Source organism: uncultured Algibacter sp. (genome assembly GCF_947490405.1).
Lineage (GTDB): Bacteria > Bacteroidota > Bacteroidia > Flavobacteriales > Flavobacteriaceae > Algibacter_B.
Genome location: NZ_CANLGU010000001.1, coordinates 1 through 57,671 on the forward strand (window position 1 = coordinate 1; position 57,671 = coordinate 57,671).

The 57,671-nt window shown below is 32.1% G+C and carries 63 protein-coding genes (1 of these 63 running past the window's edge); 39 read left to right on the forward strand and 24 right to left on the reverse strand.

Annotated features, from left to right (window positions below):
- Positions 1 to 101 precede the first annotated feature (101 nt).
- The 16 genes from Q0772_RS00005 (at position 102) to Q0772_RS00080 (ending at position 13,681) form a co-directional block, all read left to right on the forward strand.
- Entirely contained in the window at positions 102 to 365 is a 264-nt protein-coding gene (locus tag Q0772_RS00005) for a hypothetical protein (protein WP_298338396.1), read from the forward strand.
- Positions 366 to 729: 364 nt separating this feature from the next.
- Positions 730 to 1,215 (forward strand): hypothetical protein, encoded by a 486-nt coding sequence (locus Q0772_RS00010; protein ID WP_298338399.1) that lies wholly within the window; start codon positions 730 to 732, stop codon positions 1,213 to 1,215.
- A gap of 158 nt (positions 1,216 to 1,373) precedes the next feature.
- Positions 1,374 to 1,955, forward strand: coding sequence for a hypothetical protein (locus Q0772_RS00015; RefSeq protein WP_298338401.1), 582 nt, complete (start codon positions 1,374 to 1,376; stop codon positions 1,953 to 1,955).
- Between the two features lie 150 nt (positions 1,956 to 2,105).
- Positions 2,106 to 3,005, forward strand: a complete 900-nt coding sequence (locus Q0772_RS00020) for a hypothetical protein (protein WP_298338404.1) — start codon at positions 2,106 to 2,108, stop codon at positions 3,003 to 3,005.
- Positions 3,006 to 3,147: 142 nt separating this feature from the next.
- Entirely contained in the window at positions 3,148 to 3,798 is a 651-nt protein-coding gene (locus Q0772_RS00025; RefSeq protein WP_298338406.1) for a hypothetical protein, read from the forward strand.
- A 924-nt stretch (positions 3,799 to 4,722) separates the two neighbouring features.
- On the forward strand, positions 4,723 to 5,178 hold the full coding sequence (locus tag Q0772_RS00030; protein ID WP_298338411.1) for a hypothetical protein: 456 nt from the start codon (positions 4,723 to 4,725) through the stop codon (positions 5,176 to 5,178).
- On the forward strand, positions 5,175 to 5,372 hold the full coding sequence (locus tag Q0772_RS00035) for a helix-turn-helix transcriptional regulator (RefSeq protein WP_298338414.1): 198 nt from the start codon (positions 5,175 to 5,177) through the stop codon (positions 5,370 to 5,372). The genes Q0772_RS00030 and Q0772_RS00035 overlap by 4 nt, the downstream gene beginning before the upstream one ends.
- A gap of 627 nt (positions 5,373 to 5,999) precedes the next feature.
- Complete coding sequence (locus tag Q0772_RS00040) at positions 6,000 to 6,734, forward strand: hypothetical protein (protein WP_298338417.1); 735 nt, start codon at positions 6,000 to 6,002, stop codon at positions 6,732 to 6,734.
- Positions 6,735 to 6,893: 159 nt separating this feature from the next.
- Positions 6,894 to 7,472, forward strand: coding sequence for a hypothetical protein (locus Q0772_RS00045; RefSeq protein WP_298338423.1), 579 nt, complete (start codon positions 6,894 to 6,896; stop codon positions 7,470 to 7,472).
- A 198-nt stretch (positions 7,473 to 7,670) separates the two neighbouring features.
- A complete protein-coding gene (locus tag Q0772_RS00050) occupies positions 7,671 to 8,639 on the forward strand; it encodes a hypothetical protein (protein WP_298338428.1) in 969 nt (322 codons plus the stop codon).
- A gap of 156 nt (positions 8,640 to 8,795) precedes the next feature.
- Positions 8,796 to 9,410, forward strand: coding sequence for a hypothetical protein (locus Q0772_RS00055; protein ID WP_298338431.1), 615 nt, complete (start codon positions 8,796 to 8,798; stop codon positions 9,408 to 9,410).
- A 247-nt stretch (positions 9,411 to 9,657) separates the two neighbouring features.
- A complete protein-coding gene (locus Q0772_RS00060; RefSeq protein WP_298338434.1) occupies positions 9,658 to 10,440 on the forward strand; it encodes a DUF1444 family protein in 783 nt (260 codons plus the stop codon).
- Between the two features lie 302 nt (positions 10,441 to 10,742).
- On the forward strand, positions 10,743 to 11,891 hold the full coding sequence (locus Q0772_RS00065; protein WP_298338437.1) for a TlpA disulfide reductase family protein: 1,149 nt from the start codon (positions 10,743 to 10,745) through the stop codon (positions 11,889 to 11,891).
- A 120-nt stretch (positions 11,892 to 12,011) separates the two neighbouring features.
- Positions 12,012 to 12,398: a VOC family protein gene (locus Q0772_RS00070; RefSeq protein ID WP_298338439.1), complete on the forward strand. Its 387-nt coding sequence runs from the start codon at positions 12,012 to 12,014 to the stop codon at positions 12,396 to 12,398.
- 110 nt (positions 12,399 to 12,508) lie between these two features.
- The gene (locus Q0772_RS00075) at positions 12,509 to 12,970 is read left to right on the forward strand and encodes a VOC family protein (RefSeq protein WP_298338441.1); all 462 of its coding nucleotides are present in this window, start codon (positions 12,509 to 12,511) and stop codon (positions 12,968 to 12,970) included.
- A 159-nt stretch (positions 12,971 to 13,129) separates the two neighbouring features.
- On the forward strand, positions 13,130 to 13,681 hold the full coding sequence (locus Q0772_RS00080; RefSeq protein ID WP_298338444.1) for a DinB family protein: 552 nt from the start codon (positions 13,130 to 13,132) through the stop codon (positions 13,679 to 13,681).
- Between the two features lie 520 nt (positions 13,682 to 14,201).
- Here Q0772_RS00080 and Q0772_RS00085 read toward each other — a convergent pair.
- Both Q0772_RS00085 and hemN read right to left on the reverse strand, forming a co-directional pair.
- Positions 14,202 to 15,035 (reverse strand): universal stress protein, encoded by an 834-nt coding sequence (locus Q0772_RS00085; RefSeq protein ID WP_298338447.1) that lies wholly within the window; start codon positions 15,033 to 15,035, stop codon positions 14,202 to 14,204.
- A 156-nt stretch (positions 15,036 to 15,191) separates the two neighbouring features.
- Positions 15,192 to 16,556 carry an oxygen-independent coproporphyrinogen III oxidase gene (hemN, locus tag Q0772_RS00090; RefSeq protein WP_298338450.1) on the reverse strand — a complete coding sequence of 455 codons (1,365 nt, stop codon included), beginning with the start codon at positions 16,554 to 16,556 and terminating at the stop codon, positions 15,192 to 15,194.
- A gap of 124 nt (positions 16,557 to 16,680) precedes the next feature.
- Here hemN and Q0772_RS00095 point away from each other — a divergent pair, with 124 nt between their 5' ends.
- From Q0772_RS00095 to Q0772_RS00115, 5 genes are read left to right on the forward strand one after another with little or no spacing between them, the layout of a single operon-like run.
- Positions 16,681 to 17,250, forward strand: coding sequence for a superoxide dismutase family protein (locus Q0772_RS00095; protein WP_298338453.1), 570 nt, complete (start codon positions 16,681 to 16,683; stop codon positions 17,248 to 17,250).
- A 41-nt stretch (positions 17,251 to 17,291) separates the two neighbouring features.
- Positions 17,292 to 17,822 (forward strand): sigma-70 family RNA polymerase sigma factor, encoded by a 531-nt coding sequence (locus tag Q0772_RS00100; RefSeq protein ID WP_298338455.1) that lies wholly within the window; start codon positions 17,292 to 17,294, stop codon positions 17,820 to 17,822.
- A 3-nt stretch (positions 17,823 to 17,825) separates the two neighbouring features.
- On the forward strand, positions 17,826 to 18,629 hold the full coding sequence (locus tag Q0772_RS00105) for an anti-sigma factor (RefSeq protein ID WP_298338457.1): 804 nt from the start codon (positions 17,826 to 17,828) through the stop codon (positions 18,627 to 18,629).
- 22 nt (positions 18,630 to 18,651) lie between these two features.
- A complete protein-coding gene (locus Q0772_RS00110) occupies positions 18,652 to 19,194 on the forward strand; it encodes a hypothetical protein (protein ID WP_298338460.1) in 543 nt (180 codons plus the stop codon).
- Positions 19,195 to 19,212: 18 nt separating this feature from the next.
- On the forward strand, positions 19,213 to 19,743 hold the full coding sequence (locus tag Q0772_RS00115) for a CIA30 family protein (protein WP_298338463.1): 531 nt from the start codon (positions 19,213 to 19,215) through the stop codon (positions 19,741 to 19,743).
- On the opposite strand, the gene Q0772_RS00120 is transcribed toward Q0772_RS00115, so the two are convergent.
- Positions 19,744 to 21,102, reverse strand: coding sequence for a pyridoxal-phosphate dependent enzyme (locus Q0772_RS00120; protein ID WP_298338466.1), 1,359 nt, complete (start codon positions 21,100 to 21,102; stop codon positions 19,744 to 19,746).
- 246 nt (positions 21,103 to 21,348) lie between these two features.
- Positions 21,349 to 22,584: an FtsX-like permease family protein gene (locus Q0772_RS00125; protein ID WP_298338468.1), complete on the reverse strand. Its 1,236-nt coding sequence runs from the start codon at positions 22,582 to 22,584 to the stop codon at positions 21,349 to 21,351.
- A 9-nt stretch (positions 22,585 to 22,593) separates the two neighbouring features.
- On the opposite strand from Q0772_RS00125, the gene Q0772_RS00130 reads away from it, so the two are divergent.
- Together Q0772_RS00130 and Q0772_RS00135 are read left to right on the forward strand one after the other, a co-directional pair.
- A complete protein-coding gene (locus Q0772_RS00130) occupies positions 22,594 to 23,826 on the forward strand; it encodes a DUF1343 domain-containing protein (RefSeq protein WP_298338470.1) in 1,233 nt (410 codons plus the stop codon).
- Positions 23,823 to 24,887 carry a serine hydrolase domain-containing protein gene (locus Q0772_RS00135; RefSeq protein ID WP_298338473.1) on the forward strand — a complete coding sequence of 355 codons (1,065 nt, stop codon included), beginning with the start codon at positions 23,823 to 23,825 and terminating at the stop codon, positions 24,885 to 24,887. Before Q0772_RS00130 ends, Q0772_RS00135 begins: the two co-directional genes overlap by 4 nt.
- 112 nt (positions 24,888 to 24,999) lie before the next feature.
- On the opposite strand, the gene Q0772_RS00140 is transcribed toward Q0772_RS00135, so the two are convergent.
- The 3 genes from Q0772_RS00140 to Q0772_RS00150 form a co-directional block, all read right to left on the reverse strand.
- Positions 25,000 to 26,292, reverse strand: a complete 1,293-nt coding sequence (locus Q0772_RS00140) for a tetratricopeptide repeat protein (RefSeq protein WP_298338476.1) — start codon at positions 26,290 to 26,292, stop codon at positions 25,000 to 25,002.
- Positions 26,293 to 26,376: 84 nt separating this feature from the next.
- On the reverse strand, positions 26,377 to 26,934 hold the full coding sequence (locus tag Q0772_RS00145; protein ID WP_298338479.1) for a DUF4331 family protein: 558 nt from the start codon (positions 26,932 to 26,934) through the stop codon (positions 26,377 to 26,379).
- A 26-nt stretch (positions 26,935 to 26,960) separates the two neighbouring features.
- Positions 26,961 to 27,611: a DUF4331 family protein gene (locus Q0772_RS00150; RefSeq protein ID WP_298338480.1), complete on the reverse strand. Its 651-nt coding sequence runs from the start codon at positions 27,609 to 27,611 to the stop codon at positions 26,961 to 26,963.
- Between the two features lie 151 nt (positions 27,612 to 27,762).
- Between Q0772_RS00150 and Q0772_RS00155 the strand changes: the two genes are divergently transcribed.
- Both Q0772_RS00155 and lpxD read left to right on the forward strand, forming a co-directional pair.
- The gene (locus Q0772_RS00155; protein WP_298338482.1) at positions 27,763 to 28,935 is read left to right on the forward strand and encodes an LETM1-related biofilm-associated protein; all 1,173 of its coding nucleotides are present in this window, start codon (positions 27,763 to 27,765) and stop codon (positions 28,933 to 28,935) included.
- Between the two features lie 59 nt (positions 28,936 to 28,994).
- Positions 28,995 to 29,987 (forward strand): UDP-3-O-(3-hydroxymyristoyl)glucosamine N-acyltransferase, encoded by a 993-nt coding sequence (gene lpxD / locus Q0772_RS00160; RefSeq protein WP_298338485.1) that lies wholly within the window; start codon positions 28,995 to 28,997, stop codon positions 29,985 to 29,987.
- Between the two features lie 25 nt (positions 29,988 to 30,012).
- Here the strand turns inward: lpxD and Q0772_RS00165 are convergent, their stop codons facing one another.
- Positions 30,013 to 31,491 carry a PLP-dependent aminotransferase family protein gene (locus Q0772_RS00165; protein WP_298338488.1) on the reverse strand — a complete coding sequence of 493 codons (1,479 nt, stop codon included), beginning with the start codon at positions 31,489 to 31,491 and terminating at the stop codon, positions 30,013 to 30,015.
- A 98-nt stretch (positions 31,492 to 31,589) separates the two neighbouring features.
- On the opposite strand from Q0772_RS00165, the gene Q0772_RS00170 reads away from it, so the two are divergent.
- Both Q0772_RS00170 and Q0772_RS00175 read left to right on the forward strand, forming a co-directional pair.
- Complete coding sequence (locus tag Q0772_RS00170) at positions 31,590 to 32,105, forward strand: GNAT family N-acetyltransferase (protein WP_298338491.1); 516 nt, start codon at positions 31,590 to 31,592, stop codon at positions 32,103 to 32,105.
- A 2-nt stretch (positions 32,106 to 32,107) separates the two neighbouring features.
- Positions 32,108 to 32,770 (forward strand): pyridoxamine 5'-phosphate oxidase family protein, encoded by a 663-nt coding sequence (locus Q0772_RS00175; RefSeq protein WP_298338494.1) that lies wholly within the window; start codon positions 32,108 to 32,110, stop codon positions 32,768 to 32,770.
- Between the two features lie 10 nt (positions 32,771 to 32,780).
- Here Q0772_RS00175 and Q0772_RS00180 read toward each other — a convergent pair whose 3' ends face one another.
- The 5 genes from Q0772_RS00180 to Q0772_RS00200 all read right to left on the reverse strand — a co-directional run bounded on the left by Q0772_RS00180 (position 32,781) and on the right by Q0772_RS00200 (position 36,376).
- Positions 32,781 to 33,536, reverse strand: a complete 756-nt coding sequence (locus tag Q0772_RS00180; RefSeq protein ID WP_298338497.1) for a LytTR family DNA-binding domain-containing protein — start codon at positions 33,534 to 33,536, stop codon at positions 32,781 to 32,783.
- Positions 33,537 to 33,735: 199 nt separating this feature from the next.
- Entirely contained in the window at positions 33,736 to 34,065 is a 330-nt protein-coding gene (locus tag Q0772_RS00185) for a 2TM domain-containing protein (protein WP_109351256.1), read from the reverse strand.
- Positions 34,066 to 34,077: 12 nt separating this feature from the next.
- Positions 34,078 to 34,380: a 2TM domain-containing protein gene (locus Q0772_RS00190; protein ID WP_298338503.1), complete on the reverse strand. Its 303-nt coding sequence runs from the start codon at positions 34,378 to 34,380 to the stop codon at positions 34,078 to 34,080.
- An 11-nt stretch (positions 34,381 to 34,391) separates the two neighbouring features.
- Complete coding sequence (locus Q0772_RS00195) at positions 34,392 to 35,732, reverse strand: histidine kinase (RefSeq protein ID WP_298338506.1); 1,341 nt, start codon at positions 35,730 to 35,732, stop codon at positions 34,392 to 34,394.
- 20 nt (positions 35,733 to 35,752) lie between these two features.
- The gene (locus tag Q0772_RS00200) at positions 35,753 to 36,376 is read right to left on the reverse strand and encodes a hypothetical protein (RefSeq protein WP_298338509.1); all 624 of its coding nucleotides are present in this window, start codon (positions 36,374 to 36,376) and stop codon (positions 35,753 to 35,755) included.
- Positions 36,377 to 36,529: 153 nt separating this feature from the next.
- Here Q0772_RS00200 and Q0772_RS00205 point away from each other — a divergent pair, with 153 nt between their 5' ends.
- Positions 36,530 to 36,928 (forward strand): hypothetical protein, encoded by a 399-nt coding sequence (locus Q0772_RS00205; protein WP_298338512.1) that lies wholly within the window; start codon positions 36,530 to 36,532, stop codon positions 36,926 to 36,928.
- A gap of 64 nt (positions 36,929 to 36,992) precedes the next feature.
- On the opposite strand, the gene Q0772_RS00210 is transcribed toward Q0772_RS00205, so the two are convergent.
- Positions 36,993 to 37,721 (reverse strand): energy transducer TonB, encoded by a 729-nt coding sequence (locus tag Q0772_RS00210; protein WP_298338516.1) that lies wholly within the window; start codon positions 37,719 to 37,721, stop codon positions 36,993 to 36,995.
- A 274-nt stretch (positions 37,722 to 37,995) separates the two neighbouring features.
- Between Q0772_RS00210 and Q0772_RS00215 the strand changes: the two genes are divergently transcribed.
- Positions 37,996 to 38,604 (forward strand): hypothetical protein, encoded by a 609-nt coding sequence (locus Q0772_RS00215; RefSeq protein WP_298338519.1) that lies wholly within the window; start codon positions 37,996 to 37,998, stop codon positions 38,602 to 38,604.
- 6 nt (positions 38,605 to 38,610) lie between these two features.
- Here Q0772_RS00215 and Q0772_RS00220 read toward each other — a convergent pair whose 3' ends face one another.
- Positions 38,611 to 38,814: a hypothetical protein gene (locus Q0772_RS00220; protein ID WP_298338522.1), complete on the reverse strand. Its 204-nt coding sequence runs from the start codon at positions 38,812 to 38,814 to the stop codon at positions 38,611 to 38,613.
- Between the two features lie 276 nt (positions 38,815 to 39,090).
- On the opposite strand from Q0772_RS00220, the gene Q0772_RS00225 reads away from it, so the two are divergent.
- A complete protein-coding gene (locus Q0772_RS00225; protein ID WP_298338525.1) occupies positions 39,091 to 39,954 on the forward strand; it encodes a hypothetical protein in 864 nt (287 codons plus the stop codon).
- Between the two features lie 345 nt (positions 39,955 to 40,299).
- Here the strand turns inward: Q0772_RS00225 and Q0772_RS00230 are convergent, their stop codons facing one another.
- Positions 40,300 to 42,453, reverse strand: a complete 2,154-nt coding sequence (locus Q0772_RS00230) for a TonB-dependent receptor (RefSeq protein ID WP_298338528.1) — start codon at positions 42,451 to 42,453, stop codon at positions 40,300 to 40,302.
- A 605-nt stretch (positions 42,454 to 43,058) separates the two neighbouring features.
- Between Q0772_RS00230 and Q0772_RS00235 the strand changes: the two genes are divergently transcribed.
- From Q0772_RS00235 to Q0772_RS00245, 3 genes are read left to right on the forward strand one after another with little or no spacing between them, the layout of a single operon-like run.
- Positions 43,059 to 43,553 carry a sigma-70 family RNA polymerase sigma factor gene (locus Q0772_RS00235; protein ID WP_109351265.1) on the forward strand — a complete coding sequence of 165 codons (495 nt, stop codon included), beginning with the start codon at positions 43,059 to 43,061 and terminating at the stop codon, positions 43,551 to 43,553.
- A 4-nt stretch (positions 43,554 to 43,557) separates the two neighbouring features.
- Positions 43,558 to 44,199, forward strand: coding sequence for a hypothetical protein (locus Q0772_RS00240; protein WP_298338532.1), 642 nt, complete (start codon positions 43,558 to 43,560; stop codon positions 44,197 to 44,199).
- Positions 44,200 to 44,598: a DUF3784 domain-containing protein gene (locus Q0772_RS00245; protein ID WP_298338535.1), complete on the forward strand. Its 399-nt coding sequence runs from the start codon at positions 44,200 to 44,202 to the stop codon at positions 44,596 to 44,598.
- Here Q0772_RS00245 and Q0772_RS00250 read toward each other — a convergent pair.
- From Q0772_RS00250 to Q0772_RS00275, 6 genes are all read right to left on the reverse strand, one after another.
- Positions 44,595 to 45,182, reverse strand: a complete 588-nt coding sequence (locus tag Q0772_RS00250; RefSeq protein ID WP_298338538.1) for a pseudouridine synthase — start codon at positions 45,180 to 45,182, stop codon at positions 44,595 to 44,597. The two genes, Q0772_RS00245 and Q0772_RS00250, sit on opposite strands and share 4 nt — an antisense overlap.
- A gap of 156 nt (positions 45,183 to 45,338) precedes the next feature.
- On the reverse strand, positions 45,339 to 47,627 hold the full coding sequence (locus tag Q0772_RS00255) for a type IA DNA topoisomerase (protein ID WP_298338541.1): 2,289 nt from the start codon (positions 47,625 to 47,627) through the stop codon (positions 45,339 to 45,341).
- Between the two features lie 100 nt (positions 47,628 to 47,727).
- Complete coding sequence (locus Q0772_RS00260) at positions 47,728 to 48,369, reverse strand: hypothetical protein (protein ID WP_298338544.1); 642 nt, start codon at positions 48,367 to 48,369, stop codon at positions 47,728 to 47,730.
- Between the two features lie 2 nt (positions 48,370 to 48,371).
- Positions 48,372 to 49,247, reverse strand: coding sequence for a 3-keto-5-aminohexanoate cleavage protein (locus Q0772_RS00265; protein WP_298338547.1), 876 nt, complete (start codon positions 49,245 to 49,247; stop codon positions 48,372 to 48,374).
- Between the two features lie 277 nt (positions 49,248 to 49,524).
- Positions 49,525 to 50,331, reverse strand: a complete 807-nt coding sequence (locus Q0772_RS00270; RefSeq protein WP_298338550.1) for a lysophospholipid acyltransferase family protein — start codon at positions 50,329 to 50,331, stop codon at positions 49,525 to 49,527.
- A 77-nt stretch (positions 50,332 to 50,408) separates the two neighbouring features.
- Positions 50,409 to 51,050, reverse strand: coding sequence for a CoA pyrophosphatase (locus Q0772_RS00275; RefSeq protein ID WP_298338553.1), 642 nt, complete (start codon positions 51,048 to 51,050; stop codon positions 50,409 to 50,411).
- A gap of 5 nt (positions 51,051 to 51,055) precedes the next feature.
- Between Q0772_RS00275 and Q0772_RS00280 the strand changes: the two genes are divergently transcribed.
- A complete protein-coding gene (locus Q0772_RS00280) occupies positions 51,056 to 51,760 on the forward strand; it encodes a peptidylprolyl isomerase (protein WP_298338556.1) in 705 nt (234 codons plus the stop codon).
- Here the strand turns inward: Q0772_RS00280 and Q0772_RS00285 are convergent.
- Both Q0772_RS00285 and Q0772_RS00290 read right to left on the reverse strand, forming a co-directional pair.
- Complete coding sequence (locus Q0772_RS00285; RefSeq protein ID WP_298338559.1) at positions 51,757 to 52,368, reverse strand: trimeric intracellular cation channel family protein; 612 nt, start codon at positions 52,366 to 52,368, stop codon at positions 51,757 to 51,759. The genes Q0772_RS00280 and Q0772_RS00285 overlap by 4 nt on opposite strands.
- Positions 52,369 to 52,716: 348 nt before the next feature.
- Complete coding sequence (locus tag Q0772_RS00290; protein ID WP_298338561.1) at positions 52,717 to 53,436, reverse strand: RDD family protein; 720 nt, start codon at positions 53,434 to 53,436, stop codon at positions 52,717 to 52,719.
- 24 nt (positions 53,437 to 53,460) lie between these two features.
- Between Q0772_RS00290 and Q0772_RS00295 the strand changes: the two genes are divergently transcribed.
- From Q0772_RS00295 to Q0772_RS00315, 5 genes are all read left to right on the forward strand, one after another.
- Positions 53,461 to 54,450: a stage II sporulation protein M gene (locus Q0772_RS00295; RefSeq protein WP_298338566.1), complete on the forward strand. Its 990-nt coding sequence runs from the start codon at positions 53,461 to 53,463 to the stop codon at positions 54,448 to 54,450.
- A gap of 38 nt (positions 54,451 to 54,488) precedes the next feature.
- Positions 54,489 to 55,172, forward strand: a complete 684-nt coding sequence (locus Q0772_RS00300) for a hypothetical protein (protein ID WP_298338569.1) — start codon at positions 54,489 to 54,491, stop codon at positions 55,170 to 55,172.
- Entirely contained in the window at positions 55,172 to 56,377 is a 1,206-nt protein-coding gene (locus Q0772_RS00305; RefSeq protein ID WP_298338572.1) for a DUF4350 domain-containing protein, read from the forward strand. The genes Q0772_RS00300 and Q0772_RS00305 overlap by 1 nt, the downstream gene beginning before the upstream one ends.
- Before the next feature lie 2 nt (positions 56,378 to 56,379).
- Positions 56,380 to 57,456, forward strand: coding sequence for a MoxR family ATPase (locus Q0772_RS00310; protein ID WP_298338574.1), 1,077 nt, complete (start codon positions 56,380 to 56,382; stop codon positions 57,454 to 57,456).
- 74 nt (positions 57,457 to 57,530) lie between these two features.
- Positions 57,531 to 57,671 carry the beginning of a DUF58 domain-containing protein gene (locus Q0772_RS00315; RefSeq protein ID WP_298338577.1) on the forward strand. Its footprint extends 1,191 nt past the window's final position, so only the first 141 of its 1,332 coding nucleotides appear in the window; it begins with the start codon at positions 57,531 to 57,533; its stop codon lies off the right edge, out of view.

The window sequence follows — 57,671 nt, forward strand, 5'->3', positions numbered from 1 at the left end:
TGCGGATTTTCCTCTGGTTCGTTCCATTTTTGTTAAGTTAGTTGCTTAACCACGCAACTATCCTTACACGAACCGTTGTGTTCAATTTAAGACACCGATAGATGAATAGTAGAGAATATTTTTTAGGAAAAGAAGTAGCAAAAGCTGAAAAAAAGTTTTACGAATCAATAAATAATATAAAAGAAAAGTACGCAGACTTTTTAAAAGAAAACAATATTGATTTTGATAATTCTATAAATGTTACGATTGACCAATTTTCAGCCGTTTACAATATAACAAATGAAAAAGTAAAAAGTAAAATGGAAAGTGAAATAGAAACCGCTTATCAAGATGCTTTTTCTGACCTTTTAAATGACCTACCATAAGTAGGTTTGAAAGATTTTATAATAAGTTCTTTTAAATATGTTGGAGATAAAGACATAGTTGTAGGAATGCCATCGACAAGATAATCTATTTGTATATGACCAGATAAATTTACAATAAAAGAGTTGCCTTTCTGATTAATTACTAAATTATTTTTTAATATATCTTGAACGTCTTTTTTACTTTTATAAACATCATCTGATTTTAAATCTGACATAATAAACTGAATAAAAAAACTAAACACAACAAAGGCTATAATTCATTGCTATTACTAGCGTACTTGGAAAAACCTTTGTTAAAATTAACCGTTGCTAACCAACTAAAAACTGTTTCAAACCACGCAACGATATAATAGCCGAAAACGTTGTGTGTAATGTCGACCAAACTACGATGAAGAATAAACTGACCATAATTATTATTTCGATTTTAATAACTGGATGTGTGAATAAAAAAGAAAAATTAGTCGATAAAATATACTCAATCGGATATCCTAAAAATGAAATTGTTGTTTCATTAGAAGACTTTTTCGATGGAAATAATGACCGAGCATCTATCGGACCAAATATTCATATTGACCAACCTTCACCACAGGAATTCTATCAATATTTCTCGGAACTGAAAAAATCTGAAAAGGTAGATGACATCTTAATCCGAATTCAAGATGTTGAGGATTTGGATTGGCCTTTTACAGATACCGTTTATATAATTTCGGAATTATCAACAGAAGAATTAAAATCAAAATTGACTGACCTAAAACCTGACGAAATTTATGACGAATGGATGTACGGAAAACCAATTAATGCACCTGAAATTAAAGATGGATTTTCAATATTTTCAGTATGGTGGGATTAAAAACACTACACACAACAATGTATAACCGCAATTACGGCGGATTCGACTACGTCCGAATCCACTCGGAATTGCGAGCGTCAGTTCTTAATCAAAAAGTATTAACTTTAAATCCGTAACTGACGTTTATACGAGACCGTTCTACACCATTTGACAACACAATGAAAATTTTTAGTAAAAACAATAATCCAGAACACGAAAATCGATTAAGACTTCAAAAATTAGTCGATAATGCAAAGAAATCTGATATTCCAACTGGTTGGAAAAAAGAAACATTTGCTGTTGGAGGATTAAGCGAAATTGGATTTTCAAAAAATCATCCTGAATTGCTACTAATTGTTTCAAGTCAAGGTCGAGGAATTATAGATTGTTCGAAATTTGAATTGACCGAAAGAGATAATAATACCGATTTTGATTGGTTTAATTCTTATGAACTTTGGTCTATGGGAATTGGAAAACTTGCGAATGAAAAAATAACTATAAGCGGATTGTGTGGAGGCGGATTACCACTCTTGAATCAATATGGAGATGGAATTCAATATATGGCAACCGAATGGCCAATAATCGATTTAATATTTGAACCGAATTTTAAAAGCATTTACAAAGAAGATGACGGAAAAGATTGCTTTAGAATTTTTCACGATTATGAATTAAGAACTTTCGGATTTTCTCACAATGGAGATTATTTTGTTACTGCGACAAGTAGTGAAATAAATGTATATCGAAAAGAAAAAACGGTGTAGAACAATGTGTATAATTCATTGCTAGTTTTAGCCTACTTACGAAAGTCCTCGCGGACTTTCTATCTGTGATTTATTTGCTAACTTTAGTGCTTAAACACGCAACGAAATCATACACTAGACCGTTGTATGTAATTACCAATCTGACCGCAAATGTTGCAATTCAACAAAAATCTTAATAAAGGAAAAAAACAACTGATTGGTAGATTTAAGTTACCATTTTCATTAAATGGAGCATTGGAAAACAATCCAAAATGGGTTGACGAAAAGGAAACTGAAAAAGTAGAGAATCTAATCGGATATTTATTCACTAATTACCTTCGTGAAGTAGAAAAAAGAAAAGTACTATACTATTCACCAAATAAAAAAGACGACCATAAAAATCCCGATTTATTAATCCATTTAGATGGTAAAATAAATGGAATACAAGTTACTCAATTTGTTCTACGTGAATACTTATCGAGATTTAATCAAGCAAAACGAATCTGTGAAAAACTATCTGGATTTATAAGCGATATTTACAAACCACCAATCAAAATAAACATTCAAATTGGCACACCTTGGGATAGCGACGAAGTTCCGAAAGCACCAATAAAAAAGTATAAAAAATTAGCAAAGGTAATTGCGGATAAAGTTTCCGAAAATATTGAAAAACTAACTTCAAAGAACGAGTATCTGAATTTTTACTTGAACAATACAGAATTTAAAGATATTGCGGAAGGTTTTAATCTTTATCCAGTACCAAATGGAAATAAATCAAACTTTTTTGGAGACAACAACATTTATATCGACTATGGCTTTGATAATGTTTTAATCTTTGAAGAAGATGTCAAAGAAACTGCTGATAAAATTTATAATGCTAAAAACGAAGGAAATTCTGAAATTCTTATAATTTGGGGAGATGAAAGACAATTTATGAAAACTGAAAAGCATATAATTAAGGCTTTAACGGAAAGATTTAAAGACACAACTTTTGAATTAGTATACTTTATGACTTTTGTGAATTTTTTAGATATTCAAGATAGAGTTATAAGTGTGAATAGAATAAAATAACTACATACAACAACGTGTATAGCTCATTGCGGCTGAATTCCTAATCGGAATTCATTGCAATTTGCTATCTTTCGGTCACGGCGGAAAATCATAGCTGATTTTCCGCAACGAGCCATACACAAGACCGTTGTAAAACATTTGAATGAAAACCTGGACAACCAAAGATTTACTATATAAAACGTTTGAATTTAAAGGAATGGTTCCTAATTCGAATGAATGGAATGAAAGTTCTCTGAAATGGAATCAACCAAGATTAATACGCTTTAGGAGATTAAATGCATTATTGAAAGCATTTAAATTAACTCGAACAGAAAAACAAAAAAATAATATTTGGACAATGTTAAGTGGAAAGAAAAAGGTTAAGGAAAGCGAATTAACAAAGAATGAAATTGAACCTTTTTTACGTGGAGACTTTATCCATAAAAGAGAAACCGTAGAATATCCAAGAATTCAAGAATTGATTGAAAAAGAAAAATCATTTGAATCGGATTCTTTTAATAAGTCAAGAGATATTTATTCATTCTATCACCATTTAATGAAGTATAGAATGGAAATTGAGAAAGTTCTTCGACATAATAGTGGCGTTTTGGAAGCAAGTAGTTTAGGTTTTAGGTCTGCAATTTCCCTGACAGCTGAATTGAATAATGACTTGTATAAAAAAGTAGAAAAAATAGACGAGTTATTATTTGAAATAATTAATCCGAATGGACTCACATTTGACGAAGAAACTTTGATTAAAGAATATGGTTTTCCAAAAGAAGATTTGGATGCTATTGATATGGATAATTATTAAAAAACGTTTTACAACAATGGCTATAAGTAATTGCTTGTTCTCGCCTACTTCTGAAAATCCTCGCGGATTTTCAGTTTGGTGTGTATTTGCAAAGTTAATCGCTAAACCACGCAACTACTCATAGCCGAGACCGTTGGTGTTCATTACTCACTCGAACTCAAAAAACGGAATCTTCTCCCCCTTTTTGAAAAATAAATTGTGTGAATTTACTCGAGTTGCTGAACAGTCTCTCATTGAAAATTTAATATTTTCAATATTAAATTTTCTTTCTTTTTTAACTTTAGAAACTTGAATTCTCACTCATACTTTGAATAAAATTAGACTGAAAATTAGAAATGTAATTAACTGAAATTGGAATAATAAAACGTCGTAAAACTCACTCTAGAGTTGAATTTATTCTTACTCTTGTGCTGAAAAAATAGTCAAAAAAGGAAAATTATAGAGTTTTTATAGTAAATTTGAATGAACAAAAAAATTGAATAAAACGAAACACCAACAATGTGTATAAAAAATTATTGCTTTATGCTTTTTTAAAGTTTAGGCTTGTTTATTAACTTCTAATTTTCCGTTGGAAAATTAGCCCAGAATTAACAATAACTTTTAATACACGAAGCCGTTGGCAAACATTTTAGCGTAATAGCAATTTAAGGGCTTTCACCCAATGTTGTTATTATTTACAAAAGAACATTACGCTGAAATTCAAAACCGAATCTGAAAAAAATTACGTTGGAATTTTTCACTCATATTAAATCTCAGGTATGAATTTAGGCTTGCGCAACTTCTGTTCCTTACTTCGAAAATTTAGCTTTCCTCAACTTTAGGTTGAATATTTAGTATTGTAATCTCTAATTCAAACATAAAAATAATCTATTTTATTATACTATATGTAAAGTATTATGTACTTTTGTATAAAAATAATAGAATATGAAAATACATATACTACCAAATTGGTGTAAAAAACTTGGATTAATTCTTTTCATCATTGCCTCTTTATTTAATGGAAGTTTAAACTTTATTAATAATTCAATTAATAAATATAAAATGAATGGAATTAATACTTCCGAATTAGGAACTGAATCTGATAATGGAATTTTAGGACTTTTAAACGCCTTTTCTGGCGGAGGATTAAATTATGGAATTGATTTTGTTGCGATAATAGCAATGTTAATCTATATGATTTCGAAAGAAATAGTGGAAGACGATTACATAGACAAATTACGACTAGAATCTTTTCAGCTAACTTTTATAATTGGATTATTAGTTACAATTTTTATGTACATTTTAGCCAAAGATTTAAAACTGACTTTAGATTATTTTATATTTCCATTGCTTTGGTCTTACATAATAATATTCTTTATCAAAAGAAAAGTGTATTTATGAAAAATCTCGTAAAAGTAGAAAGAGCTAGACATAACTTAACACAAGCAGATTTAGCGAAAGAAATAAATGTCTCTCGACAAACTATTCACGCAATAGAAAAAAACAAATTTAATCCATCCGTTACTTTAGCAATCAGAATGGCACGTTTTTTCAAAGTCACAGTTGAATATTTATTTGATATTGAAGAAGAATAAACTCAATTGAATTAAAAAAACGATTTGCCAACACCGTATATAATTTATTGCTGGCTTCTTGCCTACTTGCGAAAGTCCTCGCGGACTTTCTTTGTCCGTAATTATTTACTAAATTAGTTGCTTGAAACACGCAACAAACCATATACCAACACGTTGTGCTTCATTGCGGAACGCACTCAAAACGGAAACAAGCAATTTAAGAATATCTGACTTTTGACAAATTTCACGCTGAATAAATTACGCTGATTTCTCACTCAAAAGCGCAATAAAAATCGCATCTGAATTTTAGCAAGTTTGTAGAATCGGAATTTAAAAACGAAAAACTGAACAGATTGCGGAATTTAGCAAGTTGCGGAATTGCTCACTCAAACGGAATTGAAAAATATTGCGGAATATAAAGCTGACTGAATTCACTCAAACGCTAAAAAAAAGAAATAGCAACTGAATTCAAACTGAAAGAAAAAACAACGAAAGCACAACAATGTATAAAAATAATTACTAGTTTAGTGCTCAACCAAAGGTCGTTGCTTATTTGTCACTTCTGATTTTCCTGCGGAAAATCCTCGCACACAAACACGCAACTATTCTTACACGAAACCGTTGTGCATAATATCCGAAATCACGAGAATGAAGAAAATAACGACTATAATTTTGACTTTAATAAGTCTGACGAGTTTCGCTCAAAGTATTGAAACGATTACCGAAAAAATATCAGACAAAATCTGTGAATGTATGAGTGACGAGTTAAAAGAATACTCCGAAATAAAGCCTGAATTTAATAGATGTTATGACAAGGAATTTAATTTCATCTTTAACATTGTTGACTCAACTGAACATAAAATATTAGTTCAAAAAGGAGCTTTAGAAAAAGTAAAAAAAGGAATCATACCAAAGTTAAATGAAACGTGCGAAAAAATCAGAAAGCTAATCAAAACTGACGTAGAAAATTCGGCTGACCCCACAACTAAAAACCCTTGTCCAACAAATTTTGAGAGTAAAGACTTAAAAAAAATTAAAAAGCGAAATGGAGAAATAGTTGCCTTTAATGGATTAGTCACAAAAGTTCACACCACACATAATGACAAACCTTACTATCAAGTCAAATTAGAAGGCGGAAAAACCATTTGGATAGCTTCATTAGTGAAAAGCGGATATGAAAAAGAAGGAAAAATATTAAGACTGTTGGGATATGTTTCAAAAGTTAGAAATGACGAAATAGTAAAAAAATATAATAAATCGGAGTTTCACATTCTTGCTTTTTGTGTTATTGAAATGGAAACTAAACAAATGGCAATGCTTCCAGGTTCAGAACTTCAAATCAAGGAATGGATGAATGGGAAAATCCCAAAAGGAGAAAAATAAAAATACTATGCACAACAATGGCTATAAGTAATTGCTTGTTCTCGCCTACTTCTGAAAATCCTCGCGGATTTTCTATTCGGTTTGTATTTGCTAAATTAGTTGCTAAAACCACGCAACTAATCTTATACAAACACGTTGTGTTATTAAAAACCGAGCTCAATGAATAAATTTATTGCCTTAATATTGATTTTAATTATTGCTCCAATATTAGGCGGAATTTATGGAATATTACACGACCAAATCACCTACTCTATTTCAAATGAATATTACACGAAATTTAAGTTTATTCAATTTGGACTTGAAAATTGGGGATTAGGACAAAATAATGGAACAGAAACAAATCCTGAAATTCTACTCGAAAACCCAAGATTCGGAGCAAGTATTGTTGGAACTTTAGCAACTTGGTGGGTTGGAATGATTATTGGAATAATTCTTGGCTTAGTTGGACTTATTCATAAAACCGGAAAGAAAATGTTTAAGACAACATTGAAAGCGTTTCTTCTGACAACTGGAATTACATTATTAACTGGAATAATTGGACTTGGGTACGGAAAACTATTTTTGACAGAAAATCGACCTAACTGGTATTTACCTGAAAATCTAATTGATTATGATAGTTTTATTATGGTAGGTTCGATGCATAATTTTAGTTATTTGGGCGGATTAATTGGTTTGATAATTGGAATAATCTATAGCGTGAAACAAAGAAAAAATAACGCCACACAATACGGTGTATAAAACATAGCTAATAAGTGCTTAACCGAAAGGTTTTGTATATTTAAAAAGTCCGCCAAATCTTCAATTTGGCTTTTAAAAAAGAAAAATTAAAAACAAAATATAAAAATTCGGCTCTGTGGTAATCCGAAAAGTTAGTGTCTTTTTGCACGCTACGTTCCATACACAGGTCCGTTGTGGCAAATTTGAAAATCGAACTATTTGAGGAAATTTATTTACATATTTTTAACATTTATAACTTTTAGTAAATCTTTTTCGCAAGAATTATTGGGACAAAAAAACACAATTGAAATAACTCAAAATTGGTTTTTTGAACGCTCTGAATTTAAAAAAATCGAAAGAAAAGAAATTAAGGTTTTTGATAAAAAAGGTAGATTAGTCAAAGATATTGAATTTGGATTTCATCATAATGTCAATTTGAAATTAGTTGGGAATATAAGAAGCTATGAATATCAAAAGAACAAACTGGCTTCTGAAAAAACCTACGAAAGCGGAACAGATTTTAAAAACAATCAAATCCAATTTTACTGGAATTATTTCTATGAAAATTCTCGGAAAATAAAAACAGTTAGCAATCACTCTAATTGTGAATACAAATACGACGAAAAAAACAGACTAAAAGAATGTGTAATATCTAATTGGAATTCGGAAATAAAAAGATTTTCTTTAAAATACAACAGCGATAATCAAATTACAGAAAAAACTCAATTTTACGGAGATAATATTAAAAATTGGACATCGACATACACTAAAAAAGAAGATACCTTAGTTTCAAAACAGTATTTATTTAATCATCCAAAAGAAAAAGATACTACCATAACAACTGTCAAAGAAGTTTTTAAAAATAATAGATTAATCTTTAGTGAAAGTAATGATTTTGGAATATGTAAAAGAAGATACATCTATGATGACAAAAGACAATTAGTTTCTGTTTTTACTAAAGTTTTTGATGAAACTGAAAAGGAACTAAAAACCGAACTGACTTATTTTATTAACGGTATAATTAAGCAAATCAGAAAGTATGAGCTTGAAAACAAGAATTGGGTTTTAAAACAACGGACTGACATTGAAATAAATGGAAAAGCATCTATTTTAAACAAAAAAGAAACAAAAAAAGTAAACGAAATATTAATTAACCGAGAAAAAAACTGGCTACAACAATGGCTATAAGTAATTGCTTGTTCTCGCCTACTTCTGAAAATCCTCGCGGATTTTCAGTTTGGTGTGTACTTGCTAAGTTAAGTGCTAAACTACGCAACTAACCATACACGAACACGTTGTGCGTCATTTGAGAAAATCTAAATGCTAAAGATATTTAAGAAAAATTTGAACTCTGAACATGAGGAAAGACTAATGAAATCTTTCCCTGAAAAACTGCATCCAGATTTAAAAGAAGTGCTAAAAATCTTACCATTTGAAAATAATAAAGTGAAATTATGTGACGGTACAATTCACCAAGTTGACAACCTGATTCACGAAAACGAATTGAATTTAATACTTGACAATGAAAGTCTGATAATACCATATAGACTTTACTTTGACGAACCCAATCATGATTTAGAAATAACTCTGACAGATAAACAAAAGGATATCTTAAATTGTATTTATTTGAGACATCATAACGGACATTTAAGAGAAAAAAGACTGAATTTATTATCACAAAATTCGGAAAAATGGACAATTCCATTCGTTATTCAATTAATTGGAGAATACGTTTATGAATTACTACCAATCATTGACAAAAAAATAAACGAAAGCACATTGGACTTTTACGCTGAATTTAGAGATGAAAATCCAAAATATTGGCAACAAACTGAAAGCAGAATGATAAGTTATTGGAATGAATACTACAGATATAAATTTCCGAAACTAAAAGAATATTTAGGATTTGAGATTATAAACCGAATAAAAAAACGAACACACAACAATGGCTATAATTAATACGAGTTTAGGTCTTTAATTCAAAGTTTAGTGTATTTTTATAGAGTTCGCCAAATCTTTTTGATTTGGCTTTAAAATGAAAAATTAAAACAAAATAAAAAGTTTCGGCTAAGTGATTAATGGGAAGTTAGTCACTTATTAATTCCCGTACTAATAATAGCCGAAGCCGTTAGCCACAATAATGAAAAAACTGCTTCACATCATACTTGGATTATTCATAACAGGATGTTCTTCGCAACCAAAAGTTTTGACTGAGACTAAATACACAAAGAAGTACATAAAGGTTATGGAGAAGAAGTATCCGACCGTAAACTATCAAATTATTGAACCGTTAGTACTCAAAGCTACTTATGGAGAAGATGGTGAAGTAACTCATTATTTAGACAACTCATATCGCGAATACAAACTTGACCCAAAAGACATTGATGAAGTCATAGAAAGATATGCCAACGCTTCTGGAGATGTTTACAACAAAAACAAAGAAATCAACATCAATAGAATTGTTCCAATCATTAAACCAAGTGACTATTTTGAACAATTGAAAACTCTCGGAAATTCAGTAAAGGATTACAAAGTCCCAGAATTAATTTGGGAACCTTACAATGAGGATTTGATTATAGTTTACGCAGAGGATAGAGAAGAAAGTATTAATTATTTCAACCAAGAGGAATTTGAAAAACTTGAAATCTCAAGAGATTCTCTTTTGGAATTTTCTATAGACAATTTAAACAGCGTTGTACCGAAAATTGAGAAAGTTGGTGAAAATGGGAATTTCGGATTGATTGCAGGTGGAGATTATGAAGTAAGTCTATTACTAATGACTGATATTTGGACTAAAGAGAACTTTGATGTTAACGGAGAAATTGTAATCGCAATTCCCAATCGTGATTTAGTTTTCATCACTGGCTCAAATGACAAAGAAGCAATTGAAAAACTAAAAGGGACTGTCAAAGAAAGTTTTGAAACTGGAAATCATTCTATTTCGACCAATTTTTATAAGTGGAATGGAAAAAAATTTGAAAAAATATAAAATTACTGTGGCTAACAATAGCTATAATTCATTGTGGTCTTGTGCCACACCAAAATAAAAGTATAAATCAAAGGCTGATTTCTCAGCGGAATCATATACATCAACGTTGGTATGTAATTGCCTGCAGCACGTAGAATCGCGTTTTGCAAACGCTCCCTTTCTACTAATTACATACCGTCGCCCACAGTTAATTACACCTTACCAAATTCATCGTATATTTGGACAAGTCTACAACACGACACACGAAACTATACACATCTGCGTGTATAACAATAAGATGTAATTATGGCAATAACTATAACATGAAACAAATTCTATACATACTTTTAATATTGACAATGTTGAGCAAAGTATCTTATGCTTATGCACAAGATAGATTTGAGTTAGACGGATATGTAAAAGGCTATGAAGGAACAGTTAAGTTAATTCTAAACTTTATTAAACCAACCCACGAAGTGGATATGGAGAATGAGAAAGTATTGGAAATGGTGGATGGTAAGTTTAGACTTGAAGGACAACTAAAAGAACCTTTATTTATATCTATTCGAATACGACCAGAAATAATTGAAGAAACTGACTATAAAAATTTTGAATCTGCATTTATCTGGATTGACAATAAAAAAATGACTTTAAATGGTGAGAAGGGTAATTTTAAGTACTCCAACGTAACTGGATATCAAAGACAAGATGAACATGAAAAAAATCAGATTTATATAAGGAATATGCTCGAAAACCATCAGTATACTATAGACTCACTTTCAAAAATTAAGTCTAATGAATCAACTAGTGAACTGAAACAATTGAAATCGGTCTCAAAAGTTTATCTGCAAAATAAATATCGATTGGAGCATAGTTATCAAAAACCAAATTCTTTTATTTCTGTATATAACTATTCTTGGTATACAAAATGGTTGCCAGAAATGGTGCCAAAATCTAACGCGATTGAGTTCTATAATTCTTTGAACAATAATTTAAAAAATAATACTTACGGAAAACAAATTAAGTATTACATAGAAAATGTCGCGGTGAACAAAAAACTAAAGGTTGGAGATCGCCCTTACGATTTTAGTTTAAAAGATATGACAGGTAACACCATAAGCCTGAATAATTTCGAAGGAAAAATAATATTGCTTGATTTTTGGGCTTCATCTTGTGGCCCTTGCCGGAGAGAGCATAAAAATTATGAACAGCTTTACCGTGAATTTAGCAAAAAAGGGTTTGAAATACTTTCTATAAGTCAAGACAGAAGCAGGGAACGGTGGCAAAAAGCCATGATAAAGGATAACATGAACTGGCCATCAGTCTGGGATAAGACCAAGGAAATATCTACTTACACTTATTTAGTATCAGCAATACCTCAAAATTATTTGATTGATAAAAATGGTACCATAATAGGAGAGAATCTAAAAGGAAATGATTTAAAAAATGCTTTGACAAAAATTTTTAAATAGAAATAAGAGATATAATATGATGTATAAATAATAGTGGTTTAGTATTAAACTGAAAAGTAGCGAGTGGAAATTCGCTACTACTCATGAGTAAACCGTTGTATACCGCCTAAGAAAAACTGAATGAAAATTGAACATATTGCAATTTGGACTTTAAATTTGGAGAAAATGAAAAATTTTTATCTTGAGTTTTTCGACTTAAAATCAAATGAAAAATATTATAATCCAAAGAAAAAATTTAGTTCGTATTTTTTGAAATTTGAAAAAGGAGCTCGAATAGAGTTAATGCATAGACCTGATATTTCTGAATTTATTGAAAAGTCGGAATCAAAATTGGGGATAACTCATTTTGCCATATCTGTTGGCTCTAAAGAAAGGGTTGATTCGATTACAGAATTAATCAAAAAAAATGGATTTAGGATAGTTGGAGAACCTAGAACAACTGGAGATGGATATTATGAAAGCGTAATCGCTGACCCAGAAGGAAATTTGATAGAAATAACAGAATAAAAATAATATACAACAATGTGCAGCAGTTATTCCAAACCGAGGATTAACACATATTAACCTGTAAATGAAAGTTATATATTACCATACATTTGAAAAAACTAAAACAGAGTATGATTAAAGGACTTTATGAAACCCATTTACATGTTGAAAATTTAGAAAATTCAATCAAGTTTTATAGTAAAGTTCTTGGACTAAAGCAATGCCGTTTTGGAGCAGAACGAAGAACTGCCTTTTTCTGGATAGGAAAAGATAAACAGGCGATGCTTGGATTATGGGAGAAACCTAAAGAAGAAATTGATTTACGCCATTTTGCTTTTGAATGTGATCCTGAATGGGTTATAAATGAATCTATAAACTTTTTAAAATCTCACGACTTAAACTATTGGAACTTTCTACAGGAGAACAATGAAAAGCCAATGGTTTTTTGTTGGATGCCAGCAGTATCCATATATTTTAGTGACCCAGATGGACATTATCTTGAATTTATCGGAATTTTACCTGGAAAGACTAAAGAAAATGATGAAAAACGAGTTGTTACTTATGAGCAATGGCTAGAAATACGCAATGAATAAAAACACCATATAACAATATTATTCCATTCGGAATTTCCAAAGGAAATTCTTCTGGCTCATTTTCTATTTACTAACTTAGCGCTAACCAACCTAACTAACTGTAACACGGATAACTTACCATCGATTGAAAAAACTCAATAAAAATTTAAACTGAATCAAATGAAAAACATAAAACACATATTAATTCTGACTTCGGTACTATTGACCTCTTTATTTTCATCGTCTCTTTTTTCTCAAGAAAATGAATTTATTAAAGAATATTTGGAGCGTCTAGAAAATTCAAAAAAGTATTTAATTCTCGTAGCGGAAACTATGCCAGAAGATAAATATGATTTTAAAGCAACACCAGAATCTATGAGTTTTGCAGAAAATTTAATGCATATTGGTTGGGCAATGGATTGGCACAGTGAATCTCTTATGGGAGGACGTAAATCTAGAGATTGGAATACCGACACAGAACTTAAAGTAGACAATAAATCAAAAAAAGAAATGATTGATACAATCGACAAGACATTTGACAAAACAATAGAATTTATTTCAAATTTTGATAAACATAAACTTAAGGATAGACTTGACTATTTTGGGTCGGATAGGACCAAAAGACAGGTTTTATTGTTACTTGCAGACCACATAACGCACCACAGAGGGCAGATGCTTGTCTATATGCGACTAAACGGATTAAAGCCACCTAGATATGTTTTATACCAATAACGTAAACAGAATCAAAACAACGAAATGGCAGCATTATAAATATAAGATGGTAGTTTGATTTTTATACCAATAAAGTTGCTTTGATTGCTTACATAAAATTTTTATCCCGAAAAATCCTCGCTCGTAAACATGTAAATTTCTATATACATAAACATTGTGCTTTATTAAAACCAACTCTAATCCTTAATAAAATTCTTTAGAAAAATAAGACAAAAATTACTTTCGTAAAGTTGAACTAAAAAGTATTTTATATATGCATTAGGCGAAATAATTCTTGTGATTATTGGAATGAAAACCTAAAAACCAAGAAGTTTGAATAGCAAAAGCAAAACATAGCGCTGAAATAAAACCAAGCTTAAAAATATGCCTGCGTTAGGGATTGAACGGCATGTTGGAGCTCCTCGCAGAGAGCGACTAGTGAAATATTTATATTCACGAATTCATTAATTTAAAATATTAATCAATGAGTAAAGTCCGACCCTTGTGGTAACGCCCAAAAGACTAAAGACTAGTTTCTTAATTAAATTTTAAACGTCATAACAGGCAGTGTGGAATGGTTTGCCACGTCTTCACCTATGCTTCCTTGAAAAAAATGCGCAAGCCCTTTTCTTCCATGGGTTGGTACCACAATAAGGTCTGCGCCAATTTTATTTGCTGTGTTTAAAACTCCTTCTTCTACCGTATAATCACATACATATTGTACGTCTTTCATTTTATCTAGATTGCGCTCAGCTTTGGTGAAAAAATTAACTGCTTTTTTCTCTAGGTCTAGAGAGCTAAGAAATTTATCATTAGGAAGATTAACATGTATTATGTATAGTTTTGTATTTGTATTTTTAAACATGTTTACAGCATTTAAATAAGGTTTTATGGCCTCCTCTGAAAAATCGCAAGCAAATGCTACAACATCAAAATTAACATCAGAAACATCATTTTTTACTACCAATACTGGGATGTTAGCATTCCTTACCACGCGCTCAGTATTTGACCCAACAAAAAACTCTGCAAGACCATTGGTACCATGAGAACCCATTACAATTAAATCTGCGTTATGTTGAAGCGCTACATCGTTTACCTCACTAAATACTTTAAAATGTTTAATAATTGGTGTGAGTTTTACGTCTTCTAAATAATCTTTATCTAAAAATTTCTCAAAACGTTGTTCTGCTAATTGAAGAAAAAATGCCGCTTTTTGATTTTGTAGCCCATCTGAAGCTGATAGCATAATATCTGACATTTCTAGCATGTGTAAGGCCAACAACTCTGCATCATATTTTTTTGCGAGTTTAGCAGCGGTTCTTAAAGCATATTCTGAGTGCTCAGAAAAATCTACAGGTATAATAATTTTTTTCATGATTCTTTTTTTTAATATTCCCGATGTCTCGGGAATGACAAATTCAACGGTTACATCGATTCTAAAAATCGTTGGTTCTCTTTAGATTCCCGCTTTCGCGAGAAAGACATTTTTGGTAGTTTCTTCAATACTTTGTATCGAAGCGCTTCTCTATTATTAAATAGTCATAGAAAACAACTGAGTATTAGGCTGTTTTCTCTGTAATAACACATCAAACGCCATACATATATTTCTAATAAATGGTTGACCCTTTTTTGTTACTTCTATAGTATTTACATGGATATGAAGTAACCCATCTTTTTCCATTTCTTTCAACTTAATTAGTGCATTTGGCAACTCCTTAAAATAGAGATAATCCTTTGTCCAGGTTGTTTTAAATTGGCACATTAAGTTGAGGATATGCTTACGTATAATTAAATCTTCTTTATTTAAAATGTGTCCTCTGTACACGGGGATAGTATTAGATTGCAACTGACTGTAATAGCTTTTAATATCTTTTGCATTCTGAGCAAATCCGTACCAACTATCGCTAATGGATGACACTCCTAAACCAATCAAAGCCTTTGTTTTTGAAGCGGTATACCCCATAAAGTTGCGGTGTAATTTGCCATTAACCATAGACTGATAAAGGTTATCTGTTGTTAATGCAAAATGATCCATTCCAATTTCGCTGTATCCAACTTCTGCTAGCAATGTTTTACCTATCTCGTACTGCTTTCTTTTTAATTCTGCTGTAGGTAAATCAGAATCATTAAACCCACGTTGACCATTACCTTTTATCCATGGTACATGAGCATAACTATAAAATGCTAACCGGTCTGGTAATAATTCTTTTGTTTTAAAAATGGTTTCTTTTACATGCGCTAGGGTTTGAAATGGTAACCCGAAAATAATATCATGCCCTACAGAGGTGTACCCTATTTCTCTGGCTAGTTTTGTAGCTTTCTTAACATTTTCAAAAGGTTGAATTCTATGAATCGCTTTTTGTACCCTTAGATTATAGTCTTGCACGCCATAACTCACACGCCTAAAACCTACCTCAAATAAAGCCTCCAAGTGCTCTCGCGTGGTATTATTTGGATGCCCTTCAAAACTAAACTCATATTCTACTGCCAATTCTGCATCTTTTAGAATTTCAAGAATAAGGTGTTTTAAATTATCTGGACTGAAAAATGTGGGAGTTCCACCTCCAAGATGTAATTCTTTTATAATAGGTTTTTCATCAAATAACTCTAAATATAGTTGCCACTCTTTTAAAACCGCTTTAATATATGGCAACTCTACTGTGTGTTGCTTTGTTATGCGTTTATTGCATCCACAAAATGTGCAAAGACTTTCACAAAAAGGTAAATGGATGTATAAACTTATACCTTCTTCTGAGTTACTTTCTTTAAAAGATTTCACCAAAGTGGTTTTCCATTTTTCTAAAGAAAACGTATCTTGATTCCAATACGGAACTGTTGGATAACTCGTATAACGAGGTCCTGCAATATTGTATTTATTGACTATTGATTTTAACATACCTAACAATTATGATTCAAAATTAAAGGAATATGCTGCTAAAAAATATGATATATGTCATAGCTAAGACTTGCAATTTGTTTAATTAAGTCTTAACTTTCGAATAAATAAAAATTCTTGAATAATGAAAAAAATCACTTTCCTTTTAATGGCTTTAGTCTTAAGTATTACATCTTGTAAAAACGAAAAAAAAGAGCCTAAATCAGCAGAAATTGAAACTCCAGAAGTAGTGGAAGTAGCTCCTAAAAAAGTTAAAATAGCTTTAAGTGCCAAAAGTGATAGTGACGTAAGCGGTAATGTAGTTTTTAAAGAAACTGAAGGTGAAGTAAGTATGACTGCCATTATAAGTGGCTTAACTGCAGGACAGCACGCCATACATATTCATGCCTCTTCTGATTGTTCTTCTCCTGATGGAAAATCTGCAGGTGGGCATTGGAACCCAACATCACAACCTCATGGTAAATGGGGCGCAGAAACTGGCTACCATAAAGGAGATATAGGCAATTTTACTGCTGATGAAAAAGGTAATGGTACCATCTCGTTTACTACAGACGAGTGGTGTATTGGTTGTGGCGACGACACAAAAGATATTCTAGGAAAAGCTGTTATTGTTCATGCTGGTGAAGATGATTTAACATCGCAACCTTCAGGAGCTGCGGGCGCACGTGTAAGTTGTGCTGGCATCATTCAGTAAAAATGTCCATTTAATATTTAAATCTTTTTTTAATCCTTTGAATGGATATAGACGTTCTTGTAGAAAAATTTAAGCAGAAAGACGAAAAGGCTTTTGAAAAACTATACAATATGTATAGCGATAGCATGCATGGTGTGATTTTCAATATTGTAAGAGATCATGATATTGCTGAAGAAGTTATGCAAGACGTTTTTATTAAAGCATGGCATAAAGCAGATAGCTATTCCTCAAAAAAAGGTCGCTTTTTTACCTGGATTTTAAATATTTCAAGAAATGCCGCTATAGACAAAACTCGCTCTAAAGCGTTTAAAAACTCGAAACAAAACCTCAACTCTGATTTTTTCGTAGATATAATTGAAAGCAGTGACCGTTTATATGACACAACTGATGCTATTGGTATAAAGAAATTTGTAGGTAAACTTGCTGAAAAATGTAAACAAGTTATTGAACTTCTTTACTTCAAGGGCTATACACAAAGTGAAGCATCTGAAGCTCTTGATATGCCAATTGGAACTATAAAAACAAGAAATAGAAATTGTATTCAAGAACTTAGAAATATGGTATTGAATTAACAAATGGACATTAAAGCATACATAGAATCTGGAATTTTAGAGCTATACGTAGCTGGTACACTTTCTGAAAAAGAAAATGAAGAGGTGTATGCGCTTATGCAAAAACATCCTGAAATATTACAAGAAGTTTTAGAAATTGAAGCAGCAATTGTTAAACTTACAGCTTCTACGTCTCAACGAGACAACAACCATATTTTAAAGCATATAAAGCAATCTTTAGGTTTTAAAGATGACGATGCAAAAGTTATTTCGATAGCTAAATCTAAATACAACTGGGTTACTTATGCAGGTTGGGCGGCTTCTATTGTTTTGGGTGTAGGTTTATTATGGACTGTTAATCAAAACAAACAGTTACAATCTGATATTCAAGTTGCAAAAACTCGGCAGTCTCTACTAGAAACGCAAATTGAAAACTCTAAAAACAGCTTGCAAGATGCTAATGTGCTAATTAGTGTTTTACGTGATGATAATATTACCAAAATACCTCTAGCAGGTCAAGGAAATTTTGCTGAGACCTATGCTAAAGTATATTGGGATAAAAATTCAAATCGTATTTTTTTAGATGCACAAGGCTTACCTGAGCCGCCAGAGGGTAAAGTTTACCAGGTATGGTCTTTAACATTAAGCCCGCTTACTCCAACTAGTTTAGGGACTATTGATAGCTTTACTACTGATGCTAATAAAATCTTCGAAATAGAAAATGCAAATGAGAGTGAAGCATTTGGTATTACTCTAGAACCAGCAGGCGGAAGTGAATCTCCAACTATGGAGCAATTATATACTTTGGGTGTTGTAAGCACGAGTTAATAAATTGGTTTTATTAAATACAATGAAACAGCTAATTACTTATTTAATTATTGGTTTATTTTTCAATAACTGTATTAATACTAGTAAAAAAACAGCTTTAAATCTAAACCAGAAAAACGAAATAATTTGTAATCAAAATGGTTGTGAGGGAACTTATGAAGGCCCTGAGTTTATTTATGGTGATGATATCGCTCATCAGTTCTCAAACAAAATGTCTCGCAAAGTTGGTGATAAATTAAAAGCGCTTTATAAAGCAGATGATTTCAAAAAAGTAGATTTCTCAAAAATAAGTATGTATACAATTGGGATGGGTTCAGGAGAAGTTACATACAAGCTATCAATTCCTTTTGTTAGTGTTGAAAATAAGTGTGAAGCATACACATCATTCGATCATGTTGGTGGTTGGAATCATAGCCCAGAACTATTAAGACGTAAACAAGCTTTAAGTGCTGCTTTAATGGAAGGGCATAAATTGGACATAAGTGATTTAAAAACCACTCCTGAAGGTTTGCAAGAGTATTGGATACAATGGAAAAACAAAGATGTTCAAGCAGATTGCAAATAATAAAAACGCAAAGCCCTAATGAAATTTATTATTCTATTTTCATTTTATCTAATAACTCAAACACCTATGACTCTATTCGATTTCAATTCTAAAAGTGATATTTCCAATTGGCGCACAGTTGATGATGTGGTTATGGGCGGACGCTCTAACGGAAATTTTAAAATTAATGATGCTGGTTATGGTTTATTCTACGGTGAAGTCTCATTAGAAAATAACGGTGGATTTTCGATGGTACAATATCATTTTGAAACGAAAAAAGTTAATACGTTTTCGAAAGTTTGTATAAGATTAAAAGGAGATGGCAAATCATATCAGTTTAGAGTGAAAACCAATACTTCAGATAACCACTCATATGTTACACCTTTTAATACTTCTGGAGATTGGGAGACTATCGAAATTCCTTTTAAAACCTTATCGCCTGCTTTTAGAGGTCGCAAATTAAATATACCGAATTACGATGGTAGCCAAATGGAGATGCTTGCTTTTTTAATTGGAAACAAAAAAGCGGAATCTTTTAGTCTGGAAATTGATTCTATAATTTTAAAATAACTAAAGTGCACTAATAATATCGTACTTCGTTATAATTTGATAGTTATCTTTTGAAAGCTTAACTAAAACTGCGTTATTTTCTTTATTGAATAATTTTGATATCTCTTCTATAGGCATATGTTTATCTACCACAGGAAAGGGCTTATGCATTACATCTTTAATTGGTAAATCTGAAATGTCTTTGTTTTCGATGTACTTTCTTAACAAATCAGCTTCATCAATTGCCCCTACAAATCCTGTAGAATCTTCTACGGGTATTTGAGATATTTTGTAGGCTTTCATGCGCTCTATAGCATGAGATACTAACTCTTCAGTTTTTACTGTTACTAAAGGCTTTTCTGTATTATTAGCAACAAGGTCTGCTGCAGAAGTAATCTCATCTTCTATAAAACCTCGTTCTCGCATCCACTCATCATTAAACATTTTACCTACGTAACGGCTTCCATGGTCGTGAAAAAGTACCACGACTACATCTTCCTTTTTAAAATGTTGTCGCAATTGAAGGATACCTTTTACTGCTGCTCCTGCAGAATTTCCTAAAAACATACCTTCTTCTTTGGCTAATTTTTGGGTATAAATAGCGGCATCTTTATCGGTTACTTTTGTAAAACCGTCAATAATACTAAAGTCTACATTTTTTGGTAAAATATCTTCACCTATACCTTCCGTAATGTATGGATAAATTTCGTTTTCATCAAACTCGCCTGTTTCATGGTACTTTTTAAAAACTGAACCATAGGTGTCTATTCCCCAAACTTTAATATTGGGGTTTTGCTCTTTTAAATACTTACCAACTCCTGAAATGGTACCGCCTGTGCCAACTCCCACTATAAAGTGTGTAATTTTACCATCGGTCTGTTTCCAAATTTCTGGTCCTGTACTTTCATAATGTGCTAGCGCGTTACTGGGGTTATCATATTGATTGACATACCAAGAATTTGGTGTTTCCTCAGCTAATCTTTTGGAGGTTGAGTAATAGGATTTAGGATCTTCAGGTTCTACATTGGTTGGACATACAATAACTTTACTACCAACGGCACGCAGGATATCCATTTTTTCTTTGCTTTGTTTATCGCTAATAACACATATCATTTTATAGCCTTTTACTATAGCTGCTAAGGCTAAACCCATACCTGTGTTTCCTGAGGTTCCTTCTATTATAGTGCCTCCTGGTTTTAATCGTCCATCAGCCTCTGCATCTTCAATCATTTTTAGTGCCATTCTATCCTTTGTGGAGTTCCCTGGGTTGAAGGTTTCATACTTAGCTAGAACCAAGCACGGTAAATCTTTTGTTAGTATATTAAGTTTTACTAACGGTGTGTTTCCTATTGTTTCTAGTATGTTTTTGGCGTATTCCATAGTTTCCTTTATCGTACTAACCAAAAATACTAAAAAGCTAGCAGGTATATGTTAATTTGTTAGCTGATGTGTGCGTTAGTCCCGATAGCTATCGGGAGTAGAGAAAATCCTTTTTAAAGTTAACAAGAACTATATTAACTATTAAACAGATATTAAACAGATAGTTACGTCGTTAGCTCCTCTCTATGACAATTTAAAAAGATTGCAACGTAAAGCCCGACCCCTTGTGGATAACGCCCTAAAAAACTAATTGAACCTAATGGCCTTTACAGGAGAAATTTTTGTGATGATATAAGAGGGCACCAAAAGCATGAGTAAGCATAAAATAAGTGTACCAATGTTTAACGCGATGATGTAACTGAGACTGATATAAACGGGTGCCTCGGTAACGTAATATACGCTTGGGTCTAGCGGGAATAATTTGAAATATTTTTGTGCAAACAATAGCCCTAAACCTATAAGGTTACCCCAGAATAACCCCAATAAAATAAGGTATGATGCGTTATACAAGAAGAGTTTACGGATGCTCCAATTACTACTTCCTAGGGTTTTTAAAACGCCTATCATGGTGGTGCGTTCTAGAATTAAAACCAGTAGTGCAGTTATCATATTTATACCTGCCACTAGTATCATGATGCCAATAATACCGTAGATGTTTTTGTCAAAAATTTTAATCCATTCGAAGATTGAATAATAACGATCTGTTATGGTTTGAGAATCTAATAATGATGGAAGGTTTTGATGGATTTTATTTCCTGTTTCTTCAAGATTGTTGTAGTTATTAATAAATACTTCGAAATGCCCAACCTCATCTTTTTTCCATCTATTGATTCGCTGTAAATGCTTTATATCGCCGATGATATATTGTGCATCCAAATCTTGAAAACCTGAATTATAAATGCCTACAACTTGATATGTAATAATATTGGGGAGTTTTTCTGGGTCGTCTTTTGCAAATACCATTTGAAACTTATCTCCTACTTCAAAATTGAGGCGATTGGCTAGATATTTTGAGATTAAAACATCTTCATTACGTTTTTGTGTGTAATCTGGCAGCTTACCCGAAATTAAGAATTCTTTAAAATAATTCCAGTTATAATCTGCTCCGACGCCTTTAAGGTAAACGCCTTCAAAATCAGTTTCAGTGCGTATAACCCCGAATTTAGAAGCTACCCCTTGTATATAATTTACTCCTTCTACAGCTTTAAAATCTGGATAAAAATCTTGATGTTTTGAAATTGGTAAAACACTTTCTTGGGAGTTATTATTATCGTAATTTGTAATAGTTATATGCCCATTAAATGCTACAACTTTATCTCGTATTTTTTGCTGTAATCCAATACCTGTTGCTATGGCAATCATCATAACAATAATTCCTATAGCAATTGCTGCGATACCAATTTTTATTATTGGTGCCGATATGCTACTTTTATACGCTTTACTACCAATAATGCGTTTAGCTATAAAAAACTCGTAATTCAAAAGCTATCTATGAAGTTTAATGTTTTCAAAAATACAGTTTTATTATTTGTTTTGGTAATGATTTCTTGCGCTTCTAAAGTAAAAAATAGCACTAATGAAAAAGGTGAGATTATTGAAGACGTTAAGATTGACAGCACTTTAATTGTTGGTGCAAATCAAACTGAAAACTATTTGCCTTTATTGAAAGGACAACGTGTTGGAGTTGTTGCTAACCAAACTTCGGTTATTTTTAAATCTAAAACTAGTTATACACATTTGGTTGATTCTTTACGTTCATTGAATATTAATATTAAAAAAGTTTTCTCTCCAGAACATGGCTTTAGAGGAAAAGCTGATGCTGGTGAACTTGTTAAAGATGGTATTGATAAAAAAACTAATTTACCTATAATTTCTCTTCATGGAAGTAGCAAAAAACCATCTGTAGATCAGCTTAAAGATTTAGATATTATAATTTTTGATATTCAAGATGTAGGTGTTAGGTTTTACACTTACATTTCTACATTACATTATATTATGGAAGCTTGTGCTGAACAAGATATCCCAGTTTTAATACTTGACAGACCTAACCCTAACGGACATTATATTGATGGACCTACCTTAGAGATTGAAAATAAAAGTTTCTTAGGTATGCACACCATACCTCTTGTACACGGTATGACTATTGGCGAATATGCACAAATGATTAATGGCGAAAAATGGTTAAAAAATGAAGTATCGTGTAATATAACCGTTATTCCTGTAAAGCATTATACCCATAACACCTCGTATAGTTTGGCTATTAGGCCTTCTCCAAACTTACCCAATGACCAATCTATAAAACTATACCCCAGTCTTGGACTTTTTGAAGGCACTAATGTAAATGCTGGTCGTGGTACAGAATTTCAATTTCAGCGTTATGGCGCACCTTTTTTAAATCCAGAGACGATGCCATTTACCTATACACCTCATGCAAATTTTGGAGCTAAATACCCCAAACACAGGGATAAATTATGTTATGGTGAAGATTTAAAAAACACTACTATTAAGGATAAAATGACTTTGAAATGGATTATTAAAGCCTATAAAAATGCAACAGATCAATCCTTGTTTTTTAATACTGATAATTTTACTACACACGCTGGAACCAATATACTGCAAAAGCAAATTGAAGCTGGTTTATCTGAGGAAGCTATAAAAGCTACATGGCAAGATGGATTGGAACAATTTAAAAATACTCGTAAAAAATATCTAATATATCCGTGAAACACATTTTAGCTTCTTTAGTCCTTCTACTCACATCATTTGGGTTTAATTTAAACATTGAAAATTCTGAAGTCAACAAAATAAGAACTGCCAGAAGACAAGCAAAAATGTTTTTACGCCAACAGCGTATTCCTGGAATGGCAATCTCAGTTTCTCATCAAGGAAAATTAATATGGTCTGAAGGTTTTGGTTATTCTAACCGTAAACCTAAAACTAAAGTTACCCCAGGTGTAACACGTTTTAGAATTGCAAGTATTTCAAAATCTATTACCGCATTAACACTCGCCAAATTGGTTGACAAAAAGTTAATTGATTTAGATGAAAGTATATATACCTATCTTCCCGATTATCCCAAAAAACAATTTGATTTTACTGTTAAAGAGTTAGGTGGACATCTTGCTGGTATTAGACATTACAAAGGAAACGAGTTTACAATAAACAAAAAGATGTCTATCACAGAAGGTATAAGTTTATTTAAAGATGATCCTCTTTTATTTGAACCCTCTACACAATTTTCATATAACACGTTTGGTTATGTTTTACTTAGTGAAATCATGCAAAAAGCTTCTAAAACTGATTTTAATGTATTGGTGAATAATTTTGTTTTTAAGCCTTTAAGTATGTCAAACACTACATTAGATGACTCTAAAATAAACTACCCAAATACAACCAAATTTTACAGAAAAAAAAGAGTATTATCGACACCTGTTGCTAATGAATATAAAGTTGCTGGTGGAGGCTTTTTATCAACCTCTGAGGATTTAATTAAGTTTGGAGAAGAAATTATTTCACCCAAAACAGTTACAAAAGATGCATTAGCTAATATGGTTACTTCACAAAAATTAAAGTCAGGAAAAATAACGGGCTATGGTATTGGTTTCTCCGTAGAGCACACAAAAAACAACACGCATAAATATTATCATACTGGTGGCGGTGTTGGAGCTTCAACCTTACTTTTAGTTTACCCAAAAGAAGAACTTATCATTTCTGTTTTAACTAATAAAACCGGAGTTAGTATGGAAGACTTTGGGAAAGCACTTGAAGCTATTTTTGTAGATTAAAAAAGAAAGTGCTTAATCACATTTCTGCAATCAAACACCTTCAACCTAACAAAAAAACTTAAAATCAACACTTTAGTAGTGTTTATTTAAAACACTATTCAAACCATCTTTTTTATATATTATTAATTTCATTTTCCATAAGCGGACCAAGTTCAAAAGTACTTTCAAGCAATTCTTCTTTTAAGCGTTTAGCCTTTTCTAACTCACCATTGGTTTTGTATATTTTTGCTAAGTGAAATAATACATCAGGCTCAGATGTTTTTCCAACTACGTATTGTTCAGCAACTTTTAAAGCTTCTTTAATATCACCATGATTATAATGGACCCATGCCAGTAAGTCATATGATTGAGGTGTTGGTCTATTCGCTACTTCAACATGAGCAATTTTTAATGCTTTTGATGTTTCCTTTTTATTTTCGGCAAGTAAAATAGCATGGTATGTATTATACATATCGCCATAGGAAGGATTGTTAACTGCTTCCAAGTAATGTGCTAATTGATTTTCTTTTAGTTTAATATCACCTTTGAACTCTGCAATTTCTGCTTTTAATAAATGATAATCAGGTGCATTATATGCTTTAGTAATTTCGTTTAAAATACGTAATGCTTCGTCTGCATTTTTCTCATAGGAATATACAATCCAAGCAATTCCTTTTTTTGCATAAGCATCAGTTGGATCTATTTCCAAAGCTTTTAAATAATGCTCATATGAGTCTCTTATTCTTCCTGCATGACCATAGTAATCAGCTAAATTTGTAAATACCCATTGTTTTACTGAAGGTACATTTGATGATTCTGCAATACCTTTTGCTTGTTCCATATATTTTATGGCAGCATCCAAATTTCCACGATGATCTGACCATTTTGATAATCGTATTAAATAATCAAAATCTGAATCTTTTTGAATCTTTTGCAAATATGATTTTGCCTTTTCAAAATTCCCAAGCTCTAAATGCACATCAAAAAGCATTTTTTCTGTACCCTTTAAGCCTTCACCATTAATTTCAGCTTTTACCAATAACTCTAAGGCCTCTTTAAATCTGTGTTGAGAAATATAATTTCTTGCTAAAGCTTTTAAATAGCCTGCGTTATTATAATTAGTAGCTTCATTAGCTTTTATTAAGTAATTCTCAGCCTTAATTAAAGCTTCAATATCTCCTGTTCTACTAAAAATTTGAGATTGAGATGCTGCAGCTTTAGCTAAATAAGGAAACTGATTTGGTTCTTTTTCTAGCTTTTTTTCCCAGAATATAAAATCCTCTTTTGCTAATTGCAACATCTCGTTCTCTGATGTTTCTATATAAACTGCATACTCCGTTGCATCTGTTATTTTTTTCTGTTTAGAATTACAACTTACTATAAGTAGTAATAAAAAAACAGATACTACTTGATTTATGGTTTTCATTTTGTGTGATTTTTTATGTTTTTGTTTAGGTTTTAAAAACTCTGAAGTGATAAATAAATAATCACTTCAGAGGTAATTTCATATTTAGTGAGGAGAAGCTAAATAAGGAAAAGAGGGCAAAAAAGCTTTATCATTTGCATCAACATTATCATTTGATAATCCTGGGTTTTCAGTAAAATCTTCACCACCAAAGATTAATAATAACTCAACCGTGATAACATCATCAGCTAGTGCTCTACCAGAAAGTGTGTTTGCCGCAACACCATCAAAAAAAGTTGTTGTCCCATCAAGCGACACGTTTAAAACATCTGTAGCTAAAAGACTTGTAAATGCTGTTGCATCTTGCCCAAGTGCATTCGTTCCACCGTTAGCATAAGCAGGACTTAATGCTAATAAATTAGTTTCAAACTTACTTTGAAAAGCCGCATTTTGTGCAGATGGTATAGTTACATTAAAAGCATCTTTATCTGCGCTAGCATTAAATACAGTATTTACAGCTGGTCTACCCATTTGATCTTCTTGAACATAAGTTCCTGAAAAATCTGGTCCTTGTATTTTTATATCATTATCATCGTCATTTGAGCAATTAAATGCCATTAACGAAACGGTTAACACTAAGGTTAATATTTTTATATTTTTCATCTTATTAAATTTTAAAGGTTTTGTTATTATTTTCTTTTAGATTCTACCCAAGTATTAATTTTCCCTGAGCCACCAATCATAGATTTTGGCACTTCTACAACAATAGACATCACGTTACTACCTGCAAAAGTATCAGCACCAGGCATATTAAAACTTGTGGCATTTCCAGCTATAATTTCAGAGTATTGTGCAAAATCCATAAAGAATGGATCGTCTCTTGGTCCAGCAAAAAAGCTCATCCCTCCATTAGTTGAAATGTTTGCAGCATCGCCATAATTAGTAATATCTACATTACCACCTACAGTAGCATTGGTTTGAATGCTGCTATTTAAACCCGTTTGCGATGGCGCTACAGGACCAAAGAAATACATTTTACCATTTCTTGGAATAGCTTGAATTACTAAGTCTTCAACGTTATCTTGATCTGTATCAATATTAAATTCTACTAATACATTTTCATTAAATGTTGCAGCTCCTGTATTTGCAGGACTTAATAATCCCTGAAGGTTTGCTACAAAAACTAGATTGTTTGTGTTTTCCCCTTGAAAGGCATAAAAATCAGTAACATCACTATTACCGCCTGAAACTGCTGGCGCATCAATATGATCTGCCGCTACAATGAAGTAACTAGCTATCGCTACCACTCCAAGTCCTAATACTCTTTTTAAATTTTTCATAATTTTGAGATTTTTGTTATTGTTAATTTCACTCTCTGCCATACCTACGCAAAAAAGAAAAGAGCGGTTTTGTTAAAATTATGTTAAAGAAAAAACAATGCAGATATTCATCTAAAAGTTTACTTTTACAACCTGTTATGATAATTTAATTATGAACCCATCGTCTGCCGGTTGGATTAAAAAGCTACTCAACGAGATTGAAAGCAATAATCGTTTCTTAGAGTACTCTGAAGAATCGTTTTATGATGCTTTAAGAACTTGTGGCTTTATTTATGGCAGTAACTTAGATGTAGTTAGTCAAGTCGTTCTCAAAAAAGATTTTACAGAGGAAGAACTGTGCAAAATCAATTTATGTTTGGGATTACATTATGCATACGCTAACTCAAAGTCTAATACTCCTTTTATTGAAAGTGTTATTGGTTTTTATTCGGATATTGATGAAATTAAAACCTCTTTTTTTAGAGATTTATTAGGTGGTAAAAAATCTAGCGAACAACTTGAAAAAATAATCTATAAACGTATTCAAATAGACGCTAATGTACTCACCAAGAATTTTAATTATTTTATAATAAACGCCCTTTTATTTGTTGATGTCTTAGCATATAAGAAGTATTTAGAAAAGGAAACAATTTCTAAAGATTACTTAAGAAATATTGAAGCATCTATTACATCTATATGTTTAGATGTTTTAAACGCTAAAGAAACTATAAATCAGTACGACGAGAGTTTAATAAAGCTGTTTGAATCGTCTTTGCGATATCAAGAAGACGCCCATTTGGGGTATAAAAAAGCTATAAAAAATATTACTACAGATTTAGAGAAGTACTATATTCTTGATTTAGCTTGTATGGCTACTTGGAGTGACCAAACCATAGATATTGAAGAACAACACTTTCTAGAAAAATTGGGTAATGATTTAAACTTAAGCATATCAAAAACTCAGCAGTCTATAAAAGCCGTTAATCACTTTTACACAGTTAATAAAGATAATATTGCGTTATTAAGCTCTAAAAATATCGTACAAAGTTTTTATAACAATTCCAGTAAAATGGTAAACAAATTGATTACCAGAAATAGTAAACGGTTATACCAAGAATTAAAAGACAGTAAAGAGTTAATGGTTCTTTTGTCCCAATCTACCATGAGAGATTTGGATAAAGATGAACAAAAAAAAGTACAAGAGCAGCTTCTTGATATTTTTAAATCCATACCAAGTTTGGCTATCTTTTTACTTCCGGGTGGTGCTTTATTGCTGCCTTTGGTTGTAAAATTTATACCTAAGTTATTGCCTTCTGCCTTTGATGAAAATAGGATTGAAGAGTAAAAATAGAGATTTTCTTAGAATTTCATTAGCTTTACAGATACACTAACTAAAAAGACTGCATGAAATCGTACTCTATTCAAGAGATTAACAATCTACTTAAGGGTGAATTAATCGGAAACACCACACACCAAATTGAAGGCCCAGAACAACTTCAAAACGCTAAAAAAAATCACATTACATTTATAGGAAGTAGTAAATATGTAAAGTATTGGGAAGAATCTGAAGCTAGTGTTGTTTTGGTAAATGATAATTTAACGGTTGAGCCTGGAGACAATCGTGCTGTGATTAAGGTTAAAAATGCTGATTTGGCTATGGCCAAAGTATTAGAACTATTTAATTCGCCAGCACCAGAATTTGAGACAGATATTCATCCTACGGCTGTAATCCATGAAACTGCAAAGATTGGAGATGGCTGTAAAATTGGTGCTAATTGTTATGTTGGAAAAGATGTAATTTTAGGCAACGGCGTTACTCTTTACCCTAATGTTTGTGTTTTTGATGAAACTACTATAGGAGATAATACCATGGCATGGTCTGGAACTGTTATTAGAGAACGTTGTATTATTGGTAGTCATTGTATTTTCCATACTAATGTTAGTATTGGAGCTGATGGTTTTGGGTATAGACCAAGTGATGATGGTAGAGGCTTAGTAAAAATCCCTCAGATTGGTAATGTTGTCATTGGGCATTATGTAGAAATTGGTGCCAACTCTTGTGTGGACCGAGCTAAATTTAGCAGCACTATTATTGGAGATGGTTGTAAAATAGACAACCTCGTACAAATTGCTCATAATAGTATTATGGGGCGTTCGTGTATTATGGCAGGACATAGTGGGCTTGCAGGTTCTGTAACTTTAGGTGATGGTGTTATTATTGGTGGCAGCGCCTCAATTAAAGATCACACTACTATAGAATCTGGCGCAACAGTTGGAGCAGGTTCTGGTGTTATGAATAATGTAAAAGCTGGTGAAACAGTTTTAGGGTATCCTGCACAAGATGCCAAAGCGATGCTGAAGCAGTGGGTGGCGATGCGTAGATTAGTTAAGAAATAAAGAACTTAATTTTGTTTAAAGATTATCAGTTTTTAATCTCTATAATTGTTTTCTTTAATCTGTTTATTAATTCATAAATTTCATTTTCATTATAAGCTGCAAAACCAATTCTTATACAATTATGGCTTGATTTAGCCCTATCATAACGTTGCCAATTCCCTATTTCTAATTTATACTTTTTAGCAACTTCAGCAATAGTAAACCAAGAATACTCTGGATGTAACTTTACCCAAACTGCCATACCACCAATAGGAATTTCAAATTGGAAAAAATCACCTATTTCATCTTTTAAAAGCTTACAAAACAAGTCACGTCTTTGTTTGTAAATTTTCATCACTTTACGAATATGCCTATCTAGATCCCCAGATTTTATAAAATCTGCAAATGTTAATTCTAATAATGCATCGCCCTGTCTATCTATAAAACCTCTCAATTTAGCTGCTTCATCTACAAACGCTTTTGAAGCAATTAAATAACCAATTCTATAAACTGGAGCAACAGTTTTACAAACCGAACCTATATAAATAACATGTCCATTAGTATCGTGGCTTGCTAATGGTAAAATTGGAGCATGATTATAATTAAAATCATAATCGTAATCATCTTCAATAATTGCAAAACCATATTGCTTTGAAAGATTTAAAAGATGAATTCTTCTTTTTGCAGAAAGCGTTACTGTTGTTGGATGGTGGTGGTGAGTCGTTACATAAACCGCTTTAATTTGTTGTTTCTTACATAACTTTTCAATTTCATCAGTTACTATTCCGTTTTCATCTACCAAAACTGTTTCAAGTTTCGCTTGTTGATATAAAAAAGTACAATCTGCAGACTCATAATTAGTATTTCCAACTACAATAATATCGTCTTTTTTAAGTAATAATTGCGATGATAACCAAATTCCCATTTGACTACCGCGAGTAAGCAGCACATTGTCTTTATTAATATTTAAACCTCTTGTTGTATTTAAATAGCTTACTAAAACTTCACGTAAAGTATCATTCCCGTAAACAGAGCCATAAGACAAATGTTTGAACACAGATCTTTTTGCAGAAATTCTTCTGTATGTTCTAGCAATTTCATCTATTGGTGTTAATCTGCCATCCGAAATTCCATCATTTAAATACATAAAATCTTCATCTCTCTTAACAGGCTTTTCGGGTAAATCGCTGTTTTTATAAAAAGAAAAACCACTATTTTTTTTCAAATCAACATCACCAAAATCACTTAACTTATGTTGTTTTAATACAGGCAAATTACTTAATACAAAAGTTCCCTTTTTAGGAATACTTTCTACCCAACCTTGCAACAAAAGCTCATCATAGCAAGCAACAATAGTTTTTCTATGAACATTTAACTGTTCTGCCAGAGTTCTACTACCAGGAAGTTTTGTGTTAGCACCTAAAGTTTGGTTTTTAATCAATTGAATAATTTGATTTGACAATTGTAAATACAATGCTTGATTACTTTTTCTATCAAATTGAATACTGGTTTTATACGGAAACATCTGGACTATTAATTATATTTATTCTGGACGATTATAAGAGTCCATAAAACTAGTAATTTTGAAATAGTCAAACAAACAGATATATAAATAAGTTGAAAATGATTGAAATACGAAGAGCCATATCATCTGATGCTATTCATATTGCCCTACTAGGAAGGGTAACCTACACCGAATCTCATGGAGATTATATAGAAAACAAAAACGATTTACTTGAATTTTACAATGAACATTATGCAGTTTCTAGGATTAAAGAAGAATTAAATGATGATGACATTCTATATTGGATTGTTTTTTCTAATGAATTACCAGTTGGTTTTGCTAAACTAGCATTAAACATAAAACACCCTACAAAACCAGAAATTAATTCTTGTAAACTACAAAGACTATACGTTTTAAACGATTTTATTGGACTAAAAATAGGTTCTCAATTACAAGAAATTATACTGCAAAAAGCGATTGATTTAAAATTTAAAAAGATATGGCTGACTGCATATTATAAAAACAAAAAGGGAATTAATTTTTATAAAAAATACGGCTTCAAAAAAATTGGAAATATTGATTTTTTTGTTGGAAATAGTAATTATCCAAATTTAATTTTCGGTAAAGATTTATAAGCATGAAAACATACGAAAAAACAAAATTGAACCGAGTAAAACGTGGACAAAAAAGGGCTACTTATGATGTTGAAAAAATAAATACCATTTTAGATAGCGGTTTTATTGGCTATGTAAGTTATGTATATAAAAATAGAGCCATTACTTTACCCATGGCTTACGGAAGAAAAGACAATAAAATTTATTTGCACGGATCTCAAGCCAACAGAATGTTATTAGCCTTATTGGAAGCTAAAGAAATGAGTATGACTGTTATGCACTTAGACGCCTTAGTTTTAGCGCGTTCTGGACTGCACCATTCTGTTAACTATCGTTCTGTTACTTTATTTGGTTCAGTTAAAAAGATTGAAGCTCCTAAAGAGAAAGATAAAGCGCTTTTTTACTTTATGGAACACATGATGAAAGGGCGTTGGGATGGCATTAGACCCATGCACAAAAAAGAATTAGATAGAACACTAGTTGTGGAAATGACTATTAATACCGCTTCTGCTAAAATAAGAGATGTTGGTGTTGGTGATGAACCTGAAGATTACGATTTAAATGTTTGGGCTGGCTTAGTCCCTTTAAAGCTGGTTGCCGAATACCCAATTGCAGATGAAGGCATACCAACTAAAATGGACATCCCTAAACATGTTTTAGAGTATTATGAGCAAAACAAGGGGTAAATAAACTAGCCTACTCTAACCACCCCTTAAAATCCTTAACACGTTCTCGGGCTACGATAACCTCTTGCTCGTTATAAGAATGGAGTTTTATTTGTAACCGTGAGTTGGTATAGCTTACCATATCTTTAATGGCATTTATATTTACAAAAAACTTACGGTTAATACGATAGAAGGTTTGCGGTTCTAGCTCGTCTGTTAAATGATCTAGTGTGGTATCTAAAAGATAGTTTCTACCTTCTGTGGTATGCAAATAGGTGCCTTTGTTTTCGCTATAAAAACATTCTATGTCATCAATATTTATAAGTTTTAGGTGCTGCCCTACTTTTACTGAAAAGCGCTTTTTATATTCTCTATCAATTGGGTTTACTAGTAGTTTTTTAATATCATTAAAATCTAAGGTTACAGCTTGTTTTTGAGGTGCTCGTTCTTGGTATTTTTTTACTGCGCTTGCTAAATCGTCTTCGTCAATAGGTTTTAGCAAATAATCGATACTGTTTAGTTTGAAAGCTTTAAGTGCATATTCATCATAGGCAGTGGTGAATATGATAGCTGATTTGATGTCTATAGCTTCAAAGATTTCAAAAGATAAACCATCGCTTAACTGGATATCTAGAAATATTAAATCTGGATGGTTGTTATTTTGAAACCAATTAATAGATTCTTCTACGGAATGTAGCATAACATCTGTAGTTAAATCTAGTTTTTGCAGCATACGTTGTAGACGTCTTGCTGATGGTTTTTCGTCTTCTATAATAATTACTTTCATTGATTGGTTTGTTTTTGATGCTTAACTTTTTGTTGGCGGATGGTGCGTTAGGGATAGAAGCGGCATCCTATTTAAAGCTTGTAAAACTAAAGTTTGCTTAATAACTATATTTTACAAATTGCTACGTCGCACACTCCTCGCAATGACACTTTAAAAAGATATAGCGGATAGCCCGACCCTTGTGGTAACGCCCAACTTTTTATTTCCATTGTTTTTTATCGTTATCCATGTATTGTTTAATCTTGCGTTCTTCCCAAGATTTACTAAAAATGAGGTTTTTACCAAATACTCCAAGTGCATGAAAGCCTAAACCTATTCCCCAAAAAAGGGCCGTTGAAAAGGTTCCGAAATGAAATAAATCTCCTCCGTTTGACACCACCATTGTTATAATAAAAATATTAACAGCTACATACCAGAAGGCATGCCAGTAAAAGCCTTTGATCTCTTTTACACGTTTTTTTGCTCGTGTGTATGCTTGCTCTTTTTGATGGTTTTTATTTTGATACGGTTCTAGTTTATAATTTTCCATAATCTTAATTTTTTAATCCCACTTGTTTTCTTCTTTACGCATTAATTCTTCAATTTTGCGTTCTTCCCAATTACGGCCTAAGCTGCCTTTGTGAACAAAAACTACAAATGCATGAATGGCTACTCCTATACCCCAACCTAAAATTGGAAACCAAAACCATTTATATTCCCAATAGGTTTTGTAATTGATAAAAATCATGAATGGTGAAAATAAACAGTAAGCAAAGAGGTGCTGATAAAACCCTTTTATATCTTCGATACGCTTACGAGCTCTTATTGCTTTTTTATTAGTTTCTGTATCTTGTAATGGTTCCATTTTATTTAATTTTAGTCCCAATTTTTATCTTCGTTACGCATAAACTCTTCCATTTTGCGTTTTTCCCATTTTCTTCCAAATGCCCCATCGTTTACAAAAACTCTAAAGGCTTGAATTGCTAAACCAATACCCCAACCAAACATTGGGAACCAAAACCATTGGAAATCCCAAGAGGTTTTATAATTGATAAATATTAAGAAAGGAATGACTAAACAATACGATATAACACTATAATAAAACCCTTTAAGTTCGTCTACATGGTTTAATGCGCGCATGTAACTGTCATCTAATTGTGATGTTGATTGTTCTGTTCTCATGACTGATATTTTTTTAGTAAGCATAGGTATTGCTACTGCAAAACGATTTGCTTCTTTGTGTATATTTACTTTTTTGTTGGTTAATAAATCGTAGCGTTGTTTGATGTTACTTAAACCTACACCACTACTCTTTTTGACTATTTGTTTGGGTTGTAAATTATTTTCAACTACCAAATCTCCTTGGTCTTCATAAATTCTAATATGCAAAGGTTTACTTGATGTTACCATATTATGTTTTACCGCGTTTTCTAACAACAACTGTAATGATAGTGGTACCACTTTACTTTCTGGGTTTGATGCAGTTTCGGGCATTGTAAAAACAATACTATCTTCAAAACGCATTTTTAGTAAAGACATATAGGTTTTTGCAAATTGCAACTCCTCATCTACTGTTACTAATTCTTTATTTTTTTGCTCTAAAACATAACGATATACTTTTGATAACGAGGTTGTAAACTTTTGTGCATTATCTGGATTCTCTTCTATTAAACTGGTTAATACATTTAAGCTATTAAACAAAAAATGTGGGTCTAACTGGTTTTTTAATGCGTCAAATTTTGCGCTTGCTGTACCTGCAATTACTTTTTGTTCTTTAATTCTATTTTGCTGATACTTATTATAAAAATAAATGACATGAAAAATAATAACAATGGTTAACGTTACCCATAACCCAAATCGATAGTACTCAAATTTTTCTCTGGATATAAACTCATTAAACGTTAAACCTCCATATACCATATGGGTTGAAACTCTGAGTATAAACAAACCTATTAAGGTTATAATTGTTGCTCCTAGAATGCCAATTACTATACGCTTAATGGTGTCGTTCTTTTTCCAGTTGCGGCGCTCCATGTAATCGAAAAAATACATATTGGAATAGCCTAACACAAAAGAATACAGTTGATAAAATCCAAAATCGATTAAAAACTCATTAGTTGTTTCAAAATCAAATCCGCCAGATAACAGGTTGCCAATTACAAAAATGACACATCCTATAATGAAAGTGGTAATGATATTTTTAGTCGATTTCGTCATAATTATTTATCTAGTATTTTTTACTTACCACAAAACTCTAATAGCATTTTTGCTCGGTCTGCGCCCCAATTTGGGTAAAATGGTGTTTCTGGTTTAAAGTTAGCAAAAAGTTCTATGGCACGCTCAAGTTCTTTACAAAATGGTGAGGTATCTTGCCCAAAATATTTAGCACCTCCAATATCCCACTCTGCTTTACAATACACTACTCTTGGGTTTTCTGGAGCTAGCATATTTGCTTTCGTGTATAGCTCTACTACTTTTCCTGATAAGGTCATGCCATACGTAGCACCATCATAAGCCACCCAAGCAGTATGCAATAAAGCTTGTAGAACTAATATCTCAGGGTTTTCTTTTGAGATGGCTGTGGCATCATTTATTAAGTCTTGTGCTTTTTTAAGTTTTGCCGTAAGCTTCTCTTCATCCCGTTCTCCAAAACTGTAAATGATATTGATTTGAGCTGCATAATAGGGCGGTAACCAATTATCTGTTTCTGCTTTTGCTATACGCTCAAATAAATTTGCTGCTTCTATGGGTTTATTTTCTCCCCAAAGATCAAAGGCTTTTTGCATCCCTTTTTCATAATTAGTTTGTGCATTTATAAATCCAGAAACTAAAAGTGTTGCGATAATAATTATTTTTTTCATAATGGTTGTTTTTAATGATGAGACAAATATCCAACGGAAGTTCATGCTTTTAAAAACCAACTTACCGAACTGTTATTTTTTGTTGCTGAAATGTTAAACCTTTGCTCTTTAAGCCTAAAATTGTCTATTTTTCTATGGTTAAAATCTTAACTCATGAAAAAATTAATAGTGCTTTTTTTTGTTTTAATAACTGCTTTAGGGTTTAGCCAGACTGAAAAAATATCAATGATTGACTATGTGGAGGTTTTAAATAATAATAAAGCCGAAGCGTTATTTTATTATCAAAATAATTGGGAGCAGCTTCGTATTAAGGCCGTTGAAAAAGGTTATATAGACAGCTATCAATTACTAGAAACGCAACCTACAAAAGAAGCGCCATATAGTTTTATGCTAATAACCACCTATAAAAGTAAATTACAATACCATGCTAGTGAGGCGAATTTTAATATGTTAATTGAGGCTAGTGAAGGTTTAAAATTGATGAATGATAAAAAACCCAGAGACTTTAGAAAAGTGATACTGCATAATGATGCGGTAAAGCATTTAAATTAAAAGGCAGTTTAAAATATATTTTAAACTGCCTTTTTCACATTGATACAAAACCCTTTTACTATCCTTAACCTTCTTGAAACTTGAAGAATATAGGTACAGCATAAGCAACTTTTACGGCTTTACCACGCTGTTTACCGGGTTTCATTTTTGGTAGTGAACCAATGATACGCTCTGCTTCATCTTGAAGTATTTTATCAGGTCCTCTTGATCTAATACCTGTGATATGTCCTTTTTGGTCTATTACGAATAATACTGATACTCGTCCTTGAATACCTAAATCTAAAGCGGTTTGCGGGTAATTAAAATTATTAGCCACATGTTGTTGCATCTTCTTCTGAAAACAGTCTTTTGTTGCTTGTTTTGATAAGCCCTCACAACCAGGAAAAACTGGTACATCTTCAATTACAGCAAATGCTACTTGTACATCTTCATCAAATTCTGCTACATTAACATCATTTACACTAACAATACGCTCTTCAATAGCATCATCTTGACTTATTTCAGTACTTTCAATTATCGTTTCTTCAACCTCTTCAACATCATCGACAATCTCTATAGTTTCGCTAACTACAGGTGGTGGCGGAGGTGGTGGTGGCGTATTCATACTCACAATCGGAATTTCTTCTTCAAATTCACTCTCAACTTGTACAAGATCAATTACCACATCTTCATATTCGAATGTTTTGTATTCTAGAGCCCTCCAAGATAAAAGCAACATTAAATTTAATCCAATAGCAAAATAAATCCCACTATTTCGTCCTATTTCCATTTTTGGATTCTTTTTAGCTTCCATGACACTTCGTTTTAACTGATGTATAAATCATCATAATTTCAATACACTAAAATTATCATTTACACAGGTTATTAACTATGACATTTGTCATATCTGAAAATTCAATATTTGGTTGATACTATGAATACTTTTGTGCTTGATTTTGTCAGAAAAAAATGATAACTTCGTTTACCGTCGGATATAAGTCACTTGTGCTGAACTTGTTTCAGTATTAAAACGACGCATATCCGTGAAAACATTGTGTGTAATGTCTGAACCCAAACCAATAGAATAAATGATAGATACTTTTTTAAAAGCAAAACATTGGCAATTATTTATAGTAATGCTTGGAATACCATTATTTTTTCAGTTTTACACAATGTTTAATATGTTTTCGAACTTAGATTCTGAATCAAATCCTAACCCTGAAAATATTATGAATACATTTCAAATATTTCCAATAATTATGATTCTGTTTTCTTTGGTGTTTTTTGGTTGGTTTTGGTCAATAGCAATTGGACTTCAAAAAAATATTCCAGAGGAAATTAAAATGAAAGTAAAAAAGTTTAAAATCTTATTTTTTATTCCTCTTATCTATATCATTTTCTTTATGATTTATATGGGCGGAATTTTTTCAGGAATGGGAACAAATGGATTCCCAAATGAAGGTGGATTTGTTGCAATTATTTTACCACTTCATCTATTCTCTATGTTTTGTATTTTCTACTCAATGTATTTTGTGGCAAAAACAATTAAAACAGCGGAATTACAGAAAAAAACTGGATTTGGAGATTTTGCAGGGGAATTTTTCCTGCTATGGTTTTACTTCATTGGAATTTGGATTATTCAACCAAAAGTGAATAAACTTTATGGAAAAGAAAACATTACAGCCAACAATTTATAACCGCAATTACGGCGTATTCATACTCACAATCGGAATTTCTTCTTCAAATTCACTCTCAACTTGTACAAGATCAATTACCACATCTTCATATTCGAATGTTTTGTATTCTAGAGCCCTCCAAGATAAAAGCAACATTAAATTTAGTCCAATAGCAAAGTAAATGCCGCTATTTCTTCCTATTTCCAGATTTGGATTTTTTTTTGCTTCCATGACACTTCGTTTTAACTGATGTATAAATCATCATAATTTCAATACACTAAAATTATCATTTACACAGGTTATTAACTATGACATTTATCATGTCTGAAAATTCAATATTTGGTTGATACTATGAGTACTTTTGTGCTTGATTTTATCAGAAAAAAATGATAACTTCGTTTACCGTCGGATATAAGTCACTTGTGCTGAACTTGTTTCAGTATTAAAACGACGCATATCCGTAAAACATTGTGTGTCATTATGAGAACAAGCTACAGAAAATAAAATATGGGAACTTGGGGAACAGGAATACTTGATAATGATAATTCTGGAGATTTCTATGACAGTTTTTTCGAGTATTACAATGAAGAATTGAAACCATCAGAAATCATCGAAAAACTTCACGATGAATATCCTGATTTGAACGAGGAAAGTGATAGTATTTGTGACTTCTGGTTTACAATTGCACTTGCGATGTGGGAAACTTGTACTCTCGACAAGAAAACTCTAGAGAAAGTTACTAAATATATTGAGGAAGAAAAAGACATTAATATTTGGACAAGACTAGATGCTGACGAAAAAACAATAAAAGAACGTAAAAGAGACCTGAAAAAATTTCTGAAAACAATTCAAGTCCCAAGAAAAAAACCAAAATCTCGGAAAACCAAAAAGAAAAGACCACCAATTTTTAAAAAAGGAGATTTAATTTCTTTCAGATTAAATAATGGAAATTATGGCGGAGCATTAATCATAAAGGAAAATGGCCTTAAAGATTATTGGATAGCAAGTAACACCATTGTCCTTACTCGAATTAATCAAAGTGAAAAACCGACAAAAAATGACTTTATGAATTCCAATATCCTAATTATGAACGTTGGAGATTATCGAGATGGAGTAAGAGTAACAATGTTTGGTTCAGATAATTATAAATTTCATAAAGATGATTTTTTTCTTATTGACAATATTGAAATCAATCGGAATTTCGATAAATTTTTAGAAAAGAATAGTCCTGGACTGACAATGGATTGGAGACATTTACAAATTGACATTAACGCACAAATTGAATTTGAAAAAAACAACAGAAAACCAAGAAAAAAATTACCCTTTAAATCATTTATAAACGATTCCAAATGGAAGTTTTGGAATAAATAACGACACACAACAATGGCTATAAGTAATTGCTTGTTCTCGCCTACTTCTGAAAATCCGCGAGGATTTTCAGCTTAGTGAGTACTTGCAAAATTAAGTGCTAACCCACGCAACTACTCATAGCCGAGACCGGTAAACGAACTTCCCAAAAACAAAACCTCTTTTCTCTTTAAAAAATTAAGCTAGCAAATACACCCGCGTTAGGGATAGTAGTGGCATCCTTTTTAAAACCTTAGGAAAAACGATTTACTTGGAAACTTTAATTTGACAGATTGTTACGGTTGTTCCGCCCTCACAATGACGTTTTTAAAAAGATATAACGGATAGCCCGACCCTTGTGGTAACGCCCTATAGATTATCTAACTGGTTGCTCTTTTTATCTTCGCTAATGGTCCAGAAGAAACCGACGAAAAAGAATTGATCTGTTGCTGGTTGTAATGCACGCCTGTTAAAATTTCCGTTGGCATTTGGTGTATTGGCATATTGGTAGCCATTAATATTTTTAAAACCTAATACATTATTTACAGATGCATAGAGTATTTTTTGTGGACTTATTAAATACGCCCAGTTTAAACTTAGGCTATTAAAGGCCTTGGTTTTATCGTTTAAAAAACCTGTTTGGTTTGGGTTAGTAAAGGTTCTGCCCGAAGCGTAGGCGTAACTAAAGCCTACTTGACTGCGCCATTTATCTACCCAATATTTACCGACTAATGATAGGTTGTGCGTATTTGCAAAATTGGGTTGGGCTTTGGTTAGGTAGTTTTTATAATCGCGCTTAGTATCTAGATAGGAGTAGCTTGCCCAATAATCGAAATTTTTGATGCTTTTGCTGTCTCTCCAAAAGAAATCTATACCACGTGCAAAACCACTACCGTTGTTTGTGAAATTAGTATCGAAGTTTGTAAACTCGGTATCGTATTTTACTAAATTCTCGTACGCTTTATAATAAGCTTCGGCTCTAAATATTTTTCTATCTGCATTGTATTGGTAGTTAAAGATATAATGCGATGTGTTTTCTGCTTTTAAATCTTGGTTAAACTTTAAAATGTTACTTGATGGATTTTGATAAAAATTACCATAGGCTAAAGATACCTGACTTTTACTGGTGGTTTTATAGGCTAAAGATACTCTTGGAGCTAAGGTGAAATCTTTAAACAGCTCTGAATACTCACCACGTAAACCTGCTTTAAAGGCGAGTTGTTTTGATATAAAAATATCGGCTTCGGCAAAAGCTGCTGCAATGTTGTTGTTAAACCCGTAGCTTACTTTGTTAATCGTTTCATCTTCGTAGGATTCTTTAAAATCTGTTACAAAGTATTCTGCTCCAAAATAGAGTTTTAAGCGGTTACTGATTCTGTTTTTAAACTTTAGCTTGGTGTGTAGTGAGTTTTCTGTATCCTTAATATCACTTTCTATAAAGATTAAGTTGTTTTTTGCTCTTGTATAACTTAGACCTCCAAAAACAGACCAAGTATCGTTTAAAACGCCTTGATACGACCCATTTAAATAAAAGCTATTGTTGTTTAATTTAAAATATGCGCCTTCTGGTCTGTTGATGTCTTCTTGGGTTAACTCAAAGTTAGTAGCATCAAAAGCACCATAGAGTTTAAATAATCCTGAGTTGGTTTTTTTTCTATAAACCGCCTCTCCTGAAGCTGTTTCAAAAGGTTTAATCCACTCGTTTCTGTTTTTGAAAATAGCGTTGTAAGGTGCTAAGTTTATGTAGGATGCATTTACACTCAATGAACTCTTTTCCCATTTTTGAGTATTGCCTAGTGTTGCACCAACGCTCATGATACCAATATCTGTTTTTTCTTGGTCGGGTTCGTCAATAGTGTTTAGAAGTAGCACACTGGATAAGGCTTGCCCAAACTCTGCAGAGTAGCCTCCTGTTGAGAAAGTAATACCATCAAACAAAAATGGTGAGTAGCGCCCTCTTGTTGGTGCATTATTGGTTGTTGGAAAATATGGTGTAAACACACGGATACCATCAATAAAAATCTGCGTTTCGTTGGCATCGCCTCCACGCACAAATAATCTACCGTCTTCTGCAACGGTAGTGGTTCCTGGTAAAGTTTGTAAAGCACCTACAAAATCGCCTAACGCACTTGCAGTGGTTACAACATCTAATGGCTTTAATGCATTTACTTTACTATTATCGCCTGCAGAAAATGTTCCTGCAGATAAAACTACCGCATCTAAAGTGCCAACATCTTCTCGAAGCTTAATAGTGAGATCTTTCATAAAAGAAATATCGCCAACCATAGTATAAGTTTCATAAGACAAAAAGGAAACGATTAAAGTTTGTGTTCCTGTTTCTGAAGTTTTAAAAGCGAACGCTCCAGCTTCCATAGAAGTGCTTCCATCATAAGTGCCTTCTAAATAAATATTAGCTCCAACAATGGGTTCGTTTTTATGGTTTAAAACAGTTCCACTTATAGTTGTTTGAGCAGAAATTTGGATGCCGATTAAAAGAATAAGAATACTGGTTATTTTTTTCATGATGACTAAAATTTTGCTATTCGTTTTTTGTTGATTGGATTTTGATTGACTTAAATTGATGAGACAAATTTGCAATACAAGAGTGGATACAAAAACTCTTAATGACCGAACTGTAAAATTTGAATGATGAATTGAAATTTTAGATTGTAAAATCTCAAAAAATGATTTTATATATTGGGAGCTAATCCTATTTTTTAAATTTTATAAAGCCTAAAAATGGAGATGAAAACCCTTAAGAATTTTTAAAATTTCTAAAAGATTTTTATCCTGAAATCCCGACGAATTATTTTTTTATATATTAGCTACATACAACTACTAAAAAGGTGAAATAAGCGCTAAAAAAGGTGTCATAGATTTTATTTATAACAAACACTCAATTAACTGAAATCCAGATTTAAACATAAATTATCTAAATAACAAGTTTAGATATCACATAAATACTCGTTTTTGAGTAAATTTTTAAACCTCTAAGTTAATTTTAGCAAAAAAACATTACCTTTTTTTAACACTTCTAACCTATTAAAATACAAGCCGTAAAAAATAATTTACACGATGTGTAACGTTTTAAAAATTTAAGCTACTTATATTATAACTAAACCATCCCATTGAATAAAGAACTAGAACATAGTTTTGTAGAATTGCTAGAAAAGCATCAAAATATTGTGCACAAAGTTTGCCGTTTGTACACCAATAATTATGATGCACACAACGATTTATTTCAAGAAATAACCATACAACTTTGGAAAGCATATCCTAAATTTCGAGGCGATGCAAAGTTTAGTACGTGGATGTATCGGGTGGGATTAAATACCGCTATTACACTTTATAGAAAATCTAAACGCTCTATAAAAACACAGGATTTTGAAGGCGTAGAATTTAAAATAAAAGCAGAGGATTATGACGATACCGAAGAGCAACAATTAAAGGTTCTTTATAAAGCCGTTCATCAATTAAACGACATTGAAAAAGCGTTAGTTTTTTTGTATTTAGAAGACAAAGATTATAGAGAAATCAGTGAAACATTGGGGATAAGTGAAGTAAATGCCCGCGTGAAAATGAATAGAATAAAAACGAAACTTAGAACCATTTTAAATCCGTAACACTATGGATGAATTAGATATACTCAAAAAAGATTGGAATAAAGAGAAAGTAGATTACCCTAAACTCTCTTATGACGACATTTATAAGATGATCTTAAAAAAATCATCATCCATAGTAAAATGGATATTTATTATTAGCATACTAGAATTTACTTTTTGGATTGCCATATCGTTTTTAATGAAAGGCAGCTCGTACTCAGGAAAACTAGAGGCCTTAGACCTAGACCACATACTTATACCAATTAGTGTAATCAGTTATGGTATTTTAATTTATTTCTTCTATCTTTTTTATAAAAATTATAAAAATATTTCTGCCACAGATAGCTCAAAAAAACTAATGGAAAACATAATAAAAACACGAAAAACGGTTAAATACTATGTTATTTTTAATCTAGTGTTTTTGGTTGTAGGCGCTGTTATAGGTGCTATTTACGGGTTTAATCACAACCCGGAATTCTCAAGTCAACTAGAGCTAGCTACAGCTAATGGGCAAGTTTTTAAATTTTACGCAGTAATAGTTATCGTTATCATATTAGTCCTTGCCGTAACCATTGGGGTTTTACTTCTATTTTATTGGTTAATTTACGGTATATTACTAAAACGCTTAAACCGAAATTACAAAGAATTAAAAAAGCTTGAAGTATAGATGACTATAACCATACTCATTATAGGGTTATCTTTTATTGCTGTTGCTTTTATATTAAAAGAGGAAAACGCTAAGTTTTTACTTTCGGGTTACAATACAATGAAAAAACAAGAACGAGAAAAGTTTAATATAAAGGCGTTTATTCCTTTTTTTAAATCTTTTCATATTTTTCTTGGTATATCTGTAATGCTCTTAGCCTTTGTTATTAAGTTTTTAGTAAACGACAAAGCCTCAAATTTTTCACTTATAGCCTACCCGCTTTTAGCATACATCTACTTCTTTAAGAAAAGTGACAAATTCTATCTAGACAAACCACCAATAACGAATAAGATTCTTATCCTTGTTTTAAGTTTTATTACAATTTTAATTGTAATAAAAATGCTGATTAACCAAGCTTAAAAGAAGTTTTTAACCTCAACAACATCTCCAGCCTTCATATCCTTAACATGAATACCACCAACCCTAACACGAACTAATCGTAATGTTGGAAAACCAACTGCTGAAGTCATTTTTCTAACTTGCCTAAATTTACCCTCTTTTAAAGTCATAGACACCCAAGATGTTGGCCCATGCCTATCGTCTCTAATTTTTTTTGCACGTTCAGGCAAATCAGGAATAGCATTTAACTTAAAGACTTTACAAGGTTTTGTTTTATACACCAAGCCATCAACTGTTATATCAATACCAGTTTTTAGTTGAAACACAGCCTCCTCAGAAATAATCCCATCTACTTGGGCGTAATATTCTTTTTCAACTTTTTGGCTGTTTATATGTGCGCTCATTTTACCATCTGTGGTAAGCAATAACAAACCTTCTGAAGCTTCATCCAACCTTCCTATAGCCATTATACCTTCAGGAAAATCATATAAACTACCCAGAAACTTTTTCGATTGTTGCTTGGAGTCGTTACTCGAAAACTGACTCAAATACCCGTAAGGTTTAAAGGCTACAAAATGCCTATGTTTTGTTTTATCTACAATCATATTTTACTTTTCAGCGAGTATTTTCATCATAGATACAACTTTATTAAAGTGATAAATTAATCAAACTGTTATTTCTAACGAGACACTATGAGGAATCTCATCCTAATGAGATGTCTCATCGCTCATACTTCACTCTGTCGACAGGACAAACGCTGTTTAAACGCTTCCATTCAAGATATTATGCACAAGCTCTCTAGTTGGTGTTTGCCCATTTATTTTTTCTCTAACAACATCAAAAGTTACTTTAAAATCGCAACCTGATTTATAAGCACTACAACCATAAGCTGTTTTTCCTTTTATAACGGCTCCTTTTTTACATTTAGGGCAAACCAAAGCATCCTTATTCGCCTTTACTGAAGTTTGTTTTGCCTCTAATTTTAGCTTAAAACCTTCATCAAAACGCAGCAAACCTTCTACTGTTCCAGAATGGGTTTTAAAACCCTTTAAATTAACCGTAGATCCTTTTTGAAGTAGTCTTATAAATTGTTTTTCAGAAATCTTTTTCCCTTCAAATTTAAACGGCATTACAAAATCGCAACCTGTTTTATAAGCACTACAACCATAAGCCGTTTTCCCTTTTATAATCTGACCTTGTGCACACTTAGGACATTTTTCAGCAGTAATTCCTGCACCTTTTTTAGCTTCAGCTTTAGCTACTCGCTTTTTTAAAGTTGTAGCATGAGAAATATTAGCACGTTTTTCACTTCTAACCTCATAAACTAAAGCATCTACCATACGCTTCATGTTTTTTATAAACGCACCAGCTGTATATTCACCTTTCTCAATATCTTTCAACTGTTTTTCCCATGAGCCTGTTAATTCTGCAGATTTCAATAAATCATTTTGAATCGTATCAATCAACTGAACACCTGTAACCGTTGGCAAAACCTGTTTCTTATTTCGTTTTATATATTTTCTTCTGAAAAGTGTTTCAATAATATTTGCACGAGTGGACGGACGACCTATACCATTCTCTTTCATTAAATCGCGTAACTCTTCATCATCAACTTGCTTTCCTGCAGTTTCCATAGCACGCAATAACGAAGCTTCTGTAAACTGATTTGGTGGTTTGGTTTCTTTTTCTAAAAACGAAGGTTCGTGCGGGCCCTTTTCGCCTTTTTCAAAGCTTGGTAAAATACCCGATTCTTTTTCTTTTGTATTTGAGTTCTCAAAAACAATACGCCACCCTTTATCTAAAATTTCTTTTCCAGTAGTTTTAAAAACCACCTTTGCTGCACTCCCTAGAACTGTGGTATTTGCCACAGAACAATCATCATAAAACACCGCAATAAAGCGCTTTACAATAATATTATAAACTTGCTGTTGGGCAGGATTTAACTGAGCTTGCATACCTGTTGGGATTATAGCATGATGATCAGTTACTTTTTTATCATTAAAGACTCTTGTTGATTTTTTTATCTTTTTACCTAAAAGTGGTTGTGTTAATTTTGAATAGTTAGTCAACTTCTGTAAAATCCCAGATACTTTTGGGTATACATCATTTGGTAAAAATGTGGTATCAACTCTAGGATAGGTAACCACTTTGCGCTCATATAATGTCTGAACGATTTTCAAAGTTTCATCTGCTGAAAACCCAAACTTAGTGTTACAGTAAACTTGCAATCCCGTTAAATCAAAAAGTTTAGGTGCATATTCTTTACCTTTCTTTTTGGTTATTGATTCAATTTCAAAATCACTTTCTTTAACCTTATTTGCCAAAGCCTCTCCATCTTCTTTTTTAAGAAAACGCCCATCTTCATAACTAAAAAGCGTATCTCTATAAAGCGTTTGTAATTCCCAATATGGTTGTGGTTTAAAATTTTCAATCTCCTTAAATCGATTAACAACCATGGCTAAAGTAGGCGTTTGCACGCGACCAACAGACAATACCTGTTTGTAACCACCGTGCTTTACAGTATACAATCTTGTTGCATTTATACCTAACAGCCAATCCCCTATAGATCTAGAAAATCCTGCATAGTATAAATTATCATAGTCGCTGGCTGGTTTCAGATTTTCAAAACCCTCTTTAATAGCTTCTGTGGTTAAGGAAGAAATCCACAAACGCTTGACTTCGCCTTTGTATCCTGCTTCATTCATTACCCATCGTTGAATAAGTTCCCCCTCTTGCCCCGCATCACCACAGTTTATAACAACTTCGGCTTTATCAAATAAACTTTTTACAATATTGAATTGTTTTTTAATACCTGAATTGGAAGACACCTTAACTTCAAACTTCTCGGGTAGCATTGGGAGATTATTTAAATCCCAACTTTTCCAATACGGTTTATAATCAACAGGTTCTTTTAAAGTGCATAAATGTCCAAAGGTGTAAGTTACTGCATAACCGTTACCTTCAAAATAGCCATCACGCTTTGAATTAGCTCCTAATACAGCAGCAATTTCGCGGGCAACACTTGGTTTTTCGGCAATACAGACTTTCACTTTTAACTTTTCAGGTTTTAAAACCGAAAAGTAAAAATTTGAAACGTTTTATTTTAAAAGAATTATTAGTAGTTATTAACTAGTCACATTATATCTGAGGCTAATCATACTCTTTTAAAATAAAGTTCCATTTTACTTTATTAAATAAAACGATATTTAAACAAAGAAAATGATGCTTCGAGTTTAATTTTTTTTTGAACTTTATAGATGATTTATTAAAATATTGAGAAATACTATACTTAACATCTACGCCTTTTTCTTCCAGCACTCGATATACTTTATAACGTAAATAAGGTGCTAAGTTTCTCCCACGAAAATTATGAAACGTCCACATATGCAATAAATAAGCTTCATTAGGTTTTAACTTGTAGTATTTTCCATTAAAATCAAAACTATTGTACTCAACAAAAGTATAGCAAGCAATTTCGCCTTTACACTCTAAACCAATACAAACCTGACCATTTTCTAGACCTTTAATCATTTTATCAAAAGAAGGCCCATGATTTTTGGCTATAGCTTTAACATCATCTATATTTAGATGTTTTAGAGTATAGTTATTCTCATCATCTCTTAATAATGGCTTATCACACTTAGTAAATTCCTCTTGCACCCAATAGTAAGGATTAATATTAATCCCAAGACGATCAAGCCTATTTCTCAAACCAAATAAAAATAAACCATTTTTTATTATGTCAGCGTATCTTTTAACTACAGAAGGAGACTCTACTACTTTTGCTGCCATAATCAAGATTTATTTAATTTTCTGCCATAGCATCCATTACCAGGTTCAAGATTCATCTTTATTCTAAAATCCTTTGAAGACATGACCTGTCTCTCGTTAGCATTTGCTATTAAATGGATTCTTTTAAGCAACTCTAAATTTGTTGTTAACTTAGTTCTCTCTCTATCGTACCATATATTATCTTCAATACCTACACGAACACCACCTCCAACTGCAATGGATAAAGAATTCATTTTTAACTGTTCATTTCCAATACCTGCTAAACTCCAAAAAGAATTATCCGGAAGATCGTTAATCATCACTCCAGAGTGCAATAAATTAGCTTGAGAACACGCTATATTTCCAAATAGGAGATTAAAATAGTATGGAGCTTCTATTAACTTTTTTCGCTCGAGGTATTTAGCATAATTAACCATACCAATATCAAAGGCTTCAAGCTCTGGCACAATCCCTCTATCTTTCATCATAGCTGCAAGACTCATAACCATATTTGGGTCGTTAACACTTGCCGTCTTATTAAAATTAAGCGAACTTAGAGTTAAACTTCCCATGTCAGGTTTTAAGTGATCAGTTAACAACAAGGGATCACTTCTTTTTTCTAACTCATAAAAATCTCTTCCACTCAAAGACACACAGATTACAAGTTCTGGAGCATACTTTCTAATACCACTAATTATATCTGCATAAACTTCTTTTTTGTAAGTTGGCATGCCCGAAACAGCGTCTCTTGCATGCAAATGCACCATAGTTATACCAATCTCGTTAGCAGCATGTACATCTTCCACAATTTCCGAAACACTAACAGGAACATGTGGTGACATTTCCTTTGTTGGAATCATGCCTGTAGGCGTAAAGTTTATTATTAAATCCTTTTTCATTAATTTTCTTTTTTACTTATCAAGATTGAAAAAAAATAATGATTAAGCGTTGACACAATTTAAAAATTCGTTTAAATGACATTAAAATGTGTTTATGAGGGCTCAATATTATCATTACATCAAAAAGTATTGCTAAACTATATAAAGAAACACCTTCATAAAAAACAGACTAAAACTTACACTACATGTAATTACTCTAAAAATTTGGTGATTTTTGAATAATTCTAAGAATAAATGTTTAGTACTTAAATATCATCAAGAATAATACAAAATTATATTAATCTGCTTTCCAATGTCTTAATTTATTCAATTCTTCTTGCTCCTCTAATTCTTTTTGAGGAATAACCTTTAAAAAGGAAGGATGCTGCTCTATGGCATATTCAATTCTTTTTACAATATCATCAGTTGTTTCGTTATCGTAATCAATCTCTAATGGTGCTTTTATCTCCATAGATTGTAGAATATTTTTCTTTTTTATACGCAACCCTTTTTTATCAAAAGAACGCCTAAAACCATCTATTACAATGGGCACAACAACAGGTTTGTAACGTTTTATAATGTGCGCTGTACCTTTTCTAATGGGTTTAAACGGTGTAGTTGTACCTTGAGGAAAAGTAATTACCCAACCATCATCAAGTGCTTTACCAATATTAGAGATATCGCTCATTTTCACTTGCCTTTGTACGTCTTTCCCTTGAGAACGCCATGTACGTTCAATACTCACAGAGCCCACATACGCTAATATTTTAGGCAACAAACCAGCTTTCATGGTTTCTTTTGCAGCCACATAGTAAATATTTAGCTTAGGATTCCACAGATAACCTACATTTTTAATAGAATCTGTACGTCCGCTTAAACTGGCATTAAACACATGAAACATAGACACTACATCTGCAAAATAAGTTTGGTGGTTGGATATAAACAACACATTTTTATCGGGTAAATCTTTTATAATTTCAGATCCCTCTATTTGCAACTCATTAAACCCACGAAAACGCCTATGGGTCATGGCTCCCAAAATTCTAATGAGCCACTTTTTTACAAATAATATGTGTCCGAATGGATTTCTTTTAAACAATCCCATAAATCACGCGCCAAATTTAATTAGTAAGTTAATCAATTTTTTTAAGCTAGGAATGCAAATGTAACAAAACTAAGCTTTTACAAAAGCGGTTTTAACAAGTCTTTAATTTCGCTTAGTATCATTGCAGTGGCTCCCCAAACAACATAATCATTTAATTTAAATGCAGGTACCTCAACCTCAACACCATAAGATGTTTTTACTGTTTTAGTTATAAGTGCTGTATCATCTAAAAAATGTTGTAAAGAAACTTCAATGAGTTTTTCTACCTCATCATCTTGCTTTATGAATATTGGTGTTTCCTCTACAATTCCAATAAAGGGTTGCACATAAAAATTACTAGGAGGAATATAAACTTGAGTTATTTTTTTTAGCACTTTAATTTTATCAACTGGCACACCAACTTCTTCGAAGGTTTCTCTTAATGCTGTATACTCCAAGGATGTATCTTGCGGCTCTAACTTACCTCCAGGAAATGCTACTTGTGCAGAATGCACGCCTTTGTAGGTTTTTCTGAGAATTAAAATAAACTTAGTAACGTTATTGATATCAGGATAGAATAAGGCTAAAACACCTGCCTGTTTTGCTTTTTTTATAGCCTTTTCTTGTTTATTTAAGAGTTCTTGACGAAAAGGTGGCACCATTTTAAAGTGTGATGTTTCGGCTGTAAGCGGTATATTTTCTATTTTTGAAACTGATTTTAAAAATTCTTCAAACCTCATAGTCTATGCGCGCTGTATTGTTCTTAAGTTTTATTCTTTTATTTCTAAACTGTGAAGATAAACAAACTAAAAAGAAAAACACTTCAGAAACTAAAGTTGAAAAGCCTATTAAAAAGGAGGTTGTAAAAGATACTGTTGAAGAGCCCGAACGCGAGTTCCCAAAACTTAACTCCAAAACCGCCATGGAGTTTTTCTTAGAGTATGACAAGCACCACAAGGAAAATAAAGTTAGAATAACCACCGATTTTGGCGATATTGATATTTTATTATACGATGAAACAAAATTTCATCGTTCTAATTTTATTTGGCTAACAAAACAAGGTTATTTTAACGACACACAATTTTATAGAGTTATTGATAATTTTATAGTACAAGCTGGAAATAGTGATGATGTAAAAACCGCTAGAAAACGATCTTATATTGGCAAATACTTGCTACCACCAGATACAAAACGCGGTTTTAAACATGATCGTGGTGTTATTTCAATGCCCAGTAGTGAGATTAGAAACCCTCACAAATTAGCTTCACCATTTGAGTTTTTTATAGTTTGCCAAAAAGGAGGTGCTCACTTTCTAGATGGCGATTACACCATTTTTGGTCATGTAACCAGAGGGATGGATGTGGTAGATAAAATTGCTGCAGTTGAAACAGACGATGGCGACTGGCCCGATAAAAATATTTTTATCCGAAATGTAGAAATTTTAAATTAAGTACTTTCTTTAGCATAAATGGTTGGTAATGCTATTTTAAATTTAACAGCTATAAGTCTTACGGTTATAACCACAATTCCTGCCATTATAAACACATAATCATCTTTTATTGGAAATTCCCTCAATAAAAAATAAATTAATCCTCCCAAAATACATGCTGTAGCGTAAATTTCCTTTCTAAAAATTACTGGAATTTCATTACATAAAATATCACGAATAACACCTCCAAAACTAGCTGTCATAGTTCCCAAAGCGATACAAATAACAGGATGTAACTCCGCACTTAATCCTTTTTCAATTCCTACCAAAGTATATAACCCTATTCCAATAGTATCAAATAAAAACAAAGACGTCCTTAGGTAGCTTATTTTACCTCTAAACAGCATTGCAAAAATAGCTGAAGCCAAAATAACATAGGTAAACGTTATATCTTTCATCCAACTCACTGGTGTATTACCAATTAAAAGGTCGCGTAACGTACCACCTCCAACTGCAGTTACAAAAGCAATAATCAGGATTCCAAATAGGTCCATTTTTTTATCAATAGCTACTAAAACACCCGAAATGGCAAATGCTATAGTTCCTAAAATATCTAAAGTGTAGAACATAATTTATTTTTATTATAGCGTTCCCCTATCGGGTCGGGCTTTCGGCAGTCGCTCTCTGCGAGGAGCTTCAACAAATGCCTCAATCCCTAACGCACCTGCTTGCTAAGGTCTTTCTATTTCAAAAATATGGCTTTTTAGTTAAGTCTTCTTCTCTTGAGATCACGCCTGAGGCGTGATGAATGATTCGAAACTTTTTCTGAAAAAGAAAAAAACGGCTCTTAAACTTATATATTTCTACCTAAAACCCAATATAAAATCGAAACTAAGTATAATATATAAAGATCCCAATTCTTCAATCGAGATAAGCGATTCACTCACTTTTTCTAAAAAGAAAAAGCGGTTCTCTGCTTACATACTTTGCGTATAAAAATTATAATCTTTTAAAATAACATCGATAAATTCCATATCTGTACTATGCTTAACGGTTTTTATACCAACAACTTCAATTATTTTTTGTCGCAGTTTAATTAAAGTTTGATAGTCTTTTGTTTGTCTTGCGGCTGAAAATGTTTCCTTGATAATTCTGGCATCGTTATCAGATAGCTTAATAACATTTGGATATGTTGGCTTATAATTTTCTTGTAGATTTTCCAAGATAGTATGACTAATATTCACATGATTTTTGAGACCTATAACTGCAGTTCCCGCTGCCATATCACCAAGTCGCTGTGTTTTTTTATTAAAAAGCATTACAAAAAAACCAAGACCAAAAATGTAAACATCTACAATTCTGAAAAACCAGCGCACCACATAATCAGAGAATGATGCTTGATAACCATCAATTTTCACTACTCTAATATTTAAAACTCGCTTACCAATGGTTTGACCTTGCAAAACAGATTCCAAAACCAAAGTATAAAACATAACAGGAAAACTAAGCACGGTGTTTATGGCTATTTGCGACCACTGATCCATATTATCAAAAGCTCCAAACGTCCAATTTAACATCAGCATGTAACCAATTTTAATGGCCATATCTATAAAAAATGCCAACAAGCGTTCCCCAGCTCCTGCAGCATTGAAGGAAATTTTCACATTTTGAGTTGTGTTAATTTGTAACTCTGACATTTATTATTTTAATTTATATAATATATGAGGGAAGTTGCATTTATCAAGCAAAATAAGGAAAAATGGTTGAGTTTTGAAAAAGCAATCGTTAATAATGATTTTGATAATCCTGATGAACTAGCTTCTCAATACATTCATGTTATAAACGATTTAGCTTATGCGCAAACCTACTACCCTAAAAGTAAGGTAATTGCATATTTAAATCAGTTATCTGCAAACGCTTACCAAAAGATTTACAAAACTAAGAGTACAGATACCAATAGAATTATTTCGTTTTGGAAAACAGAAGTCCCTTTAATTTGTTATCAATATCGAAAATTTATTTACATAGCGTTTATTATTTTTTCGGCGTTTACTTTTATTGGTGCTATTTCTGCTGCTAATGATGGTGAATTTGTACGCTCAGTTTTAGGAGATAATTATGTAAATATGTCTCTTGAAAATATTGAAGCTGGTGATCCGGTAGCTGTTTACAAAAGTGGTAGTAATTGGGGGAGCTTTATTGGTATAACTATTAACAATTTACGTGTTGGTATTATTGCTTTTGTCCTTGGTGTATTTCTTGGTATTGGCACACTTTATATTATGTTTAACAACTGTATTATGCTAGGTTCTTTCCAGTATTTCTTCTATGACAAAGGAGTGTTTTGGGAGAGTGTTCGTGGTATTTGGATACACGGCGCCATGGAGATTTTCGCCATTGTTATAGAGTGTGCTGCTGGTTTAATTTTAGGTGCTAGTATTTTGTTTCCTGCCACACATTCTAGATATACCTCTTTTAAAATGGGAGCCAAAACAGGTATTAAAATTTTAATAAGTACGTTTCCATTTACATTTGCTGCTGGCTTTTTAGAGGGTTTCATTACACGCTATTCTAACATTATGCCTCATTGGTTATCAGTTGGTATTATTCTTATTACCCTTAGTATTATTAGTTATTATTATTTAATCTATCCTTTTAAAGTTCAAAAACAAATTACTCAACCTCAACGTTTAAGTCCGTCTCATACTTGAAAATAAAACAACTACAAATATTCGTTTTCCTAGTCATAGTGATTAGCAATTTCCAAACCACATTTGGAAGAGCTGCATTACAAACACCTGAAAATATCAGAACATTTGATGCGGATTTTAAAGACCGATACGATAGTAATAAATACAATTATGAAGGCACAGACATAATAACCAAAACACAACCAGGTTCTGGTAATTATGAAGATTATAAAAAGGAAGAACTTGAACAAGAGGAACGAAACAATTCAGACGGTTTAAGTATAAATTTAGGTCCTTTTACGTGGTTATTTTACATCGCTATTGCACTTGCAGTTATCTTTTTAGTTTATGTATTATTAAATGAAGGTGGCACAGGTTTATTTACTATAAACAAGAATAAATCGATTAACACTTATCAGGAAATTACAGCTGAAAACATTGAAAATGCAGATATTCATGCTTTAATAAAAAACGCTGAAAACAATAATGATTACAGGCTTGCTATTCGTTATTACTACCTTCTTGTTTTAAAAACACTAAGCTTAAAAAATCACATCAAATTTGAAGATGACAAAACTAATAATGAGTATTTAGATGAAGTAAGTAGCAAACCATTCAGTAAAGATTTTGCATATACCTCTTACCTTTATAATTATATATGGTATGGCGAGTTTCCGTTAAATACAGATAAGTACAACAAGGCGAAAAGTAATTTTTCAAGCTTTTTAAATCAGGTTAAGTAATGAAAAAAATTTTACCTGTACTTATTATACTTGTAGTGCTTGTAATTACTGCATCCGTTGTTATTGGTGTAAAGCGTACCAAAACCGTTGACTGGGAACAATCTTTTGATGAAAAAAGTAACAAACCTTACGGGGTAAGTATACTTTATAAAGAATTACCAAAGCTATTTAAAGATTATAAAATTAGAACCGTTTATCATCAACCAGCTAGTTATTTAAAAGCTAATTCTGAAGATGGTTATGGTGAACATGTTGCAGAGGGGACTTATATCATCATTGGAAATTCTGATTATTTGGAAGATGATTCTATTGATGAGTTATTAAATTTTGTGGATGCTGGCAACACCTTATTGCTCTCTGATTATTATTTCCCTCAGAAATTCCATGATACACTTGATGTGAGTGTTAACTTTGTTGAAAACAAAAAAGACAGTATTTCATATCTATCACTAAAACATGTAAATATTGAAGAAATTATACTCGATAGAAACGCAAGTGATCAATATTTTTCAGAGTTTGACTCCATTAATCACACCGTTTTAGGACATTCAAAAATTGATTACAAACACGTTAATTTCTTAAAAGTTCCGTTTGGAAAAGGTTATGTTTTTCTTCACACTGAACCTAAAGCATTTACCAATTATCATCTTTTAAAAGAAGAGCGTTATAAGTATGCAGAAGGTATTTTATCATACTTACCAGATAATCATGTCTATTTCGATTCGTACACCAAAATTCAAACAGGTTATGATGGCGATGTAGAAAAAGAATCTAATCTAGGGTGGTTTCTAGAACAGTTATCATTTAAATGGGCGTGGTTTACAGCCATTGTATTTGGAATCTTATTTATGATTTTTAATGCAAAACGCAGACAACGTATTATCAGAATTATTAAACCACTACAAAACACCACCATTGCTTTTGTTAAAACAGTATCTAATTTATATTTTGATACCAAAGACCACAAAAACTTAGTTGATAAAAAAATAACGTATTTTTTAGAAAAAATAAGACGCGATTTAAACTTAAACACCGATGTTTTAGATGAAGAGTTCACAGAAAAATTAGCCTCTAAAACAGGAAAGAAAAAAGACGATGTCAAAAAACTAGTCAATTATATTAATTTAATGAGATCAAAAAATGAGTTTTTTGAAGAAAATTTGATAAAACTCAACAGACATATAGAAGCATTTTACACCAAATAATTATGGACGAGAATAAAGAAGAGAAAACACCTAAAGCGGAGGTGCTAAAACCAGAACAAGATGTTGTATCATCAATTGATGATAGCGCTTTACAAGAAGATTCTAAAGGCATAGAGTTTAAAAATAGGCTTGATTTATCTGAGCTTCAACAAAGCGTCACTAAAATACGTGCAGAAGTTGGTAAGGTTATCGTAGGACAAAAAGACATGGTAGATATGTTAATTGCATCGCTTTTAGCCAAAGGGCATTCGCTTATTGAGGGTGTTCCTGGAGTTGCAAAAACAATTACCGCAAAACTTTTAGCCAAATCGTTGAGTGTTGATTTTAGTAGAATTCAATTCACACCAGATTTAATGCCTAGTGATATTTTAGGAACTTCAGTTTTCAATCTTAAAGACTCTGAATTCGAATTTAAAAAAGGCCCTATTTTCTCAAATATGATTCTTATCGACGAGATTAACAGAGCACCAGCCAAAACCCAAGCTGCTTTATTTGAGGTTATGGAAGAACAGCAAATTACTATTGATGGCAATAAGTTTAAATTGGATTCGCCTTTTATGGTTTTAGCCACTCAAAATCCTGTGGAACAAGAAGGCACATACAGATTACCAGAAGCTCAATTAGATAGATTCTTGTTTAAAATTGATGTTGGCTATCCCAATTTAGAGGAAGAAGTAGAAATATTATCTAGAGAGCATGAGTTAAAAGACAAACTTAAAACTGATGAAATAGAATCTTTTTTAACAGCAAAACAAATTACTGAATATCAAAATTTAGTATCGCAAGTTTTAGTTGAAGCACACTTACTAAAGTATATTGCGCAACTTATTGTAGCTACTAGAAGCAATCAGTTTTTATATTTAGGAGCGTCACCAAGAGCATCAATAGCTATATTAAAATCGAGTAAAGCGTTTGCTGCCATGGGCGGAAGAGATTTTGTAACACCAGAAGATATTAAACGAGCAGCTATTCCAGTTTTACACCACAGAGTTATTGTTACTCCAGAGCGCGAAATGGAAGGTGTAAATAGCAAACAAATTATAACGCAAATTATTGAAACGGTTGAGATACCACGTTAGCAGTTTCAGTAATAGTCGCAATATTCAGTATCAAACGGATAAACCTTTAAACAAATCAACATACAAACAACACTTTGAAATTCTTTAAACCCTTCTACATACAACCCCGATTTTTCTATGCTGGTATTGGCATTGTGGTGTTGTTTGCTTTAAGTTATTTCATTCCAGTATTGTTCAATGTTGCACAACTATCCATTTTAGTTTTAATACTGCTT

Bases quoted from the DNA above. Each gene is read 5' to 3' on its own strand.
- Q0772_RS00005 (WP_298338396.1), top strand. From the start codon at position 102: ATGAATAGTAGAGAATATTTTTTAGGAAAAGAAGTAGCAAAAGCTGAA.
- Q0772_RS00015 (WP_298338401.1), top strand. From the start codon at position 1,374: ATGAAAATTTTTAGTAAAAACAATAATCCAGAACACGAAAATCGATTA.
- Q0772_RS00020 (WP_298338404.1), top strand. From the start codon at position 2,106: ATGTTGCAATTCAACAAAAATCTTAATAAAGGAAAAAAACAACTGATT.
- Q0772_RS00025 (WP_298338406.1), top strand. From the start codon at position 3,148: ATGAAAACCTGGACAACCAAAGATTTACTATATAAAACGTTTGAATTT.
- Q0772_RS00030 (WP_298338411.1), top strand. From the start codon at position 4,723: ATGAAAATACATATACTACCAAATTGGTGTAAAAAACTTGGATTAATT.
- Q0772_RS00035 (WP_298338414.1), top strand. From the start codon at position 5,175: ATGAAAAATCTCGTAAAAGTAGAAAGAGCTAGACATAACTTAACACAA.
- Q0772_RS00040 (WP_298338417.1), top strand. From the start codon at position 6,000: ATGAAGAAAATAACGACTATAATTTTGACTTTAATAAGTCTGACGAGT.
- Q0772_RS00045 (WP_298338423.1), top strand. From the start codon at position 6,894: ATGAATAAATTTATTGCCTTAATATTGATTTTAATTATTGCTCCAATA.
- Q0772_RS00065 (WP_298338437.1), top strand. From the start codon at position 10,743: ATGAAACAAATTCTATACATACTTTTAATATTGACAATGTTGAGCAAA.
- Q0772_RS00070 (WP_298338439.1), top strand. From the start codon at position 12,012: ATGAAAATTGAACATATTGCAATTTGGACTTTAAATTTGGAGAAAATG.
- Q0772_RS00075 (WP_298338441.1), top strand. From the start codon at position 12,509: ATGATTAAAGGACTTTATGAAACCCATTTACATGTTGAAAATTTAGAA.
- Q0772_RS00080 (WP_298338444.1), top strand. From the start codon at position 13,130: ATGAAAAACATAAAACACATATTAATTCTGACTTCGGTACTATTGACC.
- Q0772_RS00085 (WP_298338447.1), bottom strand. From the start codon at position 15,035: ATGAAAAAAATTATTATACCTGTAGATTTTTCTGAGCACTCAGAATAT.
- hemN (WP_298338450.1), bottom strand. From the start codon at position 16,556: ATGTTAAAATCAATAGTCAATAAATACAATATTGCAGGACCTCGTTAT.
- Q0772_RS00095 (WP_298338453.1), top strand. From the start codon at position 16,681: ATGAAAAAAATCACTTTCCTTTTAATGGCTTTAGTCTTAAGTATTACA.
- Q0772_RS00100 (WP_298338455.1), top strand. From the start codon at position 17,292: ATGGATATAGACGTTCTTGTAGAAAAATTTAAGCAGAAAGACGAAAAG.
- Q0772_RS00105 (WP_298338457.1), top strand. From the start codon at position 17,826: ATGGACATTAAAGCATACATAGAATCTGGAATTTTAGAGCTATACGTA.
- Q0772_RS00110 (WP_298338460.1), top strand. From the start codon at position 18,652: ATGAAACAGCTAATTACTTATTTAATTATTGGTTTATTTTTCAATAAC.
- Q0772_RS00115 (WP_298338463.1), top strand. From the start codon at position 19,213: ATGAAATTTATTATTCTATTTTCATTTTATCTAATAACTCAAACACCT.
- Q0772_RS00120 (WP_298338466.1), bottom strand. From the start codon at position 21,102: ATGGAATACGCCAAAAACATACTAGAAACAATAGGAAACACACCGTTA.
- Q0772_RS00130 (WP_298338470.1), top strand. From the start codon at position 22,594: ATGAAGTTTAATGTTTTCAAAAATACAGTTTTATTATTTGTTTTGGTA.
- Q0772_RS00140 (WP_298338476.1), bottom strand. From the start codon at position 26,292: ATGAAAACCATAAATCAAGTAGTATCTGTTTTTTTATTACTACTTATA.
- Q0772_RS00145 (WP_298338479.1), bottom strand. From the start codon at position 26,934: ATGAAAAATATAAAAATATTAACCTTAGTGTTAACCGTTTCGTTAATG.
- Q0772_RS00150 (WP_298338480.1), bottom strand. From the start codon at position 27,611: ATGAAAAATTTAAAAAGAGTATTAGGACTTGGAGTGGTAGCGATAGCT.
- Q0772_RS00155 (WP_298338482.1), top strand. From the start codon at position 27,763: ATGAACCCATCGTCTGCCGGTTGGATTAAAAAGCTACTCAACGAGATT.
- lpxD (WP_298338485.1), top strand. From the start codon at position 28,995: ATGAAATCGTACTCTATTCAAGAGATTAACAATCTACTTAAGGGTGAA.
- Q0772_RS00165 (WP_298338488.1), bottom strand. From the start codon at position 31,491: ATGTTTCCGTATAAAACCAGTATTCAATTTGATAGAAAAAGTAATCAA.
- Q0772_RS00170 (WP_298338491.1), top strand. From the start codon at position 31,590: ATGATTGAAATACGAAGAGCCATATCATCTGATGCTATTCATATTGCC.
- Q0772_RS00175 (WP_298338494.1), top strand. From the start codon at position 32,108: ATGAAAACATACGAAAAAACAAAATTGAACCGAGTAAAACGTGGACAA.
- Q0772_RS00180 (WP_298338497.1), bottom strand. From the start codon at position 33,536: ATGAAAGTAATTATTATAGAAGACGAAAAACCATCAGCAAGACGTCTA.
- Q0772_RS00185 (WP_109351256.1), bottom strand. From the start codon at position 34,065: ATGGAAAATTATAAACTAGAACCGTATCAAAATAAAAACCATCAAAAA.
- Q0772_RS00190 (WP_298338503.1), bottom strand. From the start codon at position 34,380: ATGGAACCATTACAAGATACAGAAACTAATAAAAAAGCAATAAGAGCT.
- Q0772_RS00195 (WP_298338506.1), bottom strand. From the start codon at position 35,732: ATGACGAAATCGACTAAAAATATCATTACCACTTTCATTATAGGATGT.
- Q0772_RS00200 (WP_298338509.1), bottom strand. From the start codon at position 36,376: ATGAAAAAAATAATTATTATCGCAACACTTTTAGTTTCTGGATTTATA.
- Q0772_RS00205 (WP_298338512.1), top strand. From the start codon at position 36,530: ATGAAAAAATTAATAGTGCTTTTTTTTGTTTTAATAACTGCTTTAGGG.
- Q0772_RS00210 (WP_298338516.1), bottom strand. From the start codon at position 37,721: ATGGAAGCTAAAAAGAATCCAAAAATGGAAATAGGACGAAATAGTGGG.
- Q0772_RS00215 (WP_298338519.1), top strand. From the start codon at position 37,996: ATGATAGATACTTTTTTAAAAGCAAAACATTGGCAATTATTTATAGTA.
- Q0772_RS00220 (WP_298338522.1), bottom strand. From the start codon at position 38,814: ATGGAAGCAAAAAAAAATCCAAATCTGGAAATAGGAAGAAATAGCGGC.
- Q0772_RS00225 (WP_298338525.1), top strand. From the start codon at position 39,091: ATGGGAACTTGGGGAACAGGAATACTTGATAATGATAATTCTGGAGAT.
- Q0772_RS00230 (WP_298338528.1), bottom strand. From the start codon at position 42,453: ATGAAAAAAATAACCAGTATTCTTATTCTTTTAATCGGCATCCAAATT.
- Q0772_RS00240 (WP_298338532.1), top strand. From the start codon at position 43,558: ATGGATGAATTAGATATACTCAAAAAAGATTGGAATAAAGAGAAAGTA.
- Q0772_RS00245 (WP_298338535.1), top strand. From the start codon at position 44,200: ATGACTATAACCATACTCATTATAGGGTTATCTTTTATTGCTGTTGCT.
- Q0772_RS00250 (WP_298338538.1), bottom strand. From the start codon at position 45,182: ATGATTGTAGATAAAACAAAACATAGGCATTTTGTAGCCTTTAAACCT.
- Q0772_RS00260 (WP_298338544.1), bottom strand. From the start codon at position 48,369: ATGGCAGCAAAAGTAGTAGAGTCTCCTTCTGTAGTTAAAAGATACGCT.
- Q0772_RS00265 (WP_298338547.1), bottom strand. From the start codon at position 49,247: ATGAAAAAGGATTTAATAATAAACTTTACGCCTACAGGCATGATTCCA.
- Q0772_RS00270 (WP_298338550.1), bottom strand. From the start codon at position 50,331: ATGGGATTGTTTAAAAGAAATCCATTCGGACACATATTATTTGTAAAA.
- Q0772_RS00275 (WP_298338553.1), bottom strand. From the start codon at position 51,050: ATGAGGTTTGAAGAATTTTTAAAATCAGTTTCAAAAATAGAAAATATA.
- Q0772_RS00280 (WP_298338556.1), top strand. From the start codon at position 51,056: ATGCGCGCTGTATTGTTCTTAAGTTTTATTCTTTTATTTCTAAACTGT.
- Q0772_RS00285 (WP_298338559.1), bottom strand. From the start codon at position 52,368: ATGTTCTACACTTTAGATATTTTAGGAACTATAGCATTTGCCATTTCG.
- Q0772_RS00290 (WP_298338561.1), bottom strand. From the start codon at position 53,436: ATGTCAGAGTTACAAATTAACACAACTCAAAATGTGAAAATTTCCTTC.
- Q0772_RS00295 (WP_298338566.1), top strand. From the start codon at position 53,461: ATGAGGGAAGTTGCATTTATCAAGCAAAATAAGGAAAAATGGTTGAGT.
- Q0772_RS00305 (WP_298338572.1), top strand. From the start codon at position 55,172: ATGAAAAAAATTTTACCTGTACTTATTATACTTGTAGTGCTTGTAATT.
- Q0772_RS00310 (WP_298338574.1), top strand. From the start codon at position 56,380: ATGGACGAGAATAAAGAAGAGAAAACACCTAAAGCGGAGGTGCTAAAA.